At 36.3% G+C, this 57671-nt stretch carries 41 protein-coding genes and 2 pseudogenes (2 of these 43 running past the window's edge); 10 read left to right on the plus strand and 33 right to left on the minus strand.

Annotated features, from left to right (window positions below; translation table 11 throughout):
• Positions 1-304: the 3' portion of an acyl-CoA synthetase MbcS gene (gene mbcS, locus AC4BHA_RS00560; protein WP_490557955.1), read on the plus strand. The gene continues 1277 nt to the left of window position 1, outside the view; the window shows 304 of its 1581 coding nt (coding positions 1278-1581); its start codon lies beyond the left edge, outside the window; the stop codon is at positions 302-304.
• A gap of 88 nt (positions 305-392) precedes the next feature.
• Here the strand turns inward: mbcS and AC4BHA_RS00565 are convergent, their stop codons facing one another.
• From AC4BHA_RS00565 to AC4BHA_RS00635, 15 genes and pseudogenes are all read right to left on the minus strand, one after another.
• Entirely contained in the window at positions 393-845 is a 453-nt protein-coding gene (locus tag AC4BHA_RS00565; protein WP_490557956.1) for an OsmC family protein, read from the minus strand.
• Positions 846-937: 92 nt separating this feature from the next.
• Positions 938-1096, minus strand: a complete 159-nt coding sequence (locus tag AC4BHA_RS00570) for a hypothetical protein (RefSeq protein WP_490557957.1) — start codon at positions 1094-1096, stop codon at positions 938-940.
• Positions 1097-1490: 394 nt separating this feature from the next.
• Positions 1491-2158: pseudogene (locus tag AC4BHA_RS00575) on the minus strand (vWA domain-containing protein).
• A 50-nt stretch (positions 2159-2208) separates the two neighbouring features.
• Positions 2209-2832: pseudogene (locus tag AC4BHA_RS00580) on the minus strand (TerD family protein); the annotation flags it as partial.
• 202 nt (positions 2833-3034) lie between these two features.
• Complete coding sequence (locus tag AC4BHA_RS00585; RefSeq protein WP_490557958.1) at positions 3035-4117, minus strand: toxic anion resistance protein; 1083 nt, start codon at positions 4115-4117, stop codon at positions 3035-3037.
• Between the two features lie 54 nt (positions 4118-4171).
• Positions 4172-5797 (minus strand): YceG family protein, encoded by a 1626-nt coding sequence (locus tag AC4BHA_RS00590; RefSeq protein ID WP_490557959.1) that lies wholly within the window; start codon positions 5795-5797, stop codon positions 4172-4174.
• Positions 5798-6109: 312 nt separating this feature from the next.
• Positions 6110-6907, minus strand: a complete 798-nt coding sequence (locus AC4BHA_RS00595) for an HAD family hydrolase (RefSeq protein ID WP_308810536.1) — start codon at positions 6905-6907, stop codon at positions 6110-6112.
• Between the two features lie 7 nt (positions 6908-6914).
• Positions 6915-8024: a cysteine protease StiP family protein gene (locus tag AC4BHA_RS00600; protein ID WP_490557960.1), complete on the minus strand. Its 1110-nt coding sequence runs from the start codon at positions 8022-8024 to the stop codon at positions 6915-6917.
• A 112-nt stretch (positions 8025-8136) separates the two neighbouring features.
• The gene (locus AC4BHA_RS00605) at positions 8137-9525 is read right to left on the minus strand and encodes a phosphoribosyltransferase family protein (RefSeq protein WP_490557961.1); all 1389 of its coding nucleotides are present in this window, start codon (positions 9523-9525) and stop codon (positions 8137-8139) included.
• A 1-nt stretch (position 9526) separates the two neighbouring features.
• On the minus strand, positions 9527-10735 hold the full coding sequence (locus AC4BHA_RS00610; RefSeq protein WP_066103770.1) for an HpcH/HpaI aldolase/citrate lyase family protein: 1209 nt from the start codon (positions 10733-10735) through the stop codon (positions 9527-9529).
• A gap of 78 nt (positions 10736-10813) precedes the next feature.
• Positions 10814-11545 (minus strand): TerC family protein, encoded by a 732-nt coding sequence (locus tag AC4BHA_RS00615; RefSeq protein ID WP_373925477.1) that lies wholly within the window; start codon positions 11543-11545, stop codon positions 10814-10816.
• 128 nt (positions 11546-11673) lie between these two features.
• Positions 11674-12252 carry a TerD family protein gene (locus AC4BHA_RS00620; RefSeq protein ID WP_066103766.1) on the minus strand — a complete coding sequence of 193 codons (579 nt, stop codon included), beginning with the start codon at positions 12250-12252 and terminating at the stop codon, positions 11674-11676.
• A 54-nt stretch (positions 12253-12306) separates the two neighbouring features.
• Positions 12307-12888, minus strand: a complete 582-nt coding sequence (locus AC4BHA_RS00625) for a TerD family protein (RefSeq protein ID WP_066103765.1) — start codon at positions 12886-12888, stop codon at positions 12307-12309.
• Positions 12889-12921: 33 nt separating this feature from the next.
• Positions 12922-13506 (minus strand): TerD family protein, encoded by a 585-nt coding sequence (locus AC4BHA_RS00630; protein WP_066103763.1) that lies wholly within the window; start codon positions 13504-13506, stop codon positions 12922-12924.
• Between the two features lie 679 nt (positions 13507-14185).
• Positions 14186-15520 carry a hypothetical protein gene (locus tag AC4BHA_RS00635; protein WP_066103760.1) on the minus strand — a complete coding sequence of 445 codons (1335 nt, stop codon included), beginning with the start codon at positions 15518-15520 and terminating at the stop codon, positions 14186-14188.
• A 250-nt stretch (positions 15521-15770) separates the two neighbouring features.
• On the opposite strand from AC4BHA_RS00635, the gene AC4BHA_RS00640 reads away from it, so the two are divergent.
• Complete coding sequence (locus AC4BHA_RS00640) at positions 15771-16904, plus strand: DUF2515 family protein (protein ID WP_490557962.1); 1134 nt, start codon at positions 15771-15773, stop codon at positions 16902-16904.
• Between the two features lie 106 nt (positions 16905-17010).
• On the opposite strand, the gene AC4BHA_RS00645 is transcribed toward AC4BHA_RS00640, so the two are convergent.
• Positions 17011-18201 carry a mechanosensitive ion channel family protein gene (locus AC4BHA_RS00645; RefSeq protein WP_254654698.1) on the minus strand — a complete coding sequence of 397 codons (1191 nt, stop codon included), beginning with the start codon at positions 18199-18201 and terminating at the stop codon, positions 17011-17013.
• 201 nt (positions 18202-18402) lie between these two features.
• Here AC4BHA_RS00645 and ilvD point away from each other — a divergent pair, with 201 nt between their 5' ends.
• The 3 genes from ilvD (at position 18403) to AC4BHA_RS00660 (ending at position 22623) form a co-directional block, all read left to right on the plus strand.
• Positions 18403-20091 carry a dihydroxy-acid dehydratase gene (ilvD, locus tag AC4BHA_RS00650; protein WP_490558173.1) on the plus strand — a complete coding sequence of 563 codons (1689 nt, stop codon included), beginning with the start codon at positions 18403-18405 and terminating at the stop codon, positions 20089-20091.
• A 277-nt stretch (positions 20092-20368) separates the two neighbouring features.
• Positions 20369-21412, plus strand: coding sequence for an ArsR/SmtB family transcription factor (locus AC4BHA_RS00655; RefSeq protein WP_148629727.1), 1044 nt, complete (start codon positions 20369-20371; stop codon positions 21410-21412).
• Positions 21409-22623: an MFS transporter gene (locus AC4BHA_RS00660; protein WP_490557963.1), complete on the plus strand. Its 1215-nt coding sequence runs from the start codon at positions 21409-21411 to the stop codon at positions 22621-22623. The genes AC4BHA_RS00655 and AC4BHA_RS00660 overlap by 4 nt, the downstream gene beginning before the upstream one ends.
• Before the next feature lie 155 nt (positions 22624-22778).
• Here the strand turns inward: AC4BHA_RS00660 and AC4BHA_RS00665 are convergent, their stop codons facing one another.
• Both AC4BHA_RS00665 and AC4BHA_RS00670 read right to left on the minus strand, forming a co-directional pair.
• A complete protein-coding gene (locus AC4BHA_RS00665) occupies positions 22779-23573 on the minus strand; it encodes a class I SAM-dependent methyltransferase (protein WP_490557964.1) in 795 nt (264 codons plus the stop codon).
• A 193-nt stretch (positions 23574-23766) separates the two neighbouring features.
• Positions 23767-24627, minus strand: coding sequence for a glycoside hydrolase family 73 protein (locus AC4BHA_RS00670; protein WP_490557965.1), 861 nt, complete (start codon positions 24625-24627; stop codon positions 23767-23769).
• Positions 24628-25318: 691 nt separating this feature from the next.
• On the opposite strand from AC4BHA_RS00670, the gene AC4BHA_RS00675 reads away from it, so the two are divergent.
• From AC4BHA_RS00675 to AC4BHA_RS00690, 4 genes are read left to right on the plus strand one after another with little or no spacing between them, the layout of a single operon-like run.
• Positions 25319-26521 carry an iron-containing alcohol dehydrogenase gene (locus tag AC4BHA_RS00675; protein ID WP_490557966.1) on the plus strand — a complete coding sequence of 401 codons (1203 nt, stop codon included), beginning with the start codon at positions 25319-25321 and terminating at the stop codon, positions 26519-26521.
• An 11-nt stretch (positions 26522-26532) separates the two neighbouring features.
• A complete protein-coding gene (locus AC4BHA_RS00680) occupies positions 26533-28281 on the plus strand; it encodes a thiamine pyrophosphate-binding protein (protein ID WP_490557967.1) in 1749 nt (582 codons plus the stop codon).
• A 1-nt stretch (position 28282) separates the two neighbouring features.
• Positions 28283-29218: a bile acid:sodium symporter family protein gene (locus AC4BHA_RS00685; RefSeq protein ID WP_490557968.1), complete on the plus strand. Its 936-nt coding sequence runs from the start codon at positions 28283-28285 to the stop codon at positions 29216-29218.
• On the plus strand, positions 29215-30207 hold the full coding sequence (locus AC4BHA_RS00690) for an SDR family oxidoreductase (RefSeq protein WP_490557969.1): 993 nt from the start codon (positions 29215-29217) through the stop codon (positions 30205-30207). Before AC4BHA_RS00685 ends, AC4BHA_RS00690 begins: the two co-directional genes overlap by 4 nt.
• Before the next feature lie 306 nt (positions 30208-30513).
• On the opposite strand, the gene AC4BHA_RS00695 is transcribed toward AC4BHA_RS00690, so the two are convergent.
• The 3 genes from AC4BHA_RS00695 to AC4BHA_RS00705 all read right to left on the minus strand — a co-directional run bounded on the left by AC4BHA_RS00695 (position 30514) and on the right by AC4BHA_RS00705 (position 32506).
• The gene (locus AC4BHA_RS00695) at positions 30514-31341 is read right to left on the minus strand and encodes a hypothetical protein (protein ID WP_490557970.1); all 828 of its coding nucleotides are present in this window, start codon (positions 31339-31341) and stop codon (positions 30514-30516) included.
• A gap of 184 nt (positions 31342-31525) precedes the next feature.
• Positions 31526-31810 (minus strand): hypothetical protein, encoded by a 285-nt coding sequence (locus AC4BHA_RS00700; RefSeq protein ID WP_139891914.1) that lies wholly within the window; start codon positions 31808-31810, stop codon positions 31526-31528.
• A 318-nt stretch (positions 31811-32128) separates the two neighbouring features.
• Positions 32129-32506 (minus strand): PH domain-containing protein, encoded by a 378-nt coding sequence (locus AC4BHA_RS00705; protein ID WP_139891913.1) that lies wholly within the window; start codon positions 32504-32506, stop codon positions 32129-32131.
• Positions 32507-32753: 247 nt separating this feature from the next.
• Here AC4BHA_RS00705 and AC4BHA_RS00710 point away from each other — a divergent pair, with 247 nt between their 5' ends.
• Complete coding sequence (locus AC4BHA_RS00710) at positions 32754-32906, plus strand: hypothetical protein (protein WP_490557971.1); 153 nt, start codon at positions 32754-32756, stop codon at positions 32904-32906.
• 191 nt (positions 32907-33097) lie between these two features.
• Here AC4BHA_RS00710 and AC4BHA_RS00715 read toward each other — a convergent pair whose 3' ends face one another.
• The 12 genes from AC4BHA_RS00715 to AC4BHA_RS00770 form a co-directional block, all read right to left on the minus strand.
• Positions 33098-37561 (minus strand): coiled-coil domain-containing protein, encoded by a 4464-nt coding sequence (locus AC4BHA_RS00715; RefSeq protein WP_140461479.1) that lies wholly within the window; start codon positions 37559-37561, stop codon positions 33098-33100.
• A complete protein-coding gene (locus AC4BHA_RS00720; protein WP_139891910.1) occupies positions 37539-38285 on the minus strand; it encodes a DUF6063 family protein in 747 nt (248 codons plus the stop codon). The genes AC4BHA_RS00715 and AC4BHA_RS00720 overlap by 23 nt, the downstream gene beginning before the upstream one ends.
• The gene (locus AC4BHA_RS00725) at positions 38278-39798 is read right to left on the minus strand and encodes a hypothetical protein (protein ID WP_257469040.1); all 1521 of its coding nucleotides are present in this window, start codon (positions 39796-39798) and stop codon (positions 38278-38280) included. Before AC4BHA_RS00725 ends, AC4BHA_RS00720 begins: the two co-directional genes overlap by 8 nt.
• Positions 39789-40862 carry a Wadjet anti-phage system protein JetD domain-containing protein gene (locus AC4BHA_RS00730; protein ID WP_490557972.1) on the minus strand — a complete coding sequence of 358 codons (1074 nt, stop codon included), beginning with the start codon at positions 40860-40862 and terminating at the stop codon, positions 39789-39791. The genes AC4BHA_RS00725 and AC4BHA_RS00730 overlap by 10 nt, the downstream gene beginning before the upstream one ends.
• A gap of 709 nt (positions 40863-41571) precedes the next feature.
• Positions 41572-43863, minus strand: coding sequence for a glycoside hydrolase family 3 N-terminal domain-containing protein (locus AC4BHA_RS00735; protein WP_490557973.1), 2292 nt, complete (start codon positions 43861-43863; stop codon positions 41572-41574).
• Between the two features lie 94 nt (positions 43864-43957).
• Complete coding sequence (locus AC4BHA_RS00740; RefSeq protein ID WP_490557974.1) at positions 43958-47077, minus strand: alpha-mannosidase; 3120 nt, start codon at positions 47075-47077, stop codon at positions 43958-43960.
• 488 nt (positions 47078-47565) lie between these two features.
• Positions 47566-49071: a response regulator transcription factor gene (locus AC4BHA_RS00745; RefSeq protein WP_139891905.1), complete on the minus strand. Its 1506-nt coding sequence runs from the start codon at positions 49069-49071 to the stop codon at positions 47566-47568.
• Positions 49064-50854: a sensor histidine kinase gene (locus tag AC4BHA_RS00750; RefSeq protein ID WP_140461483.1), complete on the minus strand. Its 1791-nt coding sequence runs from the start codon at positions 50852-50854 to the stop codon at positions 49064-49066. The genes AC4BHA_RS00745 and AC4BHA_RS00750 overlap by 8 nt, the downstream gene beginning before the upstream one ends.
• Before the next feature lie 134 nt (positions 50855-50988).
• Entirely contained in the window at positions 50989-52440 is a 1452-nt protein-coding gene (locus AC4BHA_RS00755) for an ABC transporter substrate-binding protein (protein ID WP_066103711.1), read from the minus strand.
• Positions 52441-52460: 20 nt separating this feature from the next.
• Complete coding sequence (locus AC4BHA_RS00760; protein ID WP_066104310.1) at positions 52461-53393, minus strand: carbohydrate ABC transporter permease; 933 nt, start codon at positions 53391-53393, stop codon at positions 52461-52463.
• A gap of 96 nt (positions 53394-53489) precedes the next feature.
• Positions 53490-54419 carry an ABC transporter permease gene (locus AC4BHA_RS00765; protein ID WP_066103708.1) on the minus strand — a complete coding sequence of 310 codons (930 nt, stop codon included), beginning with the start codon at positions 54417-54419 and terminating at the stop codon, positions 53490-53492.
• A gap of 452 nt (positions 54420-54871) precedes the next feature.
• Positions 54872-57671 carry the 3' portion of an alpha-mannosidase gene (locus tag AC4BHA_RS00770; protein WP_139891902.1) on the minus strand. The gene runs 308 nt beyond the window's last position, so 2800 of the gene's 3108 nt are visible here — the last part of the coding sequence; its start codon lies off the right edge, out of view — the gene reads right to left on this strand; it ends in the stop codon at positions 54872-54874.

Consider the following 57671-nt stretch of genomic DNA (forward strand, 5'->3'; position numbering starts at 1 on the left):
TACAATCGGGCCGTTCGAGGTGGAAGATGCTTTAATTAAGCATCCTGCCGTGAAGGAATGTGCAGTCGTAGGAAGTCCTGATGCGATTAGAGGAAATATTGTTAAAGCCTTTATCGTCCTAACAGACTCTTATAAACACCATTCAGAAAAAGAACTGATTGCAGATCTTCAGAGTTTTGTAAAAACGTTAACCGCTCCATATAAATATCCGAGGAGCATTGAATTTACCGAGGCGCTACCAAAAACGACTTCAGGAAAGATTCGTCATGTACAATTAAGAGAAATGGAACTAAGTAAAGACTAAATATCAAACGACCCGACTTCTAAGTAAGTTGGGTTTTTTGTCTCTATATAAATAAAAACCGTCACTAATACCGCGACGGTGTAAAATTTTATTTTGTTTGTGTGACCTTAACGCCTTTTGATACAACTTTTGTTGGATTGATTAAGGTATCAAGTGCTGGGCAATGTGCTTCTATATAACGGATAAATTCCTCGATTTTTTCTTGAGGCGCATTAGACTCCATATGGACGAAATAACGAATTTCCTCTAAACCAACTTTTGCACCTGGTTTTCCCTTGTAACCGCCCGTATCTAAATCACCTTCAAGCTCGATCACTAAACGATCGTATTGAATTCCCGTTTTATCCGCATAACTTTGAGCCATAATGGTTTGACAAGCACCGAGTGATGAAAGAAGGAGTTCTAATGGGTTCATGCCAAGATCTGTTCCTCCTGCTCTTTCCGGTTCATCAATTGTCACCTTATGTCCCCTTGCTTCGACCTCGACCTGTACATTATTAATTAAAGTTGCTTTTGATTTCAGTGTCGTTTTTGCCATCATCAATCTCCTTTTACACGTAGTATATGAAAATGAATAGCTCTCTCAAGTTACTGATCCGTTAAAACGATATGTTTGTAGATTGTGATTTTCTTTTATTTCTTTTTGTGGTGATCCGATTCTTTTCGTATCGTCCCGATTTTCTTATTACTGCGTGTATCCCTGCCATTACGATTTCGAATGGTCCCGGGTGGGAGCTCATATTCTTTTTCAAAATTGCCTAATCTGCAATCGTCACTTGTCTGTTTTGTCAATATAGATCACCCGTATATAATTTATATTTGACTATATAGGTTAATACCACGAATTATACGATTCTATGCATTAGGAAGAGATATAATGATTCTATTTAAAATCTAACAGACTGCAAAACAAGGTTCGAACATATGTTCTGTTAATTAAAAATAGCATTTTGTAAAAAATACAGTCATAATCTCTAATTTTTCGAACTTTTATAAAGAAAATAGCCAATGTTCGTGTTTATCACTATTTTGTGAGTGTCCGCTCGGTGGAGCCACCGCACTTAGCTTCTCTAAATACGAACGGAAACACATTAAAAACTAATAACGTTTGTGTTTTTGTGGTATCAATTAAAAAGAGATTGTAGAAATTAATCCTTGTTAAAGAAATATAGAGCTTTTGAGTGAATTATCTCAAGATCCCCTTTTGCTTTGCTTCCTCTAACCATTGTGGAAATTCGTTTAATAATTGATCGAACAATTCTTCATCGGACACATCTTCCAAATTATATAGATGAAAGAAATTTGCATTATCCACAAGTCGGCCTTCCATTGTATCCAGCTTTCTTAACACATCAAAATTAGAATCACCTATACCTACAAACTGCCAGAAAATCGGCATTTTTGAAGAATTTGCAATAATCTTTTTAATACCTGATTTACATCCGCCATCATTAATAAATACTAAAAAGACTGGCTCATCTGCTGGTTCTTCTTTCATATATTTATGTATAACATCTTTCATAACTTGTGGTTCGTCATTTCTTCCAAACTTATGTATGGACTGATTATTTACTATCTTATCATTGACATAATTGACAAAATCCTTTTCTGTAACAACAGGCAGCCTGGAAAATTCATTGTCATAGACCCATACATCCAATGAACCGTTATCATTAAATTGGCTTGCTACAGCCAGGATTCTCTCTACTGTTCCTGGACAACCCCGTCACGGTATAAAGCTCGCATAGAACCTGATATGTCTAACACAACTCCTACTCTGGCTACAACGCCTTGTAATTTCTTCTTCTCTAAAACAACTTTAGCAATATTCTTTTTTAATAAGATCGGCTGCATCCGTAACTCTCCCTTGTTATTTTTTAAATTGCTATCTGTGGTACAATCTTTTATTTTGAACCACTTACCCAGTTCATACCCCAATTAAAAGCACGATCCATATCCTGATGGCCCTTAAAGTACTCTACTAGCCTTTCTACCTTGAATGTTTCGTTGTTAACGTTTTCTATCATTGCAATTGCACACATATTTTTCCCGTTTAGATGTTCATCTAGTTTTACTTCTACATCGGAGCCTCCAGGATAATTAAGAGTTACAACACCGTCTGCCTGAGACCAATTAGCTACTCCTTGGTAAATAAACGCATATACTAAAATTCGTTTAATTTCGGTGACTTTATCTCCGTTAATCCGAAGATTTTCTCCGCCTACGGCACTTCCCGTACGGTCATCAGCATCCAATTTTATAAAAGGTCTTGCGTTATAATTGCCCAAAGCATTGCCAAGAGCTTGCACGCAGCCTTTTTCTCCATTTTTCATTTCAAATAAACAACCAAGATCAAGGTCGACATTATTAGACTTACCGAATAAAGAAGACATGAATCCACCGGATTTAGGAGCACTTTTTTGATTCCAATTTAGGTTTACGAGCAGTTCTCCGAGTGATTGATTCGTACTTTTTGTTAGATTGATATTTTGTCCTTTTTTCTTTAATTCAATTTTATTTAAGTTAACCATTGTATGACACCTTCCTTATTTGTATTTTATTTACATAAATTAATTATATTTTAATTTACAAATTTTAGATAGAAAAAGAATCATATTAAGTCGATATATCAAATGAATCGATAAAAAGCTAATATTAACTCGAATTACCTGCCAATTGGTGATATAGAATAAAAAAAACCCTATCTTCACTATAGATAGGGTTAATCGGTTAGGATTGGGATAGGACACGTTTCGCATCCTCTCTAATCGTTTCCAAACGTTTTTTATTTTCAATCCGTTGCATGGACTGTTCTTCTTTAACCTTTTTATATTCATCTATTCCTTTAACAATCGTATCCCACATATTTTCAATGGTATCCATTTTAATACTAGAGCTACCGGAACGCTGAGCAATCTCAATGCTTTGATTCATAATATCGCTAGTGACATCCTTTAACATTTGATTCGTGCGATCTTCAAATGCATTCAATGAATCTGAATGTACTTTTTGACGTTTCGCACTGACCGTATTAATAATGCCCATTTTAAAAATCGGAATGGTTGTAACAAAGGCACTATTAATCTTTGCAACTAAATCATTATTACCGCGTTGCATGGTTTTAATCTGTGGAGCGGCAATAACAGCTACCATACGGGCTTTTTCTAAATCATCTATTTTTCTTTCTAATAATTCTTTGACTGTACGAAGATTTTCCAGCTCCATCCGAGCCATTTGATTGCCTGAATTTACTCGTTGTTCGCATTCAGGGATTAACGTCTGATTTACTTCCTCTAATTTCATTTCAGCAGCTACTACATATTTTTCTAATTCGAAATAATATTCAATATCTTCTTCATATAAACCTTCGAGATTTTGATTTGTCCGCTTTAATTCATCCTCAATCATCGCAAATTCTCTATGAATTTTATCAAGCTCTCCACCTAATGTTTGATATTTTTTAAAGAGAGCTTCCGTTGTCGCCTTCGCTTTTTTAAACAATTTTGCGATGAAATTAGGTTCTTTCATGATTTCATTTTTATCAAACCGTTTCATTAATTTCTCTAATTGAATTAATAATTCACCGGATTCATCAATTTTCGAAAGTGCCATCGTGTTTAATATTCTGTCTGAAAACTGAGAAAGCCGTTCTGCCGGTGCTCTCCCAAGTGATAATAATTCATTTTGATTGCGCAGGTCCATATTTTCAACAATCTGAAGGACCTGTGCTTCATTGCGCAGCTGCATTCTAACTTCATTAGCAGACTGTTCTGTCAGATCTGTATTTTGTTTTATCTGTAATTCATTTACCATTAGTAATTTCCCCAATCATTGGAATATTTGTTGATTCAGCCTTATAGATATCAGTCAAAATATTCTTTTAATAATCTTTTTAATGAATGATTTTTCTTCTTGCTGAAAGTCTGGAATTTCTTGTTCAAAAACAATATCTTCTAGCCAATGGGTATCGTAATGAGATGGGTCTACAAAATTTTCTATATCGGTTTGTCCTGCTGGATGGTATAACACAATATCTACGCCAAATTCATTTAAAAACAGCAGCAGTGCTGCATCCTCACGGGTAAATGTACTGTTAGTTCCCATATTGTATAGAACGATTCTGGGCACATCTTGAGAATAATCAAATTGTTGTAATTGTTTCAGAAAATCTTCAGGAATCAAGCTCGCTTGTTTAAATAAAAATAATTGCAAATCATATTCTGTTTCATGATTCAGCTTTAGTAATTTAGGATGTTCACAGTACTCTTTAATCGTCCAGGCGATGGCCCTTTGCAGCTCAATCGGCAAAGGTCCATATCTCCACCAATTTCCTGCGAGCATTTTTTCGGGTGACAGTGCGCCATCTTTATCTAATGAATGTTGAAAATGAAAATGATAATTGGCTTTTGTCTTTGTCGTGAAAGGAAATTCGCGAATGTTTTTCGAGAGTGAAGAATCCTTGAGACCCTTCATTTTAGACCAATAATCCGCTCGATCTCGTGAAACTCCATTGATTTTTGTGAATATGACAGGAATGATTACTCGATCCTTATCAATTTTAAATTGAGGCCTAATCATTGCTTTTTCTTTTGCATATATAAATACATCATCATAGGTCATTCTTAATGTTGTAGATGATGGCTTGAAATTTCTAAATTGCCAAGGTTTATAAATCCCAGACTCATGATCATTTAACATGATTTCAAGCTGTTTGTTGGCTCGATACGCTACAGTCGTTTGCCGCTCTCTTTCTTTCGTAGGGAATGGTTCCAGCTTCCCTTTATTCGTATACACATAGGGTAGTGAAAATTCATTTTCTCTATCAAGATCGCTAAAAAAGTCTGTGCCGGCAGGATGCAAAATTAAAACATCACAACCAAATTCCATGAGCAGTAATAAAAAATATTGCTGACTTAAGGATAGATCTCCATACCAAACGACTTTCGGAAAATCTGAACCTATTTGGAGGTCTTTAGACCATTTTTCCCAATGATTTTTAAGCCATTTGATCATATCGATGATAAATCTGCGGAATTCAGGTGAGAGCAACCCGCTCTTCTGTTTATCTTTAAAATGTTCAACCACTTTAATGATTGATATTTGTACATGCCTGTTAATGGTAGAATCCGTATGCTTAGGTATTAAGTTTTTACCATAAAAAATGGCTATCAATCGTTTAATTGATAATCCTTTATTTTCTGTACGGTGTAAAGTTAAAACATCCTGTATAGTTTGGAAGACCTGATTATCGATCGTTTTATCCAATTCTTCACTTAACACATGTATATAAGGTTTTTGGTGCATGTCGTATAAAGAGTTAAAGTATTCATCTTCGTCGAGCGGAATACCTAATACTCGGAGACTGATTCTTTGAAAACGAAAAGTTGATTCATCTAAATGATAGGATGGTCTTGTACGAATAGAAGAAAGAAATAACTCTAACCATTCTGCTGTAGATTTGTTTAATAAAGGTTCTATTTTTATGTAATTCAATATTTAAACTCCTTTCTCTAAGATGATTCGTACATTAATATTATATATCTATTTTTTTACAGTTGCGCTAAGAGATTTGGGAAATCTGCTCTTTTTTTACAAAAAATATAACTTTGGGAGAATATTATACGCCCGTAATTAGTCAGTTTTTCTATAAACTAAAAAATCTATGATATTTTCGGTCAATTACATAGATGTTTTTTAGGAATCGCTATTCAGTTAGAAATAAAATTGCTAAAACAATTGAAAGAATGAGCAGTAACCCAGTGGGATAGTACTTTATACTCTTACTCCCACCGAGTTACAGCTTTCTTACAGGCTCAGAAGATTTTTAATTAAATCCTCTGTGGAAGCTGCTCCTTTACCTTTTAACCAGTTTATTTTTGGATCGTTGGGTTTGACATCGTAAAGCTCTCCATGCTTTAGACTATATCCTTTATCAGCGATTGCAATCATATCATAGTCCATAAGTGAATCCCCGGCAGCGGTATGAATATCATAGTCCAGCCGCTTTTTTAAATGCTCTACTGCAAAAACTTTATTTAAATTACTTGGCAGTATATAGAGTTTTCTTCCGTGCAAAAATGTTCTCCATCCGATTTTGTTTAATTCATCTTCAAAGGACAGCAGTTCTTGATGTGGTAAGGTATCTTTATTTACATGGTACATATAGAACAAGGAATCGATATAAAACTCACGCTCAACCCAGGAATCATGACGGATCTTTGCGAACGTATTTAGCATGTCATGATGTGGAAGTGAAGTAACAGAGAGATGGTTTTTAATAAAATCGTCCCACTCAGAGTCAGGCTTTCCATCTACTAAAATCGTTCCGCCATTGCTCACAATCGCATATTTAGGTTTTATTTTCTGTTGAAATACTTCAATTCTCTCATATTGATATAGTGCTCTTGTCGTTACTGGTACAAATAGATGTTGTTGATTAAATTGTTGTAAAAGGTCAATAGAAGTTTGAGACATATAGGTAATAACCTGATCATCTTTAAATTCGACTGGTGTTATTTGATTATCGATGGGGTACTTGTCCATCATATTTTTTGAATAAATTAAAGTTCTGTCTAAATCGGATGTAAATAAAATAATAGTAATCCCTTCCTTATACCTCTTTTATAATTCCGCAGCATGTATAGGACATATCCCTGAATTCCTCAACCGGTACATTTCGCTCTTTAGCCAAAAACAAAATATGTGATAAATCATTTGAATGATTAGGATTGATTAGGATTTTCCAGGGTATTCTTCGCAATAAAACACGTGTTGTTTCTCCAACACCTGGTTTGATAAAATGTGTATTGCTAATATTGTAGATGTTTTGAATTCTTTCAATAGAATCCATCCCGAGCCACGTAGGTGTTTTATCTTCTTGACGTAATTGTTCCAAGGATTGTTTCACTTGCTCTTCTACTTTCCCAAAATCCTCGCTAATCGTATCCACATAAAAATTCGATAAATCTGCATCCGCTAATTCTTTATAAAACTTTGCACCATGAAAGTCATCCTTGCTCATGAATTCATAGTTTAATACAGTACGACTTACTAATCCTGATACCGTAGAGTTTAAACAAGCGGATGGGATTAAAAAGTCATCTCTTGTTCCATATATATCTACACAATGCCCTGGATCGGCTAACACGGCCAATGAAGGATCAATATAATTCGAGTGAGTTGAATTATATTTCTCGCATGCTTCAGCTAATTCAAACGTAATAGCTCCTTTTCCTGTCCAGCCGTCTATTACCTGAATGTTCGCATGAGAATGCTGCTCAAAAATATAATCAATAGCTGCCTCATCAATGCCTCTGCCGCGAATGATAGATATAGAATAGTGAGGAACATTGATTTGATATTTATAGGCGTAATAACGTTTAATCAACACTCCAATTGGTGTTCCAGCTCTTGCTAAGCTGACTAAAACTAAGTTATCCATTCCTTTACGTTCAATAATCTGTTCGGCCACTGTTCCAATAGCCACAGCTAGACGCTCTGAATATTTTTTTAATGTATCATGAAATAAATTTATATATTCTTTTGGAGGATGATATTCGACAGGGAGCATTTCCGAATAGTGTATACCGGATTGGATCAAACTTTCTCTTTCTTCCGTTTTGGTTTCAAGGACGTAATCACTAATATCTCTTAATAAAAATATGGCATCATCTTCGTTGTAGCTTCCCATTTGATCCGGTATTAGTTTTCGTTTAAGCATAAAATCCCTCCTGGTTGTATAGTGGAGCAGTATATAACTATAAAAGTATGAAACTATATATGATATCTAACAGTTCTAGCCAATTAGAAAGAAAATGGTTGATATGAATTCCTTACTGATTCATTTCCGTTAGAGTGATGACAGTAATGAAATTAATTCCGGTTTGTTTTAATGCGGATAGTATGGAATTTACTGATTCATGAGATGAGTTTCTTTCAATAAATATAAATATCTCGTCATAGCGATTGATTTCAATATTATATAAGTAATTTACGATCCCTTTATTTTCAGGACTATCAAATGTAAATTTATTATGAATTAGGTAATCACTCTTTTCTAAAGAGTATATTGGACTTCGAGTAGTAGATTGAAAGTAAACCTCACTCCCCATGGACGAAGCAATCATCATAGGTATATACATAAATTCCCCGGTACCTATAGCCAAGGTCCTCTTACCTTTGCGATGCTGTTTCAAAATACCGCCTATCTCTTCAAAAATAGGAGAAAAACTTCTTTCTTCTTCTATATCCAGACCAAATCTCCCTGTAGCCTGTGAATAAGGGGAAGCATTTAGAGACTCATCAGTATTGATAGAAGTAAATTGATTAAAGTGATGGTCTTTAAAATAATGATGGATAGGTATATATGAAACGTGTTGTTCAGAAGTTTGATTAGGAGCAGCAAGTTGATCCTCTAGCTTTAAATCAGGTTGACCATTAATCGAGATTGTTCCATCCATTAAAGACACTGGATGTATGGTAACCCCTAATTCTCTTTCTAATTGCTGATATTGTGAACGATGCTCAGCTGTGCGCCAATCCAAAATCGATATCAATGTAAATACCTTTTTTGATGGATAAACAGAATGGATTTTTCGGATAATATTGATTGCTGTTTTACCCGTTGTTATTTCATCATCCACTAATACAATTTCTTGGTCGTTATCAAAAAAAGCAGGATCGCTTGAATAGACATAATGGCTGCTGGCATGGGAATGTTCTTCTTCAAAATTAATGATTGAAGGGATTTCAGCTATTTTTTCTCTTGTTGTGTGTATGTATTTTGCATGTTTATCAAAGGAACTAAATACCGCATGGCCCAATGCTGTAGCCGTCTCAGCAAAACCAATAATGGTTAGTGGCTTTGGCAGTTTGATCGGATCTTCTTCAACTAAAAGCAAGGATTCCTCAATGTTTCCACCAGTTTTTATAGCCTCAGCGATTGCCTCTGCACGCATATCTTTCTTGCCGTAGACGACTTCTAAATATCGCAGGGATAATAAATGACCAACCAGTAGAGGTATTTTAGGATTAACAGCCAGATGTTTGCCTAAAACCGTACTTACGAATAAAAAATTACGTTTCTTATTAATGCGAGTCGCCATTTTAAATAAATGATGTGTTTCAAAATCATATGGATTATCATAGACTTCGATCCTAACTGTTAAATCATCCAGTATTTGGTGCGTTACTTCTCTTATATTCACTCTCGTTGCTGTCATTTCATTTCACCTCTAGAATTTGTTCATCATGTCCTTGATTTAAGAGTAAACTAGTAAAATCTTGATCAACATTATATACACCGAATACCTTGGCTCGGAGTAAGACTTTTTTCGCCCAATAATAATGAGGTTTCATTTCATTCATTTTATTTTCATACAAGCTTTTTAAAACCCCTGCATTCCCTTCGCGGTTCGCTATGATGCTTATAGCATCTATATATTCTTCATGTGTAATGGTGTATAAAGAATGCACTACTTTAATATGAGTAGGGTGTATAATGGTTTTTCCGTTAATTCCATTCAATTTATCCAGGAGGACTTCGTTAATTAAACCATCTAAATATTCATTGATTAATTCAGTCTGTTTTACTAGACCAGAGCTGCCATATCTTCTTTGAAAAGGACTTACACGCAGTGTTGGTTTTAAGATACGGTTATCTTTTGAGAAGAACTCCCAAACTGGCCCGGAAACTACATATTCATCACCCTGTCTGGTAAAGAGATTGATAATATCCGTGATACAATCTCTTATCACCGACACATCATAAATAGTTGTGTCAACTTTTCTTCGTATACCAAATAAACCGGAAAAATCAGTAGCTCCTATCCGGATGTTTAATATATAGCTCTTATATGAGTCCAATAATTCTTTTATTTTTAATAGAGCATCCATTCGGGTTTCTTTATAAATAATTTCAGCTGACTCCAATATAGGCATACCATATAGTAAGCTATTATTTTTATTGATTTCATCCAGGATTGCTAAAAATTCTTTCCCATTTTCATAATTGAATTTTGGAAAAACAAACCCTGTCAGTATGTACAAATAATCGTTAATGAGCTTAGTTATTCGTCTCATTTGGATTGGGTCCCTTACTCTTATAAAAATAAGCGGCAGTTCATCCATGCTTATTTTGTTTTCCTCAAGATGCTCAGATAGTATAGATAGATGTTCCAGCAATTTGTTTTCAGCATCCACAACTATACAATCAGCAACTGAGTCTTCCAAATCAATCACTAATGAAGTAAGCTCTTGATACTTTTTGTTAATGATATCCTTTGCGATATTCGCTTTTATAGCAGGCATATAAAGAGTGGCACCAAGGGCATAAGCAAGTACCTCTTTATCTGTATATTTCGTAAAAGGCTCCGGTTCCATATAAAAAATCTCTTTCATTTTTATGGATGATTCATAGCTGAAATGTTGCATTCTTATGCTCCTTTCATATAAAAATAAAGACTACTGTTTACGAACACAGTAGCCGTCTTTAATTCAAGCCAGATCTTTTTATTTATCTTTAGATGCAGCCATTTCCGTGTTTTTATCAATATTTTTACCTTTATTGATATAATGAATGATAAAAGTTGCGAGAAAAGCGACAATGATAATCGCAAAAAATACATAATGAGATACATGGAAGCCAAAAACACTTGCAAACATTTTTGCTGAGATAATCCCAATAAGTATAAATGCAGTAGTTTCGAGTTCAGGTACGCGTTCAATTAATGTTAAAAATACACCGGCAACTGTACGCATCATTAGGATTCCTAACATACCGCCAACCAAAAGTACCCATACTTGATCAGATATTGCAAATGCAGCTAATATAGAATCCACTGAGAACGCAATATCCATTAATTCTACTGAAACAACCGTGCTCCAGAATATTCCGATTGTACGTGTAAGCCATGAATTTTTATTAAATTGTTTTACGCCGTCTTCGCCATCTCCGGCTTTTGACCGAAAATGCTGGATTACGATCCATGCTAAGTACGCAGCACCTAAAACTTTAATGAACCAAAATTTAACGAGGTATACGCCTATTCCAATAAATAAGAAACGGAAGAAGTAGGCACCGAACATCCCATACATAAGTGCTCTTTTTCGTTGTTTTTCAGGAAGATGCTTTACTAAAACAGCCAGAACAAGGGCATTATCAGCGGACAATAATCCTTCTATGATTACTAAGGACCCAATTAGTCCCCATGCTACAGGATCAGTTAATACTTCCGCCCACATGTCCAAGTCAAAAAATAAAGCATACGTACTTAAGATTTGTTCTAAAATTTCCAAAGTGTTAACCCTCCGTTGTATATCTTAAAAATAATAGGGGAAAGAAATAATTCCCCCTAACTAATCATTTATGCTTAAACGCTTAAGCCATATGCTTTAACCAATGAATGTAACCCGCCTTGATAACCGGAACCAACCGCATTGAATTTCCAATCAAGGTTATGTCTATAAACCTCACAAAATACGACAGCTGTTTCAATACTGAAATCTTCTCCAAGGTCATAACGTAAAACCTCAACGCCCGTATCTTCATTTACTAGACGTACAAAAGCGTTGGTAACTTGTCCAAAATTTTGACGGCGAACTTCCGCATCATGAATCGTTACTGTAATAGCAATTTTGTTCACATCATCGGGGATTTTAGAAAGATCGATTTTGATTTGTTCATCATCCCCTTCCCCTTCTCCCGTTCTGTTATCTCCGGTATGGGTAACGGAACCATCCGTACTTTGAAGATTATTATAAAAAATGAAATCGAAATCGTTACGGCATTTTCCGTGGGCATTTAAGATGAACGCAGAGGCATCCAAGTCAAAATCTTGACCTCCATCAAAGTTTTTTACATCCCATCCTAAACCGATAACAATTTTTTGCAATGTTGGATCGTTTTTAGTCAGGTCAATACGTTGACCTTTACTGAGTTGAATAGCCATGTGCAAAATCACACCTCTCAAATTCGTATATTACTATTTAATAAACGAATAGTATTATCCTATTTGTAATCCATAGTCATTGCAAAGAGCAGCTAAACCGCCTTGGTAACCGGAACCAATCGCACTAAATTTCCATTCTCCTTGATGGCGGTATAATTCGCCTACAACAACGGCAGTTTCAATGCTAAAATCTTCTCCCAAATCATATCTGATCAGTTCTTCATTCGTTTCTTCGTTCACAATTCGAATGAAAGCGTTTGAAACCATACCAAAGTTTTGACTTCTGGAATCAGCATCATGGATGGTTACAGCAAAAGCAACTTTTTGTATACTTTGTGGAATACTTTGGATTGAGATTTTAACCTGTTCATCATCGCCGTCACCTTCTCCAGTTAAGTTATCACCAGAGTGAGTTACGGAACCAGCACCACCTGTTGTATTATTATAGAAAACAAAATCTTCTCCGCCGGATACTTTTCCGCTTTCATTTAAAAGAAATACGGATGCATCAAGGTCAAAATCATGTCCGCCATCATATTTGTTTACGTCCCATCCTAAACCTACTATTACTTTTGTTAAACCAGGATTTGTTTTTGTAAGATCTACTTTTTGTCCTTTTGATAATGAAATTGCCATTTTATTTCCCTCCAGTATTTTAATTAATATTTATTATTGGTATTTGCTGCATATCTCCGATAGACTGCTATCTTTCGTTCCATCACCAATAGCAGCAAATTTCCATTCTGAATTGTGACGATAAATTTCACCTGTAATCAATGTTGTTAAGCCAGCATAATTATCCGACAAATTAAATCGAACTAATTCTTCGCCTGTATCGTGATTCACAACACGTATATAAGCATTCTCAATCATGCCAAAGTCCTGTTTTCTTTGAACACAGTTATAAATGTTTACGACAAAAACTAATTTGTTGTATGTATTTGGAACAGATTTCAAGTTGATTTTAATGGATTCATCATCACCATCGCCATCCCCAGTTAAGTTGTCTCCTGAATGAATAACAGAACTACAAGCACTTTTTTTATTCCCAAAATAAACAAGATCTTTATTACTCTGCAATTTATCTGCAGTCAGCATAATAACTGATGCATCACAGTCTACATCTGCACTTCTGCTAAAAAAGCCGCCTTTTTTCTTTACTGGATCCCAACCTAAACCAACCATAATCGTATTTAGATTTGCATTACCTTTTGTCAGGTCAATTCGTTGTCCTTTTTGTAAGCTTATAGCCATTAACGTTCTCTCCTTCTTTCGTTTTGGATTTTCTGTATAGTAGCCATGGGTGAAATAACGAATATTTACATAATTCAATAAATTTCGTTAGTTAATATTTACTAGTTTATGAAATTACTAACTAGTAAAGCGCTATATATTTACTATAATAACTAAAAATGCCTTACATTTACAACTTTTTATATTAATTCCCACGAGATACTTTATATTTGTCGAATTTTTAGACATTTCGCATTATTGTCTCTTCCAGTTATAACCTTTTATTCTTCTTTTCCCTGGATGCTTTTCATCACTTTAGACTCTTCATTTACAGGAAATAAAGATTACTAATTTAGGAAGTACTAAATATCGTCATACCGGCAGCAATATACATTTAATAAAGGAATAAATGAATATATATAGAAAAACTAAATGATGGTGGTATATTGCCGTTATGATAGACATTAGTAGCAGGACATTGAGGGGTCTAACTAGACAGGAATTACCCATTAACTGAAAAATAGGCATTAGAGAAATTAGAACAGGAAGAAAAGTAATAAAAGTACTAATGATTTAGGGGAAATATGTATAACAGATAGGGTGGATACAAAGAATATTTACTCTCCTCACTCTTTCTCATGCTATGAGTCTTTTAGCTGCAAAAAAAAGAGATTATTCATCTGAATAACCTCCCTTTTACTTACATGGATTCCATTTGAGTAGCTTGCTTATCTATGTCCTTATTATATTTTTGCACCACCATAAAAACGAATACTAAGCCAACCAATTCCCCAAGAGAAGCAGCTATGGCACCCGCTCTTCCATTTAATGAAGGGAACAGGACAACAAATGTCACTAAAATAATTACAACCGTAATCAGATTATAAAGCTGTGGCTTTAACATCGCTCCTGTTTTCTTGTTTAGCATTAAAATGCCCCCTAAGTAATCCACCCAAGGAAAAACAAAGGTTTTTATAATAAAGAATTGCAGCACCTGCAATGTCTCTTTAGCCAATGTACCGGTTGTGCCAAAGATCGTATCCATAAACCAGAAGCCTGCAGGTGTATAGCATAATATAAGCAACAATGTTGTAGGAACTATACTAAAAATCACAATACACTGAAAGACCGCTTTTTTGTTTGTATCATAAAATTGAAGAACGACCTGATGGGTGTACATAAAAAAGCTGATGATCAAATTCGTTACACTGAAGGCAAGAGCAAAAGAAGCGATCCCGAGATTTACATTGTCAATGAAGCTTAAACAAGCATAAATGATAGGTGTTACAAGCGTTTGAAAAGATAAGTAAAAGACCAATGGCGTATAAAACTTTCCAATCTCTCTTTGGGTCAATGGCTGTTCATCATCTTCATCCAGGTTCTCTGTCTTTATTAAACGATGGCCTCTCCAGATACTGATTACACATTCGATTAACATACCGGTTAAGAAAATGATGGCTCCGGCTATACTTGACAGTAAATCCGCATAATGGATGAAATAAAATGCAATTGCAATCATACCAATCAAGCGAATAATCACACCATAGGTCACCCATTTTGTTTCAAGATGATTAATCATAATTCCCTGATATAACGTACGGATGCCTGATAGTAAAATCACAACAGCTAAAACCTTAAAGGTGTTCATTAAAGCTGACATATTCTCAGGTTCAGCATTAAATAAATAAGTGAATATCCATTCTCCAAGCGGTGAAAACGCGACTAACATACAAATAAGCATTAAAGAAACGATGATTTTTATGAAAAAAGAGCAAATAGCCTGGAAGGTCGACTTCCCTTTTGCTAAGGCTGAGCTTGTTTGTCTGAATACTAAAGCCGGTCTTTCCATAATACTAAACAGTGAAAAAGCAATTGCATAGTTGGATATAATGACCTCCGCTGCTTCAGCCCGACTAAGTGTCCCGTTAATAATAACGTGAGATACCGAAGTCAAACTAGCTGACAGAGCCAATGGGATAAAGAATAGCAATATTTTCCCTAATGTATATTCCTCTGATGTCTTTGGTTGTTTCATGTCGTAACCTCACTTCTTTTCAATCAAACATTTTTTCACAAAACTACAGACTGAAATATCTAATATGTTCACTTTCATACGGAAACTGAACAAATTATTGACAAAGTAAAAGCTATTCATGCTGCTTATTAGATTACTCCTCCCAAGCGGCAATCGTCTATCTTAACGCTTTATGCATGTGTATAAACCGAATTTTCAAAGAATAAAATAGAGCACCTTTAATTATTTTTTATTAGAAGGAGATATATTTATGTCCTTTCCCTGGTTTAAAAAGAAAAAAACAGAACTATCCGGAACATTAACTGAAATGAAAAAGATGCTTGATCAAAAAAAGAAAGTAATATACAAAATGACGCATGAAGATGAAATGATTTTAAGAATGATACGTGAAAAAACAAGCTTAGCCAATCAGAATAATATTACCAGGACTAAAGCCTATCTTTCTTTTTATCATAACCATCCAGAGATCCATTGGTCATTTCTTGCCCATATGGTTTCCAGAAATGCCGGATGGAATATGACTGACTTAAAGGGTACTTGTTTATCAAGATTGCTGGAGAAAAAGGAAGCTGAAACATTCTTTTTGTTTTTAGAACGGGGCAATTGGTTGATTTTTAATGATGCCTATCCTCAATTACTCATGTATGAAGAATCACTTAAATACGGTCGGAATCTCGCCTACTTATTGCCTCATTTATTTGTTTCAGCGTATATGCAAACTGTTTGGACTTACTTTTGGCAATATAAAGATTCAGCTCTTCTAACGGTGGCACTTATCATAAATGAACAAAACCATTTAGAAGAAACACTCATAAAAGAACCCAATATCCATAATCAGGTCCTTGTAAAACCTGAATTTTCTCTACAAGATCATTTATCAATGAATCAAATTTTATTTCCTTATTTGAAAAATAATACGAAGATCAGTTTTGCGGGTAAAACGATCCATCACTTTGAACAGCTCGATAGCCGGATTCAAATTGGAAAGGATTTGTATACGTGTTTATTTAATGATAGAAGTTTGAAGAAAATTGAACAATGGGCATTAAATACGCCGCATACAGGCTCAAGAAAGGATTATTGGCCGCATCTTTTTAATGATATAAATGAAGAATTTCCAGGAAAAAAGTATAAAGTTCGTTTAAGAGAATGCAGGCTGCTATCTGGATCTCCTCACTTTTATAGCCCTTCACTCTCATATGTATGGAAAGATGTATCGCACTCGCCACCTCAATATACAGAATGGTATAAGAATTCAACGATTGTAAAGGAAATGGTTCTGAGTATGAATCAAACTATTGAAAATGTAGAAGTTGATTATTGTAAAACACTGGAGAAATTGGAGATGGCTTGTGTGGCAAAGAATGTATTCCCTCTTTTTTAAATATGGTTAATATCTAAGGTTTTCTAGCACTGTTATAGTGAATACTCTTTATAAAAGAAATATACCACTATGAATCACTTAATTCACAGTGGTATATTAAAATGATTTAATTTGATCTTTCTTTTATTAATGAAAACTCAGGATCAACAGAAACTTTTTGCATAGGCACTGCCAAAGATATTCCCTCTTTTTCTAACAGCTGCATGATACTTAAATTGATTTGATGTTTAATTTGGACATGTTCTTCCCAGGCAGTAGTATTGGTAAAGAAATAAACTAGTATTTTTATATAATGATCTTTAAATTGATCGAAGGCTACGACAATGGTGTCCTGATGAACACCTTGATGTGAGCGCAGCAAATGTTTAATTTCCTCTATTAGATTATCAAGTTGATCTGTCTCCCTTTGGTAGGCGACGTCCAAATGAAAATCGATTTTTCGTTTTCCCATTCGACTCCAGTTCGTGATTGCATCGCTGGCCAGCGTAGCATTAGGTACAGTCACTAACGCCTGGCTGAATGTACGAACCTTTGTACTTCTAAAGTTTATATCCTCCACAGTTCCTTCAACATTAGATGTTAAAATCCAATCACCGATAGAAAAAGGTTTTTCTGTGACGATTACAATTCCGCCAATTAAATTACCAACAGCGTCTTTAGCTGCTAAGGCAAAAGCTAAACCACCCAAACCAAGACCGGCTACCAATCCATTTACGTCATAATCAAATTCTTGACCGATAATACTAATGCTGATGGCTACGATAATCACTCTCATGGCTCTGGATATAAAGGGAATGAGGATCAAATCGATTTTTTGATTCATTTTCTCATTAATATTTAATAAAATACCTTGTGAAGGTGAGGACAAATTAAATAATCCCCAGGTAATCAAAAAGATAATCATCGAACGCAATAATTTTAAGAAAAAAGGATTATGTTGATTGATGAATGGAAAGTACTTTACCCCTATGTACAGACCAATGATAATAAACAGCCAACTGATCGGTTTTTCAAAGCTTTTAAAAACTTGAATAAATAAATCATTTGGCTTATCCTCTCTCAATTTTAATATCAACTGAAAGACATACTTCGTAACTAGCTTCCTAAAAAGGATGAATAGCAAAACAATCCCTAATGCAATCCCAGTGTTAACCCATTTCTCATAGTCTCCTTCATATAAAGTAACCATTAACTTGTAATCTAACAAACGATCAAATCCTTTCTGTCTTGATTGAAGTTCTACTACCAAGTCAGAATTTTTATCCATATTATGAAACGTCATGTAAGTAATACGCATTATTTTACCCTGATTTTCAATAAAATGAAAATAATGTGTCTTCAAACGAAGAGAGTTTCAACAAGTATGAAAGTTACATCAGCAATTTACGATATTTATATAAAAAATATAATTCTTTTCCAATTATGATAGGATATTACTTCATTTAATGTTAAAATGTTGAATAATTCTAAATATACAGATAAATTTACCTAATTGGAGATGATTGTCATGACTGAAATGCGTAGTAATATGATAAAAAAAGGAATAGATCGCGCTCCACATAGAAGCTTACTGAGAGCGGCTGGTGTAAGTGAAGAGGATTTTGGAAAACCATTCATCGCGGTTTGCAATTCCTATATTGACATCGTTCCTGGTCATGTACATCTGCAGGAATTCGGAAAGATTGTAAAGGAAGCAATCCGTGAAGCGGGTGGGGTTCCGTTTGAATTCAATACTATTGGTGTCGATGATGGGATTGCTATGGGCCATATCGGCATGCGTTATTCTTTGCCGAGTCGTGAAATTATTGCGGATTCTATTGAAACAGTCGTATCAGCGCATTGGTTTGATGGAATGGTTTGTATTCCAAACTGTGACAAAATCACACCTGGTATGATGATGGCTGCTCTTCGTGTCAATATCCCAACTATTTTCGTCAGTGGCGGACCAATGAAAGCTGGTAAAGATAAAGATGGCAACTCCCTCTCCCTCACTTCCGTTTTTGAAGGTGTCGGTGCCTATCAATCCGGACAAATTGATGAAGAGCGACTGCAGGAGCTTGAACAGGTCGCCTGTCCAACATGCGGTTCATGTTCCGGAATGTTCACCGCGAACTCAATGAATTGCTTAGCGGAAGGCTTAGGTTTAGCTTTACCTGGTAACGGGACAATCCTTGCCGTTGCAGAGGAAAGAAAGGATTTTGTCAGACAATCAGCCAAACAGCTGATGCAGCTCATTAAAACAGACATTAAACCGCGTGATATCGTGACCATCGATACGATTGATAATGCATTTGCTCTTGACATGGCCATGGGTGGTTCAACGAATACAGTCCTTCATACTCTCGCATTGGCTCATGAAGCTGGATTCGAATACCCGATGGAGCGTATTAATGAGATTGCCAGCCGAGTCCCCCATTTGGCAAAAATAGCGCCGGCATCTGATTATCATATTGAGGATGTACATAATGCCGGTGGTGTCAGTGCTATTATTAATGAATTGCTGAAAAAGCCGGGTGCTTTAAACGGAGAATGTATAACTGTCTCTGGCCAAACATTGAGAGAAAACGTGCTGGGCTGTGAGATTTTAGATTATGATGTAATTCGTCCTTTAAGCAATCCACATTCTGAACGTGGCGGCTTGGCTGTACTGTTTGGCAATCTTGCACCAAATGGTTCAATTATTAAAGTTGGAGCGGTCGATCCCGAAGTTGGCGGCTATCACAGAGGCCCTGCTATTTGTTTCGATTCTCAGGAGGATGCTTTATCAGGTATTATTACCGGCAAAGTAAAAGAAGGAGATGTAGTCGTCATTCGTTATGAAGGCCCAAAAGGCGGTCCTGGTATGCCGGAAATGCTCGCTCCTACCTCGCAAATTGTCGGAAGAGGATTGGGCGCAAAAGTAGGCTTAATTACAGACGGACGTTTTTCTGGTGCCTCAAGAGGAATCAGCATTGGCCACATATCACCTGAAGCTGCTGAAGGCGGCCCTATTGCCTTTGTTGAAAATGGCGATATCATTGAACTCGATATGAATAAACGTACCATTCAACTGGAAATCTCAGACGAGGAATTTGAACTCCGCAGAGCGAATTGGAAAGGTTTTGAGCCAAAGGTCAAGACCGGCTATCTGGCACGCTATTCGAAACTCGTCACTTCCGCCAGTACAGGTGGAGTTATGAAAATCTAATGACTAAGGGATGTAAACAACTGTTTACATCCCTTTTTACATGTTGTTTATTCCGGTGAATGCTGAAACTGTATTGGTTCATGCAAGTTCACCAGTGGTAATCATATAACCGAATTGGTCATCAAGGAAGTCTATTTTCCTACTAGCGGCAACTCGAAATAACACATATTTAAATCGATTAATTAAGAGGAAAATAGTTTTATTTTTCCAAATATATTGAATATATGATTCAACTAATTTAGAATCTGAATATAATCCAAAAAATGGAGGGGATTAAATGCAGGATCTTTATTCGTTTGAATCGATAGAATCGCTATCTATGCAAGTAGAATCTTCACCAGTTTGGGAAGTTATCCTTGGTATTGCTGGCTATACTCATGAAAAGATGCGGCATACTTTTGAGCAGGAAGCAATATGGTCCTCTTGGGAAAACAAGTTGCCAATATCTCTTTCTAAGGATTTAAAAGAAATCGAAGATACAAACCTTTGGTATGGACTGATAATGCTGCAAGCAAAATTTTCTTCATCTTCTATTCAGGAGTTTCTTGATGCTTTGGCTGATATTTCGCCAAATACTTTTTACGAAACCGTTCTTCCATATAAAAATCGAGTCTGTGAAGAAGCACGTAAAAATACAGCGATTAATTATAAGGAAAAGCATTTGTTTACTGAGTATAGTAAACATTTTTCAGAGCATGATTATTTGGGAGACTACGTTCTTAATCTTGGTAAATATCAATTCAAAGAAATATGTGTCCTCTATCAAACCATTATAGATGGATGGTATCAATGGGTAAGAAGCTTCGAGGAATGGAATAAATGGTTAAAAGCACTGGAATTTGAAGAAAAACAGCATCAATCATTGGAAGAAAAGAATCCCACCGAGATCATTGAGCAAATAAGCGGCCGAGCGAATTATATACCGGAACCTTCCGTATGGTCTGTAAAGATGGTCCCTCATGTTTCTTATCGGCCATGGATACTGGAAATTCGAACAGTAGATACCAAACTGATCTTCTATCCAGTTAAAGAAGACTATTTTAGGCAATCAGATGTACCTTCACAGGAATTAATTGCTGGCCATAAAGCGCTTGGGGATGAGCTCCGCTTAAAGCTGCTTCATCAATTGATTAAAGGTCCAAGGTCCCTGCAGGAATTAAGCGTCCAATTTTTAATTTCAAAGACAACTCTGCATCATCAGCTTTCCATTTTAAAATCGGCCAAATTTATTCGTGCGGATAAAGGAATCTATTCAATCAATGCCGCTCAGCTTAAAGATTTTTCAACTAAGCTATTTCATTATTTGGGTAATCCTTTATGAAAAATTATTCAAAATCGTTTAAAGCTCTTTGGATTGGAGAAATTGTTTCTGAATTAGGCGGAGCAGCTGGTGGAATTGTAAATGGATTACTACTGTATGAATTGACTGGTTCGAAAGAATGGATGGGTATACTTTGGCTGATTTATTTTATCCCTTCGTTAATTTTACAATGTATTAGCTCTCCATTTTTAAATTACATGGTTAAAGAAAGACTTTTGCGTAATATACAACTGATTCGCTCATTCGCTTATTTACTTCCTTTATTGGGTTTTATTCTGGTCTCAGAGAATGGCGCTATTATTGGTTTATTCATATTGCAATGCTTACTGGGTTTAATGCAGCCTATTTACGCAAGTCTCTCTTTCTCCCTTCTGCCGGAGCTTTGTGAAGAAAAGGAACTGGTAAATGCCAATGCATTATTGGACGGCACACTTCGTCTTATGAGCTTTCTCGCACCGGGAGCTGCCTCCTTATTTTTATTATTCATCCCCATTCACTTCATCTATGTCTTTTCTGCAATCATGTTCTTAATAAGCTTTCTATCTCTTAAACGGCTGCCAGAGAATCCCAAACAGGCCGTATCTCCATGGACAAAGCAATTTTGGTGGAAAGAGATGAAGGAAGGATACAAAATATTTTTTCAATATCCAGGTCTTTTCCGATTGACCCTCCTCTCTTCTACCGTTCAATTTGCCGTGGGAGCCACAATGGTTATAAGTGTGCCTTTTATTAGAGGAAGTTTGGACGGAGAATATTGGGAGTATGCGATCTTTTCTGCAGCCTTTCCTGTTGGTTATGTTATTGGCACATGGATATTAACGAGTCTTCCTAAGTCACCATTGTTTATGTACATCGGTTTAATGGGGGGAGGCTTATCTTTCATATTATTATTTTTCACACATTCTATTCCTTATGCATGGCTGTGTGAATTAAGTGGAGGTATATTATTCCCTCTGTTTAATGCACAAAGTGCCGCCATGTTCCAAAAAGGTGTAGCAAAAGAACGTTTAGCACAATTGAGCTCCGTTCGATTATTTTTCCTACGGCTCACTATGCCATTAGGAATTCTGTTTGCCTCCTCTCCATTTTGGGATTTAGGGGTAAGGCCGGTATTTCTAATAATCGGAACGATCATTTTGGTTCCCGGTTTATTTTACTTTTTAATAACGCTCAAGAACGCACGAAGCACATCCTTTATACAAGTAAAGTAAAGGATTTAATGATAAATAAACCGAGGATTTTAGATTTAATTCTCGGTTTATTCATTGAATGATTGAGACATAAAACCATAAACACCAACCCTTTTTATGAACTCTATTACCTCCTCCTTTATGGCTGGACATCAAAGAAATAACTTCCTTATTTATCAATTCTTTAAGCCTAACTTTACAGACAATGATACTGTTTCTTTATATTCTCCGGACTGACAAACATCTAGCAAGGCTTCTCTAAGCTCCTGTTCAAATTTTTCTACATTATTTTCAAGAAATTGTTTTGAACCGAAAGAAGTGGAATATAGGTTTCCGAGGATTGATTCAATGTTCCAAATGATTTCGTATGTAGGTAATTGGTGAATCTCTAAATGGAATTTTGAGTTAGTTAGTACTTCCTCATGACTTATAATCGGATGGGTATAGGTAGTCTTTCCAGCTTTTCGATCAGTTCCATACCATTTCTCTATCATTTCATTCAATCTTACCTGCCATGTTGTAAGTGGTTGATTTGGATTATAGTTGTCTATAATAGCTACTCCTCCACCATCCGTAATGATTGGGAAAAGTTCCTCTAAAGTCGTTGGTCTGTCCATCCAATGAAAGGCTTTAGCGATAGTCACGAGGCTATATTGTTCATTATGTACATCCTTATATTGATTTAGGGTTCCATTAAACCATTGAATTTGCCCCATTCTTATCTCTTGATGAAGACGTTTCGCTTCTTCAATCATTTCTGGTTCAGTATCAATCCCCACGATTTTTTTGCACCAATCAGAAAATCTGATTGTAAGGTGGCCAGTTCCACATCCTAGATCCAGGAGGTTCTGTTCTCCATTTAAAGAGAATTTCTCTACTAGAAATCGAATTAGTGCAGAAGGATAATTAGGTCTGTATTTTGAATAATAAATAGCAGATCCCTTAAACAATTCGTCTCCATACGTATTCAAATGATCACCCACCAATCTTTACATTAAATAATTTACTAAAGTCCCTTTTTCAGTTACCATTTATTTTAGCAAATCTCATTTGCAAAAGGTGGAAATTTAATTCTATTCAGTTAATCCAAAAAATCACCTATTAAGAATAAAAAACAAGCGTATGTGCAATAGTAGACACATACGCTTGTTTTTATAATTTATCTCAAGTGACATTGATATCAATTAACTGTAATTGATATTGCTGAATAATATCGGTTAACATTTTACTGTATATTTTTTCGCCTTTTTCATTCTCAGCCGTACTGTAGCCGGCATCTTCCAATGCTTGAGCCTGTTCCATATAGGTGTTAGCCTCAAAAAGGCCATGCTTTTCATAACGTTGATTTTCTTTAAGGAATGCACCATGATCATCGATTGACTCATCAATCGAATTATAGGCTCTGAAATCACTTTTAGTTTTTTGATTATAAAATTCCGTTGTGTCCATGCTTGCAACAGCCCCATCCCAGTTATGGCCTTTAATGCCAAATAGGTTATTATACTTCTGAGATAGTCCTGATTTCCCCCATTCAGATTCCAGGATAGCCTGCGCAATTGTGATGGAAGGCAATATACCATATTCCTTATAATTATCTACAGCGGCACTTTCAATTTCAGCAATAAATTCATATTGATTGCTTTTATTACCTTTTTTAAATGAATCCAAGTAGGTTATATAGGATTTCACCTGAGATTTCTGTTCATCTGTATAATTTAAAGTATCCATTACTTCTTCAATATTTTTAAGCTTATATTCGTTTCCTTCTTTTTCGATAAACAGATTAGTTGTTTGTTCGATATTATAAGGTTCCACAGTGTCTATATTATATTCAATAGCTGCAATAGCTGCAACGTTTTGCCAGTTGGCCTGGACTTTTCCTTTACTTGCATCATCCACTATTGACTGGATTTCCTTCATTCGATCATTCGTAATAAAAGTCTTTTGCTCATTCGGAAACATTTTCCAAAGAACAAATATCATAATCGCAATCATTGCGAAGAATACTAACTTTAAAGGTTTCATTTGATTTTCTCCTTTTGACCATTCGACATTTAACCGGAAGAAAGTCAGGATTAGCAATAGATTACTACTATAAACGTTATCTAGTACGTTATCAAATTATATTGTATCAAATTGAGGAAAACTTTAAATGAAAGTTTCTTCATTATTATGTAATGGTTGGTAATCTATTGGGATAAACTGATAGTTTAGTACCCTCATCTCATCTTTATCTAAATAAAGAAAAACAGTTTGGATGGTAAGCAGATTCAAATAAACATATCGAATAATGCCCTAGCGTAAACGACTGCTGAAAGAACAAAAGTGATTGGTAAAATAGGAAAAGAACCTAAGAAGGATTCATTATTCCACCAAGGAAAATTTAAACAAAGCTATTGTTAGTGAAATGCTAATGATATAACTTACTCCTTCGATTATGATATGAAGCAAGTTTTCTGTTTTAAACTTACTGCAGTAATTGTCCCAGTAACAATTAACAATTTTTTTCTCTATTGAATTAAAGGAATATCAATGATATTTACTATGACATAGTTTATTTCATCCTAAAATATTATCTTGTTATCAAAATCAAATAATTTAAATTTTCTGAATTAATATTGCTTTTGAACTTTCAAGTCTTTATAATCTTCCTTAGATATAATAATAGAAACCTATCTTAATGCATTAATGTAAGCGTATACATCAAGCTAAAGGAGTGATCTTTATCGAATCTATTTTAAGACCTGCCATAATCTTGACAGGCGGGTTTAGTGGAATACAGCTTATGGAGACAATTCGAAAGCTGCAAATCAAGAAAGCTTTTATCATGATTTCAGTAAAGCTTTACAAAGATGCGAAAACATATCTCTTCTCAATGCTTGAAAAAGAAGAGATATCGTTTCAGCTCTATATTTGCGACAAAGGTGAACCAACCTTCAGTCAGGTGAGAAAAACCACCCATACAGCTCTCACAGAAAGCTGTGATGGTGTTGTGGCAATCGGTGGTGGCAGTGTGATTGATCTCGCTAAGGCCGTTTCCGTCTTTGCCATTAATTTAGAGCATACTTTACTTACCATCCAGCAAGAATCCAAAATTAATCGTCTTCCCTTGATTGTCATACCAACCACAGCTGGTTCAGGATCAGAAGCAACAAAAGTTATGGTCATTACTGACGATGAAACTAGCATTAAACGTAATCCCTCTCATCCAAGTTTTGTACCGGATGCGGCCATATTAGATTCCTATTGGACCAAGAAATTACCTCCGGCCATCTCCGCATATACAGGCTTAGACGCACTTACCCATGCAATGGAAGCTTATGTTTCAACAAAAGCAACCGAATTAACAGACTTCTATGCTCTTCAAGCCTTCAAGAAAATCACCAACGCCCTTCCAAACGTTTACATAAAAACTAATAACCAACAAGCCTATGATGATATACTTATCGGCAGTTTATATGCTGGAATAGCATTCTCTAATTCATCAACTAATTTAGCACACGCCACAGGCAGAGCCTTAGGGATAAAATATAAAATCCCCCATGGTTTAAGTGTTGCACTCCTGCATCCATTTGTAATTGACTTCGGAATTGAAGATGCAGAAGACCGTTATGCAGAACTGGCCGTTGCTATTGGACACAACCCCAATGAAAGCAAATCCGCCCTGGCAAGAAAAATACTTAAACTGATCTATCAATATAACGACCAGTTTCAAATTTGGGAGACAGGCAGACCATACATCCCAATGGATCAAATGTGTTCCTCACAGATAAAGGAATTAACGGCGCTCACTCTTTGCGGCAATGGTATTGACACAAACCGCAGGATTCCAACTCAAGAGGATATTGAAAAGATTTTCCATCAATTATTTCAAGTATTGAACCCTGATTTGATTCATCAATATAATCGTAATGATTAAGGAGGAATATTATGGCTGAAATGAGTGGCGGCGAAGTCATTGCAAAAATGTTAAGCCTTGAGAATGTTGAAAAATTATTTGGTATTATAGATGGAACTTATTTTGGATTTTATTCAAACTTACAGAACCATGGTATTGAATTGATTTCTCCACGCCATGAGACAAGCGCAGCCCACATGGCTGGAGCCTATGCCAGATTGACTGGTAAGCTTGGAGTTTGCATGGCCAGCAATGGGCCGGGAGTAGCCAATATCCTCCCTGGATTGGTTGTCGAACAGGCAGAAGGTAACCGGGTACTTGTCATTACCAGTGCCAGGCGGACCGGCATCATGTACCCAGACCGTGGAGGTACCTATCAATGCTTTGATCAGACAGCCGTGATTGGCCAGATTGCGAAATGGAGCGAAGCAGTTCCTTCATTCGATAGGATTCCAGAAATGCTCCGCACCGCCTTAAGAAAATGTTTCGAAGGACGCCCAGGAGTCGTTCATCTTGATATACCGGAAAATATTCTCAATACGAAAGTGAAATGTGACCTTTCATTTTGGAGGGCTAGCCAATATCGTGTAACCCAGCCACCTGAACCAAATAAACAACAATTAGATGAAACGGTTGAACTGCTTATATCAGCTAAATTTCCTGTTATTCATGCTGGCAGCGGAGTCATTCATGCACGCGCCTTCAATGAGCTTGAGAAGGTTGCGGAATTATTACAGTCGATGATTACAACAAGTTGGGCCGGACGAGGCGCTATTTCAGAGAATAACCGCCTTATGCTACCAATGGTTCATATTGAGGCTAATAACAAGGTTCGCAATGAAGCAGATGTGCTTTTAGTGCTAGGCTCAAGGATAGGAGAAACAGATTGGTGGGGAAAAGCACCTTACTGGAACAATAACCAAAAGGTAATTCAAGTCGATTTAGATCCTTCTATTCTCGGTGCAAATAAGCCAACTGAGGTCAGCATTCTCTCAGATGTAAAAATCTTTTTAGAAAAATTATATCAACGACTTCTTCCCTTTAAGGATAAATTGAACTACCTCCAGCGCGAAGCATTGCTATCCAAATACCTTGAAGATAAGCAAAAGCACAGGGATAAGCTTAACGAACATCTAAATGATCATGCCACTCCGATGAACTCAGCTCATATTCCTGCTATATGCAGTGAGGTATTTCCAAAAGAATCACCACTTGTTATTGATGGCGGCAATACAGCCATTTGGACAAATTTCTATTATAAGGTTACAGAACCTGGAACAGTCATTTCGACATTTAAATTCGGGATGCTCGGGGCAGGTGTCGGTCAGGCGCTCGGCGCAGCTGCTGCTAAGCCAGATGTACCTGTATGTTGCATCATTGGTGATGGAGCAATGGGCTTTCATCCACAAGAGATTGAAACAGCAGTGCGGAATGGCTTGCATATTATATATATCGTTCTTTGCGACCGTCAATGGGGAATGGTAAAAATTAATCAGCATATAGCCATGAAGCCAATTAAGACCTTAATCAAGAAAACCCTCAGCCCTGAAGAAAGCATTAATACAGACCTGGGCAATATCAATTTTCAACAGTTAGCTGAAAGCATGGGTGCACATGGGGAATATGCAAATAATCCAAATGAATTCCGCGAGGCCCTTGAGCGTTCAATCCGAAGTGGGATTTGTTCGGTTATTCATGCTGATGTAGATCCAGTCAAGCATATGTGGGCACCAGGCTTAAAATATTTTAAAGAAATGCATGCTGAACCAAGGGGTAAATAGCATGAATATCGATGATATCCAATTAAATTTCAACGCAACTTCACTGACAATTATGAATATCTTAATCGGGTTTATCATGTTTGGGGTCGCTTTGGACTTAAAATTAGCAGATTTTAAAGAAAGTATTAAAAAGCCAAAACCCACACTCATTGGACTGTCTTGTCAATTTATCCTGCTTCCGGCCTTTACATATATACTCGTTCTTATCATAGAGCCAAGGCCTAGTATCGCTCTTGGGTTGTTTCTAGTTGCAGCTTGTCCGGGAGGCAATTTATCTAACTTCTTGACCTACTTAGCTAAAGGTAATACCCCATTATCCATCAGCATGTCGGCTATTTCAACCGTGCTAGCTATTTTTATGACTCCCTTTAACACCTTGCTTTGGGGATCTCTTTACGAACCGACAAATAGCCTGCTCAAGTCTTTTACCATCAACCCGCAAGACTTGTTGATTTCGATCTTTTTAATGCTTGGGTTACCGCTCGCCATCGGTATGTATGTGAACCATAAATATCCAGAAAAAGCGCAACTGATCAACAAATGGGCTAAAAATGCATCTATAGTCTTCTTCTTAGGATTTGTCATCGTTTCCCTGGCAGCAAACTTTACTTATTTTATTGAATTTATTGGAATGGTTGCTCTCATTGTATTTATCCATAATCTACTTGCCATTACGATTGGCTACACCACCTCCTCACTGTTAAAACTCCCTATCGCCGATCGTCGAGCGATTTCTATCGAGGTAGGTATTCAAAACTCTGGTCTGGGTCTAGTTTTGATATTCAATTTCTTTGACGGATTAGGTGGTATGGCCATTGTAGCTGCCTGGTGGGCAATCTGGCATATTGTTTCTGGACTTACCCTTTCCATTTATTGGTCAAAGCGGCCACTTCATAAGGAAACTACCAAAGACACAGCCAGGAGCGTGAAAGTATGAATGTACTCATAACAGGCGCGGCAGGTTATTTAGGAAGCCTTCTTGTCCAACGACTATCTGTGGCAGAAAATATTCACATTATCGCTACTGATATTCAAGAAAAGCCTATATTTTATTCCGACACTACCATACATTATGTACAGCTCGATATCCGCTCAGAGGACTTTCATAAAGTGATGGCCACATATCGTATCGATACAGTCGTCCATCTAGCCTCGATCGTCACACCCGGCAAAAAGAGTAACCGTGAACTGGAGCATTCTGTCGATGTACTTGGTACAGAAAATATCCTAAAGGCTTGCGTTAAAAATGGTGTAAAACGCCTCATCGTCTCATCAAGTGGAGCAGCTTATGGCTATCATCCAGATAACCCAGCATGGATTACAGAGGATGTACCGATTCGAGGAAATAAGGAATTTGCTTATTCTTATCACAAAAGATTGGTTGAACAGCTTTTAGCAGACTATCGTCAAACTCACCCAGAACTAGAACAGATCATCTTCCGAATAGGTACCATCCTTGGCGAGACAGTGAACAATCAGATTACCGCTCTGTTTGAAAAGAAAGCCTTAATTGGCATCTCTCGATCTGATAGCCCATTCGTCTTTATTTGGGATCATGATGTCGCTTGCTGTCTCGAACGGGCCGTTACAGGTGATGTGACAGGAATCTTTAATGTTGCTGGTGATGGTAAGCTAACAATCGATGAACTTGCCTATATATTATACAAGCCAGTCATACGGATCCCTGCATTAGTCGTAAAATGGGCTCTTTATATCTTAAAACGATTATCCCTAACTCAATATGGAGAGGAACAGGTTAACTTCCTTCGCTATCGACCTGTTCTTGATAACACTAAACTGAAAAACATTTTTGGATATACTCCAACTTATACAACAAGAGAAGTATTTGAATACTACCTGAAGCACAATGCTAAAATGAAAAGTCAAAGTCATCAGTACCGAATTGATGAAAAATCCTTCAATTAACGTATTTATTTCATTATAATATAGTAACCTTAATTGATAATTTACAAATAGGAGCAGATGCTAAAAGTTCCAAGATAAGTCAAGATGATTACATCTTAGTGCTAAGTACTAAACTTAAAGCCAGGTTCGCCAATTGAAATTACTTGTAATTATCTCGACTAAAATGAATATAGGGAACAAGACGTGTATCAGTTCTTAAATAAGGGTGGCCATACGTTTGTTACAAGCCTTTTGGGTTCTATAACTAAAAGGCGTTTTTTTATTTAATAACAGTTTTCCTAAAAAAAATTTCTCTTCGTGTCCTACTTAAGTTTCAAACAAAGTCCCATTTAACGCTTGTATATATCGCTCAGCAGATTTTTGAACGGCTTGTTTGGCATCCTTCTGAATGATACGATGAAAAGCGTTGTAAATTCGGTCAAAGTTCATTTTGGCTACTTTATCGGCTATGTCCATTACTTTTTTAGCAGGCAAGGGAATCAGATTGGGATAACTATACATAAAACTAACCCATTTACGATCAGCCACCACCTGAATAATATCTCCTGTCAACAAAATTCCTTTATGATGATTTCCTTTATTCCATTCAAGGACAGCGCCACCTTTAAAATGGCCACCTAATCTGTGAAGGATTAATCCTTCAGACAACTTTAAAGATTCTCCTGACCAAAATACAATTTTTTCACTTTTTCTTAATACCCACTCCTGGTCGTCTTCGTGTATATAGATTGGGATATCAAAGGCTTCAGCCCATTCTATCTGACTGGAATAGTAATGAGGATGTGACAATGCAATTGCATGTAAGCCACCCATTTTTTTAATTTTATCGACGGTTAATTGGTCAATATAAGTAATACAGTCCCATAACAATGTAAAATTATCGCTTTGAACGATGTATGCTGTCTGACCGATACCAACATCTGGTTCTGTTTTCATACTGTACAAATCTTTTTCTTCATACTTTATTTCATTTTTAAATTGTTTTGAAGATACCATCTCTTCCATTGTTGTCCACTGCTGCCCATTACGATTAATATACTGTCTTTCCTCACTGCAAATTAAACATTTCACCGGTGGGTCATTTAAGCAGTCCGTTTGTGTCCCGCAAGTTGTACAAATGTAAAGTGTACTCATTTTTATATCACCATCCCTTTAAATTGGTTCAGTTGTTTATGTGTTAAGTATATTAATTACCAAGAATTTTTACGTCCTGACAAAGGATGATATGATCTACAACTTAAGTCGCAAGTACTCCTGTATTTGTTAGATAAATAAAAGAGACCAGTTTCTATTTAACTGGTCCCCGTTCATTTGTTTCTTATTTAATTAGTGTCTTCTGAGCCCTAAAAAACTCAGTAAATGCAGCATTGATTTCCTTCGTTACTCTGAACTTAGATTTGCATCCAGTACAGCTATAACGGAAACCGCCTTTTTTAACATCCAAAAAGCCTATGAACATAAATATCGGGATTAAATACCAACCGGGCATTGGAATGCAGCACGCAATTAAAATAGCCAAAAACATCATATCTGAGACTGTAATTAGTTTTTTCACTTGATTTCCTTGGCATTTTCCGCATTTTACAATTTGTTGATCATTCATTATAATTCCTCCCTTTCATAATAATGAAAGCGCTTTAATAATTAGAATTAGGCAAAAATATTTAGTTCAGTTTGGTAAAACGTATTCATATCGTTCACAATTTAGACACATATTATAATATTCGTCACAAATTTATAATGTCCTTCATTATTTACAATTTATACAAAAAAAGATTATTTATTAGTATGGTTTTTTATGATTATATGAAGCAAAAAGACTACGGATTGTATTTGTTATGATGGGATTAGGTAAGAGGAACAATAAAAAAGGGAGAGCGTTTTAAAACGCCCTCCCATTATTAATTGATTATTTTTTTATTTATCCACAAACATAATACGCAAGCAATTTTTGAACATCTTCAATACTATTGCCTTTTTTGAATGTCTTAGTTATCGGCATGTCTGCTCCAGATAACCAAATTTTAAGCTCAGCATCCAAATCAAATGTTCCCGCTGTTTCTGTACTGAAATGAGTGATACTTTTGTAAGGAATGGAATGATACTCGATTTTTTTTCCCGTCATTCCTTGTATGTCTACAAGAATAAGTCTGTTGCCCGTAAAAACAATCATATCCCTGATTAACTTGTAAGCTTGTTGAACTTCTTCACCTGGAAACAATACTTCTTTTAAAGATTTGGATACTTCATCCTTACTTACTGTTGAAGAATTACCCATTAACCCATCCAAAATTCCCATCTATGTATCCTCCTTTATATTTCTGAATACTTAAATTATACCTTACAAATGATTTTATATAAAATGGAATTAAATACTATAATATATTTGTACAAGTGTTCGACAAAAAAGATACAGGTTCTGTATTTAATGAAAGATATGAATTTACAAATAGGATGCTTGGTGGATGTAGTTCCATCTTTATTTCCATACCCCACTCCATTTTTTTATTAGAGATTTAAGGATATTCATTAAAGGAGGAATTACAGTGCCAACTTGTCAAAACTGCGGCAGCAAATGGTCATGGAATGATTCATTTAAAAAATTAGCATCATTCCGCAAAAATATGAAATGTAATGATTGTGGAGCTAATCAATACCAAAGCATGTATTCAAGAAAAATCACATCTATTGTAGTATAATTTCCGCTGATAACAATTCGTATTACGGTACTGTTTAATTTATCTTTAACTTTTGTCATAATCATCGAATTAGTGTTGATGCTTGTTGTTTTATTATCAATGCCTCTTTTTTTACAATTGACTGATAAAGAAGAGCCGTTATGGTAAAAAAGGAGACTGCTTAGAATTTCAGCAGTCTCCTTGTCTTCTATTTAACTTTCTAAAACTTCCTCTTCCTGATAAATTCGATAGGCAGGTACCACTGTATCTGTCACAATCTCTTTACCATTTTCACGGACAAAATCAAGTTTATAATAAGAGTCAAAGCGCTGGCTGATCTCTGTTTTCACCAATTCAGGCGGTGTAACAACGATTAATTGGAATTTCAGTTTTTCTGCCACCGCAAAAATTGGATCAAGGACGTGCGCTGATGCCGCCTGACCAAATGGATTATCACATACTAATGATACCCAGCTGTTATCTGCTTCACTCTTAACCGATAGGAGCATCATCATCATGACCATCCGCGCAGATAATTTTTGGCCGCCGCTTCCGTCTGACTTCGTCTTAGAACCTTGGTTAATGGTTTTCCAGGTTGAGTAATGTTCCTTCTGAGGTCGTCCATACATGAACGCGTTATCTGTACGCATATTATAAACAAGCAGCTCAGGGAAACGATTGCGAAGAGAAACAAATAGTATTTGTTCATCACTGATTAATTGTTTGATTTCAACCTCTAGCGCTTTATTATGGTCATCAATTGTCTCGAATTGCTTCGTGATTTTATCAATTGCCATAACGAAATGCTGCTTTAAAAGTGGCTCCACCTCTTCCGCATTTTTAGGCAATAGATCTTCCTTCAATTGGACCAGTGGGAATGTCCCACGCTCATTTTTGATTTTCATTTTCGCAATCATGGAACGTATAGCATCGGACATACTCATAACCTTCATACTCGCTCGACTTGCCCAGAAATCCTGCGCCTTTTCAGCTCGTTCTTTATCACGGTCCAATTGCTCCAAACCGCTTCTTGAAAATCGTTTCATATTCGAAATAATGGTTTCAATATGAGCGTAATGGCGCGTATCCATGTGATCTAATGAGGTCAAAACTTCATTTTTAAAACGAATCTCCCAATCTTTATCCTCAATCGTCAGCTTTAGCTTACGAAGCGATTGTTCAAGCTTGGCATGTTTAACCTGTTTTTCTTCAAGGAAGTTTTGGTGAGCTTCACACCAGGCTAATATACACGATTTTCCTTGATTTTTGATTCTCTCCACGACCTCATCTGTATAAGGTACTGGATTTTCCTTGAGGATTACGGATAATGTTAATTGGTCTCCCTCATATCCATTAATACGTTCGTTTGTCTCTTTCAACTTCTTCTCAGTCTGATCCAATTGTTTTTTGGTTAATTTAGTTCGGTCTTTAATTTCTACCTCTTTAACATCCAGATCCTGATCTTCCCATTTTTCCGGCTCTTGTTCATGCTTGCTTAGCTTTTTCTGTGCTTTTTTCGCTTGTTCATTTGCCAGATTAAGAGAGGTTTCCGCAACGGTTACTTCCTTATCCTGCTTACGCTCCTCTTTATCTGCTTCTTTCGCTTCTTTTTGAGCAGTTTGCTGCAAACCCTCTAATATACTGATAGGTTCATCAGGTACAGGTCTTTCTCTCCAATCTTCATGTTGCTTTGCTAGCTTCTTCTCCAATTTAGACTTCTGAGACATTTCGGCTTCTTTCTGAGCTTTTAATGTAAGTAATTCCTGTGCCTGTTCTTCCTTGGAGCGCTGCAAGAGTTTTAATTCATTCAATTGCCCCATGATCTTATCTAATATATGCAGGGATAAGCTTGGTACTTCATCGTTACCCTCCATTTTTTCCGCAGGTGGAAATGAAGCGGAATGAACAAATTGCACGATTTCCTTAATACTCTGGTCGATTGCCAATTTCCATTCCAAATAGGTTTGATTCCATTGAGCACTTCTATCGTTCAGCTCATCTAAATCCTTGGCAATCTCAGCCTGTTGTGCAATAAGAGTAGCTTTATGCACTTCTTTAGCTTCAAGTAATTGTTTATGTTCTTCATATTTTTCTTTTTCCAGAATAAATGCTTCCAATGCATCTACATGTTTTCCACATTCCTCGATTCTCACTACCTTTTGATTGAGTTGTTCACGTAATTGAGCATGTAATTCTTTTTCTTTATCGAGGATTTGAACAGTTCGTTTTAATTCCGTATCAGCCTTGGATATTTCCTTTTCTTCCTGTTCAATGAATTTGGCAATATCTACACATAGATCTGTATCCGTCATTCTGTTTAATTCGTTATATAAACGGCGAAGAGATCGCTCTGATTTTCCAAGCTCGTCTAAAACATCTTTTTTCTCTTCGATTTTCTTGGAAATTGCTATCTTCCATTTCATAAATTCATTACGGTTTGTGATTAGTTCATGTTCCTCACCGTGCAAAACAACAAAAGAAGATACCGGAGTACCATTCATCTCTTCTCTCAAATATACAGGTACCGGGCTTTTAAATAGCCTTCCCTGTAAAAGATGATGATTGATCTTTTCCCATTGATTCCGGCTTACGACTAACCCAAACGGTAAAAGAGGATAGGACTCCAGATGATGAAGACGTTCATCTTCATCCAATGATTGCAGGTACTGTGTCCCATAGAATACATCTATTCCTGTTTTTTCATCAATCCACTCTTTAAACTCTTTTAGATCCTGATTAGCAATCCAAAAATTCTCATCGTTTAAATAATGGTCTAGCTGACTCTCCCACAGTTCTTTTTTAACCTGTTCACTCTCTTCCTGATTCTGCGTTAATTGACCTTCAATTCCGGCAGCGTATTTGGATAATAGAGCATGGGTCAAGGATGGTGAGACATCATCCAAAACTAATTTCATCCGTTCTAAAATAGAGGATTCTTTTAAATCCTGCTTTTGGTATGCCTCTTTCCAATTATCTCGTTTGGAGTTCAGATGTTTCAGTGACTCACGTAATGTTCCTAAGGAACCAGACAGTTCATTTTGAAACTCCTGTGTTTGTTGATCCTTATCCTGCAGTTGTTTTAACTCTTCCTGAAGCTGAATTAGATTTTGTTTAAAATGACTGATTAATCCAGATAAATCATATGTGATGCGGTCACCAAATTGGGTGGACATATCCTTTGATTTCACTTCAAAAGATTGAAGCTCATCCTGAATGGAAAGAATTTCCGCACTTAATTTAGCAATTTCAATCGTCTTTTGTTTATCATGACTACTTGATTCTTTAATCCGTTTAGTCAGATACTTTTTATAAGCATGGTACTGGTTATTGGATTGGGCAATATCTAGATTGGCCTTTTCCCATTCCGCTGTAACCTCGGCTTTAATTTCTTCCATTCGTTGATTCACTTGTTCTAATCCACTGTTTTGTTCAAGTTTACTCATTTGGTCAGTCAGATTAAGAATCGTATTTTCAAATTCACTCCATTCCTTTAATAACAAGGAGAAAGTGAATTCGTCCCTTATTGCTTGTTTTTCAGCGACAACTTCCTTCAACTGTTCGTGTTTCTCTTTGTTTTTCTGAAGCTGCTCTTCCCATTTACGTACATCCTGATGGGCCTTGGCATACTCCAAATTATCTTTTTCAAAGCGTAGGACAGACAGTTGCTTTGTTAATTGTTCAATCTCTGTTTCTAGTGAGATCAATTCTTCTTTTTCTTGTTTAATGACATGCTCCAAAGCACCGAGGAGCTGCTGGCCTTCCTTCGTACTTGCTTGTACAATTTCTTCATGCTCTACACCAATTCTGACATGATCTTCAAAAGGAACTATATCCTCTAAAAATTCCTTGTGGGCTTGTTCTCTTTTAAGTAAAACCGGCAAATCCTTTGCGATACTGGCCTGGCTTTTAAAGATTTCGATTAGGTCATTCTTTTGAGCTTCAGCTTTATTTAATACCTGGCTGACCGTCGGGATAATTCTCTTTTGAAAAAGGGAATGATCATCCTCCGCCCCTTCGAAATATTTACCAACTCCGCCTTCATCCCTATTAATCTCTTTCATAATGTCCCAATCTTTTCGATTAATGCCATATGTATCAAGAATGCGGTAATGTTTTTTTATGTCTCGATAAACATCGAATCCATTCCATTTAAAATAATCCTTCAGTTCTTCCGGATCAGCAACTTGCCCATTCTCGTATAGAGGAATATGCTCTAATGCTACATCCTCTTTACGATCAAATTCTCTGGCATAAAAAGTGATATTAGGAACAATCTTGGCTTCTCGCTCATCTGAACCCGTTTCCTCATTGAGATCCTCATCCAGCAGTTTCTTTTGCTCAGCAGAGAACATACCACCAGTCACTAAATGGCGCCCGTCAGAACCATCCAGTTCCCATTCGATTAATATGTGGAAAGTATACGGTGCAAATTGTTCCTTTTTATTAAAGAAAAATTGTTGGTAAAAACGATTATTTTGTTTGCCCCATGCTGTACCCGGTTTGAGTACCTGAAAGATGGATTGCAGGAAAACCCCTTTTCCACCACCATTCATCATCGCGATTAATCCGTTTGTTGATGTTTGTTCATTGTGAAAATCAAAGGTTGTGTCCTTATATTGCTTTTGCATCCCGTCATATTTCAGTCCGACGATTCTAATGCGATGGATTTTCGGCATGCTCCTGTTCCTCCGTTCTCATAAGTTCCTTCATTTGTTCATAACGGTCATAATCATGGTAAAGGAATTCAATCCGTTCAAATAACTCCATTTTAGGAACAGCTTTTGGTATATCATCTTTGTCCAAAATCACAATCAGCCCTTCAGTTTCGAGCAGTCTCATAGCGCTCGTAATCAGTCCGATACGCGTGCGCCTGTTCCCTTTCTTTGTACCGAAATCATCCGTTTCTATGACCATATGGACCCATGTAGTCACGATATCCGGCATATCAATGGCTTGTTCCTCGCCAAAGGATGGGTCCTCCTTTAACATTCGATTCCAGTTTGTAATCAGTTCATTAACCTGGCGTTCCAATGCATAATAGGTTATCCCTTCACGCTTTGTCCGAATTCTGGCTGCCTGATTCTTATCCACCATAGCCAAAAAAGCCATTAGGATGACACTCATTAAATTAAAATACTTCTTATTTTCTATTTGTTTATGCTTATCCTTCATATGGGTAAAATTAGTCGCAAAGACTGACCCTGCCGGCTGTACAACTAAATGGATACGTTTAGGCGATTCTATAATATAGGTTCCGGATTCATCTGCTAGTAATAGGACAGTTTGTCTGACTTCCGGCTCATAGTAGGTTTGAAAATGCTCGCTCGTTTCATCAATTACTTTTTCTTTTAATAAAGTAAAGTACACATGCGAAGCTTTTTTTATAATCTCATTATTCATTTATTCTTAGTTCCTCCCGGACACAAATTTTAAATGGTGTCATTTTGGTCCCATACCAATAGATTGGATCTGATCGATGATCAAACTCCGTATAAATATGACGGCCTTCCAATGATAAAAATTGTGGATATTCATTCATTAATCGATGAAGGAGGATTTCACGTTCATCCGTCAATGTTTCCAATTTCCTTGTCGGAGACATGATTTTGAGAGGTTTTTTATCAAACAACATCCATAAATCAATCGTTTCACTTTCTTCAAACCATTGATCCTGTACTTCCATAGGCATATCTGCTAAATCCGCTAATGAAAATTCTCCATATTGCTGTAAATACTCAAATACATATTTCCATGCTTTAATAACAGAGGACCAATCTGTTACTCGCTTGATTAATTCTTCTTCTTCATCCTCATCTTGATTCGTATCTTCTATTTGGAGAGTATGCGCCGATTCCTGTTCCATCCAAATCCAGTCCAATGGGAGAATAAATTCATTTTTGGGTGAAAACAACGGTCCAATAATTTGATCAATCAAATCGAAATCCTTAATTCCCTCTTTCATTAACCAGTTTTCATAAATATGCTCCCGGAATGAAACAAGGCTGTTTTCCCAAAATAGAGAAGGATTTTCTGCTTTTAATTTCATCTCATATGAAATATTTTGAATAACCAGCTTTGCAAACCGGTCATGAAGCTGTCTGGTATGTTCAATTTTTTCATGGAGAAGAATTAATTCTTTTTGAACCAATCCATTTTCTTCCGTACGTTTCGCTTTTTCAATCATAGACGAGATGGTACGGAAATGATTTTTCTCCTCCTCAAATTGTTCTTCAATCTCCCACCTGTTTTCCTCTCTCTGGTGTTCTTGCTCCAGGAGAAGAATTTTCGGGTTGTTCATCATCTCTTTCTGAAAGGAATATTCCTTTGTCATTAAACGATTCACTCTCGAAATGAGGTGATCTAAATTCCGTGTCGCTTTTTTGAAGTTACCATTTTTAATCAGCTGCATACTGTATAGCTGTTCAATCGTAATGGAGAACTCTTCCGCCATTTCCCGACTCATAAAAATCATTTCTTGTGCAACATCAGTTAATTTATAAACGATGGATCCACCCATCTCCAGGTTTGTATACAGTTCATCCATCATCACATAACGAAAGGTTTGAGTATCCCATACCTGTCTCGTTTCATCAAAATATAAGGATTCAAATGGCTTGCTGTATTCTTCCTTCCCCTGAAATAAGAGACCATTCGTAATTCTTTCTATTTGCTTTTCATCAGCCGTCAGCTTCATTTGTTTAATGCTGTCCTCAACCATATGTAAAATGTCGGTTTTTCTACGGCCATCATCATCATTTAATTCACGATAGAACATGGTCAGTAGAACTTGCATTAATATAGTCTGTATATAGGGCTTGAGTTCACCGATTTCCATTCCTTTTCCCAATTCGAACAAAGGATTCAATCGTTTCATCCTTTGAGAAAAGCCTTCCCACGATTCGTTCACATCCATCTCCTCCACGTTTCAATCGTTAAAACCTCTTGCGGAATTCGGTTTTTGGCAGCCCATAATTCATTTAAGCTGTTTTGCTCCTCTTCCGTGAACCAGGAAAAGAATCGTTCCCTGTGTATTTCATTACGTACCTGTCCTGTCTCCGAATTTGCCTGATCCATGCAGTCAAGCATTTTGCGGTAGATTTTTAAAGCAGGCTGAATGGTGCATTCTTGATATTTATCTATCAATCTCATACAAATGCTGTAGCCCTCTGCATCTAAGTCACCTACATAATAAAATAAATAGGAGGAATTCTTCGGGAAAAGTTTAAAGAAGAAGGAGAAGCTCCTTTCTATCTTTTTACCTTCACCATAAATAATCAGTTCCGGTTCGTAATCTAATATTTCTTCTTCCAGCAATTGAACGCAAGTATGGAAGAATGATAGATTTTCTACTATTAATACTCGTTTAATATCCGCTATCTGAACACCCGGCTTTAACCAAAATACAAACGGTTCTCCAAACTTCATACTTTTTAATTCTTCCATCGAAACGCCAATTCTTTGTAGAAATCCCTTTCCCTCAGGGAATAGATCAGAGTCAGTCAGAAATTTTTCATGCCCGAAAAGCTCAAGGCTCCGCTCTTCCAGCGAAACAATTTGTCTATCCTGACTTGATTTTAGAAACGAATAAAGATTTTTCACCCTGAACCATTCATCTTCCGTTTGCCATTCCGGATGGTTTTCATAATAAGAAAAATCAAATCGATCATTCAGCTTAAGCATCTCAAGACGATCCCATTTAGTGATTTCTTTTTTGATATTAACCCAATAAAATAATGGCAAGGCTGGATGCCGGCCATTTGTTTGTTTATTTAGTATCGGTATAAGAATATTTTCTTCAACGAGTCTTTCGATAACATCGTGAAACAATGTATACCCATCCATATCAAAATAGTCTTCTATATGTATTCTTAATTGGCTTTCCAAGACATTTACATTTAATTTTTTCTTTTGCTGAGGATGCTGTATATCCTCTATAAATTGTCTAACTCTAACTTCAACCTTATTAATAACTGCCACCTTCTTCTTGCTTCAACTTACTTATAGGATTATATCAAAAAATAACCTATTTTCTCTTGGAGAATTTTGTCGATACGTATTATTATACACAAGATTTTCTGCTTTTCGGCTTATAAATAGGAAAAAAGATGGCTAACATGATAGTAATAAAGTATTTTTAGTCATTGCTGTTACATTTCAAAAAACAAAGAGGATGAGACATAACTTATAAACGATCCTGAAAAGACGAACGAAATCTAATTTATCGACTTTGTTACTTATTAAAGAGTTAAGTTGGAAGAAAAATTCGTTCCATTGCGCGCTTACTCCACTCGCTTTCCGCGGGGAGGAAGCTGAGCCTGCGGGGTCTCAGCCTTTCCTCTACTTCCCGCAGGAGTCGGTGGCTTCCGCTCCATTCCACTAAGTTTAATAATGATATACAGAAGTAACCAATCTATTGAAAAAAAATAAAAATCCAAACTATTAGGCGAAATATCTATTAAAATATCACCTAATAGTTCGGATTTATCATTGACTGAAATACTTATGTCCCAGCCTCTTTGTTTACGATCATTTCTATCTACTTGTAATAAAAATAGGTATTTTTTTATTCAAAAAGAAGAACTAATAAACACATTACCAAAATAGGTGCTAACCTCTTTAAAATCGTTTTAATAGAAAAGGCTTCCTCTTAATCTCTAAATAAACTGCCCAAAAAATTTAAAAATCATCAGCCGATTTTAAGTGATACTTTTAGGGATTCAACAGGATTGCCAACTTCTAAATCAAAATTTCCCGGCTCTATGGTATACTGCCTTTGATTTCCGTAAATTTGCAATTCTTCTTTTCCAATATCAAAATTTACTTCTTTTGTTTCCCCAGCTTTTATCCAAACCTTTTTAAATCCTTTTAATTCCCGTACTCTTCTTGTAATGCTGGATTCTTTTCCCTTTAAATATAACTGAATAACATCATATCCATCACTGCCACCACTATTGGTAACATCTACTGAAAGATTAAATATTTGTCCAGCTGAAAGTTTATCTACTGAAATAGCCTGTTCCGAGCATTGTAGATTTTCATAAGTAAAGGTCGTATAGGATAGCCCAAATCCAAATGGGAAGAGACTGCTGCCTATCATATCAAAATAATCTTTTTTGTAATTCCCATCCTTGTGATTATAAAATACAGGAATCTGCATAGAAGACCTCGGGATGGAAACAGGCAATCTACCGCTTGGATTGACGTGTCCAAACAATATTTCTGCAATTGCCTGTCCACCCATTTGCCCTGGGTACCATGCGCTTAAAATCGCTGGGGCGTTTGCAGCAATCCAAGGGATCGCATGTGGGCGGCCCTGTATCAAAATCGTAATGGTTGGCGTACCTGTCTTCATGATTCGCTGCAATAATTGCAATTGATGACCCCCTAACTCTAAACTAGCTACGTCTACATTTTCGCCGCAATCCATTTCCTCTTCTCCTGTTATATTAACGACTGCGCCATTTAAATCGAACTGTGCCTTAAAATCCCTTGCGCTCGACCCACCTAGTACCACAATAGCTACATCCGAGCTTTCAGCAAGACTGACGGCTTTCTCGATTCCTTCCGTAGACCGTGAGCGAATGCCACATCCTTTTTCATATACAACTTCTGTCCCCCCTGCAAGCTTTTCGATTCCCTTAAGAACCGTAATAACATGATCTTCTTGTTGGAACGGCGTGTAATCACCCAATTGATTGTAGATTGAATTGGCATTGGGCCCAATTACCGCTATTTTTTTTAAATTATTCTTTAGCGGGAGAATTCCCTCATTTTTTAATAAAACAATCGACTGCCTTGCTGATTCTAAATTAATTTCCTCTTTTTGTGCAGTAATTCCAGCCCACTTGGTTACAACATAAGGATCTTCGAATAATCCCATTTTAAATTTCAATGTAAGAACTCTTCTAACGGCTTTATTAAGTTGTTCTTCACTAACAAGACCATCTTCAATAACCTTTTCTAAGGTGGTATATACATTATCCCAAAGGCTTATATCTATTCCGCTTTCAAGAGCCAGCGCAGCCGCCTTTTCTCTGCTTTGGGTCAAGTTGACCAAATTGTCTAGAGCGCAGCCATCTGCCATAACAGCACCGTTAAAGCCAAATTCCTCTCGTAAGATTTCATTGAGTAGATAGCCATTTGCATGGCATGGAATCCCATCGATTTCATTATATGCGGCCATACAAGCAAGTGCCCCGGAGTGTATAGCCGCAATCATTGGAGGCAGATGGATCTCCCTTAATTCTCGTTCACCTATAGATGCAGGTGCAGCATTATGGCCACCTGTTCCATTGCCCTGAGCTGCAAAGTGTTTTAATACCGCCACAAGTTTTCCAGCTTGAATAGTTTCACCATTATCTCCCTGCATTCCTTTTACCACTGCTTCTGTTAACCTTGAAGCTAAGTACGGATCTTCACTGAAGCATTCTTCTGAACGTCCCCATCTGGGATCCCGCAAAATATCGAGTGTTGATACAAGCGCCATATGAGCCCCTTTTGCCCGAACTTCCTCTGCTACAGCCGCCATCAAATCTTCGTGTAGATCCGGATTCCATGTCGCTCCTACACCTAAATTAACAGGAGTAATCATACTGTCGAGCCCTTGATGACCATGTGAGCACTCCTCTGATAGCAGAACTGGAATACCTAGCCGTGTGTTTTCTTTAATATATTGCTGTATCATATTCGCAACTTCAGCACTTTCACTTTTGGGAATTCCATTTTCATAATGAATGCCTGACCATGGATCGGATCGAAACAAACCGTAAATAACTCCGATTCCATCCCCAAATCGCACGTGGTTTATAAACTTTTCTGTTAATTCGTACCCTGATTCTGTTTTTCGGTAGGCTTCCCAACCATACATCTTTTGGTTTACCTGACCTACCTTTTCCTTTAGTGTCATTTTTGAAAGTAATGATTCTACCCATATTGATATCATTTCTGTTTCGTTTACTGAATCCATCGCATTATCCATCTTTCACCACCTCCTCTACCCTCATTGCTTGGATTTATATATGCTATACTGCTTAAGATATTTTGCAGGCGATACAAGATGAAAATCTAAGTGATTAGAATGTGACTAAAATCGTTTTTACTTCAAACGGCTTAAGATAGGAGGATAATTTATTTTTTTGAAATTGAACAGCGTCTTGTTTTTCCTCCAATAGGTTCGTTTCATCAGCAGAAAAAACCGACTTTCCAAATGTTACTTGTACTTCTTCCCTGCCGCCGCTTGATTCGTACATTCTTAAAATGATCCCCTTACCATCTTCAGAGGGTTTCAATGTATCGAGAACAGCATGTTTGCTCTTCATATCGATAAAAGAATGTGAGTTTGGAAGATTCCCACTATGAGAGGAGGCGTTTACACAAACGATAGGGTGATTCAATTCATAACCTCTCTTAACTACTTCCGCTTCTCTCCAATCCCCTTCATGCGGAAGCAGCGAGTAGATAAATTCGTGACTACCTAAGTCAGCTGTTGGATCTGGCCATTTAGAAGCTCGAAGTAAAGATAGACGAAGGGTATTATGTTTTACGTCATATCCATACTTGCAGTCATTGAGCAGGCTGACACCATAACCCGCTTCAGAAAGATCCGCAAAACGATGACCGCACACTTCAAATTGTGCCCTCTCCCAACTTGTATTCGTATGATTTGCTCTCTCCACTGATCCAAATGGAATTTCAAATGTGGCTTTCTGACAAAGGATATCAACAGGAAAGGCTACTTTTAATAATTTGTGATGCTCCTGCCAGTTCACTTTTGTATGAAAATCAATTCGACTACTATGATGGTAAAGAATCATCTCTTGTTCAATAATGGAATTTGACAACTGCCATTTAAAACGAATGGAATCCTGTGTCTCGCCTTTTTGAATATCTTTATCTAGCAAAACTATTGAATCAGCAGGCTGGTCATTAAATTTTGGGTCAATATCCCAGGCATCCCACACGATTGGCCGGTCATGAAACAACTGAAATTGATTGGCTAGTGCATCAGGTGCTAAAACCTCACGCTGTGCCTTTTTGTCATACAAGCGGAGCATTTCCCCTTTTTCATTCCATTCCACTACATAATATTCAGTTTCCCATCGGCTACCTACTTCCTCATTATCTTTTATACTAGGATTATCATAATCCATTAACCAGATAGTCTTGTAGCCAAGTTGAGGAATGTCAGATACATAAATAGATAATTCCAGTTGGCCATTTTTCAGTTGGCGGATGTCTGACGGCAAAACGTCACCATCATTATTAAGCGCTTTCTTACCTGCCAGTTCAGATCCCCCGATAATTCTTACCGTTTCTGACCTCGCCCATGACAAACTGTTAAATAGAAGGAATGGGGTTCCTTCACCCAGCGTATTTATTTGCTTTTCTAATACTACAAGAGCATTATTTTTAACATGCTCACCGGCAGTAAAAATTTCCTTGTAATCAGCTTCTGACTTTTCATACACCTCAGGAATTGATGAACCCGGAATAATATCGTGAAATTGGTTAAGAAGAAGTGATTTCCACCCTTTTTCCAATGACGGAGCAGTACCAACGTTTGCAAAGTAAGCTGCCATAGTACTCCAAAATTCTGCTTCTCGAAAAAGAACCTCAGCCTTACGATTCCATTTCTTATTCCGGGCATGTGTTGTGTATGTCCCTCGGTGAAGCTCTAAATACATATCTCCAACCCATGTCGGCAAATTGGGATCTTCTTGTTGAATACCATCAAAGAATTCGTGTGCTGTACTATTCACCACTGCTGGAAGTCCGGGAAGGGAGGTAGAGCGGTTTATATAATCAATCATTTCTTGTGTAACACCTCCACCTCCATCCCCGTGACCATAGAGAAGCATTTGTTTTGGATATAGTTGCTTTTGTTTATAGCTCCTCCAGTGATTATCAATTTCTTTTGGATGGGTATATTCATTCAAACCATGATTTAAATAGGAAAGAATTCTTGTTCCATCAATTCCCTCCCAACGAAATAAATCATATGGGAATGGATTAGTATCATTCCAGTTCATTTTGGTTGTCATAAAGTACTCTAATCCTGCTTTCTTTAACAATTGAGGTAGAGAGGCGCAATATCCAAATGTATCTGGAAGCCACTCAATTCTTGGCTGTTGACCGAATTCATCTTTATAGAACTTCATTCCATATAAGAGTTGACGCACCAATGATTCGCCAGAAGGTATATTTAAATCAGGCTCTACCCACATACCACCGACAATTTCCCAGCGGCCATCGGAGATATGCTTTTTAACCCTCTGATAGATGTCAGGATAATATTCTTTTACAAATGCGTATGCTTGAGGTTGACTTTGAGCATAGGTAAAGTTCGGATTCTCATCTAGTAAAGTACTCATCGTCGAAAAAGTACGACTGCACTTTCGGACAGCCTCCTTCATCGGCCATAACCAAGCTAAATCAATATGGGATTGACCGACCATTAACATCTGTCCCGGTATGCTACCAGGTAAATGTGCCAGATGTTTAATTAGCTTTTCTTCTATTTCTTTTATCCGTAAACTTTCACGTAAAGATTCAGGTTTTTCAAAAAGAACTTGATACTGAACTTCATTTAGAGCTTCGAAGATTTTTCCTCTTATTAAATCATCTTCAGGGAGCAATTTTGCAGTCTCAAAGTAACATGTAACAGTTGTTAAAAGACTTTTTATTGCTGGATTCGGCAATTCCAAGCACCCATTTATCAGATAAAGAGAAGGCGGGTCATATTCCGCAGGTTCATTTTGATGATTTAATTCATCTACTGCCTGAGGAACAGGATTAAATAATTCTATTTTGATATTAATTTTTTCTTTTCCCCTTGCTTTATCATTAAATGGCACATAATTTCTGTTTCGATCAATCCCTTGATAGGGCAAGCCATCGATCGAAACCAAACCCTCATGATGAGTTGGTCGTCCCTTTGCCCCAACTAGAAAATTTAATCCAAATTGTTGCTTTCTCCATTTTTCTGGTATGTATACATCTTTTTCAAGAAACATAGTTGTACCTGAATTGATTAACCAATCACCATTATTAACTAAAGGAGAACTTTCAGATTCTAATACATACTTAATAGGTTCCTCATATATCGCACGTTTCGTACGCCAATCGGAAATGGGTATAGCTTCTAGAAGTTGGTGATCTGCTAGATAACGAATGAATCGTTCTATTCTTTCCATTACATATCCCTCCAGGTACCTATTGAACAAATTAATAGACAAATTGTATGGCAGATGATAGGTCAGTATCATACTTTTCCATCAGGCACCAACAACTCAAATTACAAAAATCAGGCATTCTAAAAAACCTAGTGCTTTATCTTTTATCAGAAACTCTTCTAAATAAATTCTCCTTACCGTGTATCCAGATTTATCCTGTCGATGAATCAGGCTATGAGAGTTCATGGACATTTATTCAAACAATTATCTTAATCTTCATCTTTCTAAATAGGATGTACTGGTATAAATATGTAATCATTTTCATAATTTTAGCAATAATAAATGCCCCTTCCTATTGGGGAAAATATAGATTCATTGGATAAAATAAAGAATACTCAAATAGAAGATGCAATAAAAAAACGTATCAATTTGATACGTTTTTACTGGTAAATTCATGTGATATGAAAGTGGCCTAGCGATTTATCTTCAATTCCCTTCCACCAGATTATTCAAATCTTTCTCCATTCACTAGGTGTTGTCCCTATATTTTTCTTAAATTGTTTATAAAAGTAGGTTGTATCAGAATATCCTACTTTTTTGCCGATTTCCCCAGCGCGATAATGAGTTGTTTTTAATAATTCCTTAGCTTTTTCTAATCGATATCGATTCAGGTATTCAGAAAACACCAAGCCAACTTCTTTTTGGAATAATTGGCCTAAATAAATGGCGTTTATATGAAACTGCTGTCCAAGTGTTTTTAATGACAGACCTTCATGATAATGTGAATGAATATACTGAAGCACATTTTGCACAATCGGACTTCGACTATGAGTATGTTGATGAATGGCTTGGAGTAAATCATGACAGTACTCTTTTAGGATGGTTGTCATATGACTGATTTCAGTACTATAGACAATCCTTTCAACAGCTGCAGTATATTGAGAAAAATCATCGTGCTGTATGGAATAGTGGATATAGCAGATTAAATCAAATGTATATTTTTTCACTACTTGAGGAGAGATTAAATTTGACTGCTGTGTCAAATTTTCAAAGAAATGATCAATCTCCAATAAGAATACGTCTTCCCCATTCATTAGTTTTTTCACGATATTTTCTTTAATTTCTTTTTGTCTCTTTATTTCTTCCTGCCGATCCATTGCATTTTTATTGGAAATAAGAACATTGGGTTCGAAATTTAACTGCAGCAAACTATTTTCCCTTGCATTCGCAAAACTGTCCTCAAATCCATCAAGCGTATTGACTACCTTTCCCATAGATAAATAAAATAGTCCGGTCCCTAACTGTTCTTTATGTAAATGTTCGACTAGATTTTGATTTTGTCTCAATATATCCTCTTCATCATAACCTCCATAGATGATTACGATTTCCTGGAAAGGGCTAAAGAGACAAAGTGCTGAATAATTTTCCTCAATAAAGCTACGAACTTTGTTTAGTATCTCTCCATCTTGGTAATTCTCAATATTTAATATAGAAACATTATAAAGCTTTTCATTAAACTCAATACTGTATAATAACAACCTTTCATGAAAATCGTGCTGATCTATTTCACCAGTTAAATAGTTCCATAACGTATTATCCAACAGAGTTGTCTCATCATGCTGCTGCCTGGTGTTTACGATCGAATTTAACTTTCGGCCTGTATTTTGGATAGTTGTTAATAATTCTTCTTCATCTACTGGTTTTAGCAAATAATTCTCAATGCCTAACAATAATCCTTGTTTTATATACTCAAACTCTTGATAACCTGTTAAAACAATACTCTTAATCTCAGGCTTTATTTTATTCACTTCCTCAACTAAATCCAAGCCAGACATTTCGCCCATTAAAATGTCCGTGATAAGAATGTCAATTGGATGATTAATTAAATAAGCAAGAGCATCCTCCCCGCTTTCGGCAGTATAGGCAATTTCAAATCCATAATCCTCCCAATCTATTATGGCCTTTAGTCCTTTTGTGATAATCGGTTCATCATCTGCTAATAGTATCTTATACATGTTTGATCTCCTGCACAGGAATAGACAACTTAACCGTTGTACCTTGATCTTTGATGCTGGTCAAGGAAATTCCAAACTGGTCCCCATATTTAAGCTTTAGACGTTGATGAATATTTCTTAATCCGATTGATTTCACACCATCACCTTCTTCATGATTAATATGTTGAACAATGATGTCTAGTTTATCTTCAGACATTCCTTTGCCATTATCTTTCACGATGATATCTATTTTTTCACCTACTTGGTGGGCAAGGATTAATAATTCATTATTAAATTGATTTTTTTTGAAACCATGAGCAAAATAATTTTCAATTATTGGCTGTAATATTAATTTTTGTACCATTGTTTGTTCCACTTCATTTGGAATGTTGATATCCACACTTAATTTATCTGGATATTTAAATTGCATCAATTTCAAGTATTGATTAACATATCTGATTTCAGTGTAAAGCGGTACGGTATCTTTAGATTCCAAAGTATAACGAAAAAGCTTAGATAAATGAAAAATCATTTTACTGGATGTTTTAGAACCCTCTACAACTGCAACCATTCGGATGGCCTCAAGTGTGTTAAATAGAAAATGCGGATCTATTTGTGCCTGAAGGGCTTTTAATTCGGCTTGCTGCTGCTTCATATTCAACAGGTAGGATTGTTCAATATACTTATTTAGCTCTGTTAACATCGAATTGATATTGATAGATATCTTCGATAATTCATCTTCTTGCTTTGATATCGGAATTCGTGCATTCAAATCACCATTTTCTACCTTACGAACTATCTTTACGATGTTTTGAATTCGACGGGAATAATTCCTGGTAAAAGAAAAAGTTATTAAAATAGCAGCTAAAATAAGAAAGCAAATAACAACCCACATAGTCCCTCTAATGATCGTCAGCTTTTGCCATCCTTTATCGGGAATAACACTTATGTAAGTAAATTCCCCCATATTAGCAATCGTGTTTATGTGATAGTTTTCTTGCTTCCACTCTATTTTCGTCTCATTTGTTTCTCGTTTCACTTCCCTAATCATATCAATCGGGATACCTTTATTAACCGAATAAGCAATTTCTCCATTTCTATCAATAAGAAAGAAAGATACTGGTGCTCCTTCTTGCTTTCTTAACATTTTGTCTAACCATTCTGTTGAGTAGTAAAATGATATTTCACCAATTTTTTTCAGTGTTACTGGGTTATTCAGTATGATTCTTTTTGTTATTGTGTTTCTTAACTTTCGTTCTTTTAGCAAACCATCCCTGTTTAAGTTAGGTATTCCCTGAGAAAGAGAAGGATCTGCATTTGTACCAAGGTCAATTACGCTTTTATTCCAGCGGACATTATTATTGATTAATAAATATTCAATAGATTGATTCTCATATGAACGTAAACTAATGGCATTTAAATCACTATCCTGACTAAAATAACCATTAAAATAGATATCAATATTATTAGGAGTAAAAGATTTACTTTTCGAAAATCTATCTAAATGGTACTCCAAGTATTTTCCATAACCATTGTTGAGAGCGAAAGTTATATCATTGATCATTTCTCCATTTATATAAAGATCTCTTATAGCTCTATTAATATCTGCATCCTTGGATGAAAAATAATCTTCTACTCTTTCTAATGTCCGTGTATTAATATTAACTTCCTTTTGAATAATAATATCGGAATAATAATTTGAAACCGTAACAAATAAAATGATAACGGTTACAACAATAGTGATAGAGGATATCAAAAACAGTCTATTAAATACATTTTGCGTAAAGCGTTCTTTAAATTTCATATTAGAATCCTTTAGTATACAAATTGTATATATGTTAATTATAACATCGAATAGCAATATTTAGGTTATTAGGTTAAAAAGGAGTATGGTAAATAAAATCAAGCTGGAATGCACCAGCTTGATTTTTATGTTTATTATTGTTTGCTTTTCCATTCATCATATTGCTTTTGAATTTCTTTTAATACTTTATCGATTCCAGCCTCTTTCAATTTTTTATTGAATTTAGGCAGATATTCTTCCGGATCCACTGAACCTGTTCCAAGCGCCGGATAAAACTCCTTCGAAATATTCGTTATCGAAGCAAGCTCTGAGCGAACTGGATCACTATTAAAATTGAAACCAAGGGTTGGTGATTTAACGGCAGAAGCATTAAATTCTTCGAATTTCTCCCATTTATCCTTAGGATCTTCTTTGTATAGGTCTAGGATGAAATGGTTTCCTAAAGAATAGGATGGCATATTATAGCTGTCGATACGTGCAGGAAGATCTTCTATTGTTCCATCTTCGTTTTTCTTATAGTGGGTGCCCTCAATTCCTTTATCTACGAGGTTACGAAGATAGGAATCTGTATTAAGCAAATTTAGGAATTCCATTGCTTTTTTAGGATTTTTAGATGTAGCCGAAATGGCCTGAATTGAACCAGAAACAGAGTCATTTACAATGGTTGGCGGTTCAGCAGGTGCAGACACAACCTCGTATTTAGCTGAACGGGACCAAAGTAAATCAGCATATGGCTGTGATCCACCCATACGTACAAACCAATTTTCCACATCCATTGGCCATGTGTCTTTACTTGTAGCAGCATCTTCTTTTAGATAGCCAGCTTTATAATATTTATGCATCGTTTTAAACATATTCATAGCTTCATCTGTATCAAATGGATTAATCACTTGATCTGTTTCCCCTTCAAATGGGAATGCAAAGGGCATTTCACCATTAAAGACATAGTCATAGCGTAAAAATGCTTTAAATGTAGCCATTGGTGTAACACCAGATTCTTTTTCCTTAATAGTTTTCAGCATTGGCTCTAAATCTTCTAAAGAACCCACTTTAGAAATATCGAAGTTGTATTGGTCTACAAGTCGTTTATTAAACGTATAAACCGTTTGTCTTGCTACCTCTTTATTAGCAGGAATACCGTAAATTTTACCATCAATCTTGATACCTTCTAAAAACTGAGGATCAATAACCTCTTTCATCTCTTTTCCTTCATTATTCAACATATCATCAAGAGCCATAAATGCACCCTTTTGGGAATTTTGAACATAATCGGTTCCGTTTGTAAAAATGATGTCAAATTGTTCACCTGAATTGATCATAACTTGCGATTTTTGAGCCCAATCACCCCAATCAATTTGAGTCATTTTCACAGTGGCATTTATTTTCTCCTTTAGGTACTTATTTACCTCATCGAATACTTTATCCGTATCCTTTTGAGGTGTTCCGATGGTGTACCATTTAATTTCGTATGGGTCTCCATCTTTTCCGCCGTTTTCCTCATTTGAGCTTTCTTTGCTGGTGCATGCAGATAGGATTGTTCCAATCGATAGAACTAGTGCTAATAGAATCACAAATTTTTTCTTCATACCTCTCTCCTCTTTCTATATTATTCTTTAACGCCGCCAATAGTTAGTCCGCTGATGAAGTACTTTTGGAAGAACGGGTATGAAACTGCTATTGGTAACGTGGCGATAACAACCATTGCCATTTTAGCTGACTCTTGTGGAATCGTATCAAATAAACTTTGTTGTATTGAGCCAACATCTAAATTTTGCCTCATAAATTCAAGGTTTGCTTCTATTTTCATTAGTAATGCTTGTAACGGCACTAAATTCGGATTATCTATATACAACAAAGCCGTAAACCAGTCATTCCAATAACCTAATGTGCTAAACAATGCAATTGTGGCAATACCCGGTAATGACAGTGGAAAGATGATTTGGAAAAAAATCCTCCATTCACTAGCTCCATCAATTCGCGCTGATTCTAATATTGATTCGGAAACTGATTTCAGGAAAAATGTCCTCATTATGATGATATAGAAAGCATTCAATGCAAGCGGTAAAATTAATGCCCAAATTGTATTTTTCAATCCTAAAAATTGAGTAACAATTATATAAGTCGGTACTAGACCGCCGCTGAAAAGCATTGTGAAAAAGGCTAGGAAAGTAAAGAATTTCCGATATTTAAATTGCGGTCTTGAAATAGCGTAAGCATAAAAGGTAATCATTAACACACTTATAATGGTCCCGAGGATAGTAACAAGAATGGTAACGCCATAAGAACGGAATAATCGTTCCTTCATACTCCATAAATAAAGATATGCATCAGTACTCCACTCTTTTGGAAATAGCTGAAATCCATTTCTTACAATACTTTCTTCGCTTGTAAAAGAAATTATGATGACATAGATAAATGGAAATACACACATGAATGCTAATATTGCCAGAAACACACTGATAATTATGTTTACGACAGGGGAGATTTGCTGGGGGTCTCGATACTTTTTCCTTTTCTTATCCCCTCTTAGCTCTCCCATCGATTGTGAAACGACAACCGGTGCTGGATCTTGCTCTAGTTTAGCCATAAAGTTAGCCGCTTGAGCGACTCTCCCTCCTTTCCGAAGAAAAAAACTTTAAAACAATGCACTTTCCTCATCAATTTTTCTGACTATGTAATTCGTAATCATGACAAGGGTAAAACCTACAACGGACTGATAAAGACCGGCTGCTGTACTCATACCGATATCCCCAAGATTCATAAGACCTCGGTATACGAATGTATCAATAACATTTGTAACCGAATACAATGCTCCGGAATCTCTTGGTACCTGATAGAACAATCCGAAGTCCGAGTTAAAGATCTTTCCGATATTCATAATGGTTAAAATAATCATTAATGGCTTAAGCATTGGTAAAGTAACATGTTTTATTTGCTTCCATTTTGAAGCACCATCAATCATTGCTGCCTCGTAATATGTTCGGTCAATTCCAACTATAGATGCTAAATATACGATACTGCCGTAACCTATACCTTTCCACAAGCTCATAAATACTAGAATAAATGGCCAATATTTTGACTCGCTATACCATGAAATGGGATCAATATTGAACCAACTGAGTACATGATTCATTAGGCCATGATCAGTACTTAAGAAAGTAAAAACAAAATAGCTGCCAATAACCCAGGAAATAAAATGTGGGAAAAGGATAGAAGTTTGATAAATTTTTGATTGCTTTTTATTCACTAGCTCATTAAGCAAAATGGCTATTCCCACAGCAGCAATAAGCCCAACAACAATAAAGATAATATTATATAAGAGAGTATTTCTTGTTATAATCCATGCATCATTTGTACTGAACAAATATTTAAAGTTATCCCAACCTACCCATTCACTATTGATAACGCTTGCAAAAAAACCGTCTGGATGGATTCGAAATTTCTTAAAAGCTAATACTTGTCCAAACATAGGTAAATAGGAGAATACCAATAACCAAATGGTTCCAGGCAGGACCATTAGAAGCCAGACTCGATTTTTATATAGATCACGTGCAAATCTTTTCAAGTGTTTTTACCTCCCTTCAAACTATGTAAGCACTTTCATAACTATATTTTATAGGGAATAGAGCTTAATTTATAGTTGACTAATTTAGGATTAACTGGAAAAAACTTAGAAACAAAATATTTTTAGTACTTTTTATATAACCACAAAGAATAACAAAATCGATTAAAAGATAAATCACTAAAAGACATAAAACAATATCTTCCAGTAATTTTTAAGGCTTAACCTACAACTAGGTTAACGAGGCATAATTTTAAGATAGTAATTTTCATGCTATTTTACTTTTTTTTATTTACTAAACAACTTTTACGTAATTTAATAAATTTTTAAACAATGTAAGTTTACCTAAAACTTGAAGTTATTGATGTAGTTGCTTAAGCCAAATAGTAAATGCGAATTGGCTTTATAAATACAAAAATGAACGGAAAGAATGATCAAACCGTTCATTTTTCTGATTATGTTATTCTGATTGTTTTTATTTCATAAGGCCAAATTTCCATCTTAATCGGTGCAGATGATTCTGTACCGATAGGTTCTTCCATTAAATTCGTCTCAATCCATGATGAGTTATCTGTGTGGAAATTCAATGATACCGTACCCCTGCGCCCCTCATATTCATGAATCCGAACGATAATCCCTTTTCCATCGTGAGCAGGCTTAATAGCATCTATCCAAATATGGTCCGAATCAGTTTCTAAGAAAGATTCCTCTCTCGTCCATTTTCCTTCTGTAGATAAAACCGGTGCATTTAAATCCCAAGCTTTTTCCACTGTTTTCGCTATTCTCCAATCTCCTATATGCGGATAAAGAGAATAAGTAAAGGAATGTTGCCCCTGATCAGCTTGAGGATCTGGATGAATTGCCGATTTTAATAAAGTTAAACGCATCACGTTCTCCTTGATGTCATACCCGTATTTTGAATCATTTAGCAAACTGACTCCAAAATCTGGTTCTGATAGGTCGGCCCACTGATGACCGACAGTTTCAAACCTTGCCATATCCCAACTGGTATTCCAATGCGTAGGACGCTTTACATTACCATATTGAATATCATAAGTAGCTTCTGTAGACCGAATATCAACAGAGAACGATGCTTTGAGCAACTTCCTTTTTTCATGCCAATCAACATCAGTTATAAAATCAATCCGTCGATCATTATGATAAAATCTGATTCGTTGAGTAATGGACGAATGATGATACTTCCAAGTAACAAGAAGGCTAAAGAAAAGCTCACCATTTTCCTCCACTTTAAATGTACTAATATCACGAATTTCTTCCATTTTTTCTTGATAGAATAGATCAATATCCCAAGCATCGTGTGCAAGAGGCTTATCTTCAAAGATTTGCAACACATTTCCATTTTGACCATCTGCTAAAATATTACGATTTGTTTCTTTATCGTAAATTTTGATCATCTGACCATACTCATTCCATTCAACTTGGTAGAATGCCGTTTCTAATTTTCTATTATGATAAATAAAATTAGAAGCTGCTGGAATTATTTCATCCGGCTCAAAATTTAAGACAGCTACACCAAAAGAAGGTAGGTTTTTCACTTCAATTAACCACCCATTCTCACTCTTTTGATGGTTTAACTCATGTCCTTCTCTATCTGTCCAAACCCCAGCGTTAAATTGTGCGAATTGAGACACGAATACATTCCTTTTATCCTTACAATGAGTAGCATTAAATAAAATCGCAGACTGTCCCTTCTCTTCAACGTTCTTACTAATAATGTTTGCTTCCACTTGTTGAACAATCTGTAGTGCTTCAGCGTATTCTTCCATCGCATCTTCATATACTTCATGTATCGAGGAACCAGGGATGATATCATGAAATTGATTTCTTAATATAATCTTCCAACCATCCTTAAGTCGGTCAAATCCTAGCCATTCTCCCTTGTCAGATAACCAAGAGGATAGGAATTCTGCCCTTCGGTATAAGAGCTCCAGTTGACGATTCATCTTTTTCATAAATGCTTGGCTAGTATAGGTTCCACGGTGATATTCAAGATATAGTTCGCCGTCCCATTTATGAATATAACCATCGGACTTTTCTACATTTTCGTGCAGTTTTCTAAAAAATTCTCCTGCCCCGGATGTTTTCACATTCGGCATTCCCGGCAGCTGATCGAATCTGCGGCGCATTTCAAGCATATGGCGATTAACGCCACCCCCACCGTCACCGTACCCGTATGATAGTAGAAGATCCTTGGATAAATCCTTATCGCGATAAGCTTCCCAAATCCCTTTTACTGTTTTCGCTGTAATGTAGCCGTTATATGTATAGAACCACGAGTCCGGCTCGTTCCAAGGTTCAGGTGTAGTGATAAAATGAGTTAATATCTCTGACCCATCAATCCCCTTCCAAAAAAATGTATCATGCGGCATACGGTTATACTGATTCCAACTAATCTTAGTGGTCATCATCGTTTTGATCCCAGATTTTTTTAATATCTGCGGCAACGCCCAGCTATAGCCAAACACATCCGGTAACCAGAGATAGTCACAATCGATGCCGAACTCTTCCTTAAAAAAATTCTTCCCATAAAGAATTTGACGGACAAGCGACTCACCACTAGGGATATTACAGTCGGCTTCCAGCCACATCGCTCCTCCTGCTTCCCAATGACCTTCTGCAATTCTCTCTTTTATTTGCTCGTATATTTCAGGATAGTCAGCTTTAATATAATCATAGAGCTGCGGTTGTGTTTGCAAGAAGTGATATTCTGGAAACCGATTCATTAGATTTAGTACCGTTGAAAAGGATCGGGCTGCTTTCTCCCTCGTATTTCTTAACCGCCAAAGCCAGGCAACGTCGATATGTGTATGGCCGACTGCATGTATCGTAATATCTGAATTTTTATCAACTGATCTAAGCGTTTCTTTTATATCGGTCTCCGCTTCATAACATGATTCATAGAATTCAATGCTTCCTGGATCAGTCCAATTAATTCGGAATAAAGCGTCCTGAATCATTTTCTTTAAAAACGAATAATGAGAATCTGCTTCCATGCTTTCTTTTAATACCTCATAAGAAGCTAAAAGGGTATAGTATAAATCATCAATACGAGTATCCAGCCAGCCAATCTTCGCGGTTTGGAGTTTAAATTCATTTTCAACAGGAGGGCCTCCGCCTTCAAAGCCGGACCATAATCGAAAATCTAATCGTATGGATCCTTGCGACGTCTCTTGGTCGAAAAGAACTTCTTCATGATTGGAATCTACTCCTTGTACGGGCTTTCCATTAATAAAT

The organism is Pradoshia sp. Z3_51, assembly GCF_058215915.1.

Coding starts and splice junctions, on each gene's coding strand:
- AC4BHA_RS00625 (WP_066103765.1), bottom strand. CDS start 12,888: ATGGCAATTTCATTATCAAAAGGACAAAAAGTAGATCTTACAAAAACA.
- AC4BHA_RS00670 (WP_490557965.1), bottom strand. CDS start 24,627: ATGAAACCTTTAAAGTTAGTATTCTTCGCAATGATTGCGATTATGATA.
- AC4BHA_RS00695 (WP_490557970.1), bottom strand. CDS start 31,341: ATGAGTACACTTTACATTTGTACAACTTGCGGGACACAAACGGACTGC.
- AC4BHA_RS00760 (WP_066104310.1), bottom strand. CDS start 53,393: ATGGGAGAGCTAAGAGGGGATAAGAAAAGGAAAAAGTATCGAGACCCC.
- AC4BHA_RS00585 (WP_490557958.1), bottom strand. CDS start 4,117: ATGGTAAATGAATTACAGATAAAACAAAATACAGATCTGACAGAACAG.
- AC4BHA_RS00755 (WP_066103711.1), bottom strand. CDS start 52,440: ATGAAGAAAAAATTTGTGATTCTATTAGCACTAGTTCTATCGATTGGA.
- AC4BHA_RS00620 (WP_066103766.1), bottom strand. CDS start 12,252: ATGGCTATTCAACTCAGTAAAGGTCAACGTATTGACCTGACTAAAAAC.
- ilvD (WP_490558173.1), top strand. CDS start 18,403: ATGATTGTCATGACTGAAATGCGTAGTAATATGATAAAAAAAGGAATA.
- AC4BHA_RS00685 (WP_490557968.1), top strand. CDS start 28,283: ATGAATATCGATGATATCCAATTAAATTTCAACGCAACTTCACTGACA.
- AC4BHA_RS00690 (WP_490557969.1), top strand. CDS start 29,215: ATGAATGTACTCATAACAGGCGCGGCAGGTTATTTAGGAAGCCTTCTT.
- AC4BHA_RS00635 (WP_066103760.1), bottom strand. CDS start 15,520: ATGAAACAACCAAAGACATCAGAGGAATATACATTAGGGAAAATATTG.
- AC4BHA_RS00565 (WP_490557956.1), bottom strand. CDS start 845: ATGATGGCAAAAACGACACTGAAATCAAAAGCAACTTTAATTAATAAT.
- AC4BHA_RS00720 (WP_139891910.1), bottom strand. CDS start 38,285: ATGAATAATGAGATTATAAAAAAAGCTTCGCATGTGTACTTTACTTTA.
- AC4BHA_RS00740 (WP_490557974.1), bottom strand. CDS start 47,077: ATGGAAAGAATAGAACGATTCATTCGTTATCTAGCAGATCACCAACTT.
- AC4BHA_RS00640 (WP_490557962.1), top strand. CDS start 15,771: ATGTCCTTTCCCTGGTTTAAAAAGAAAAAAACAGAACTATCCGGAACA.
- AC4BHA_RS00725 (WP_257469040.1), bottom strand. CDS start 39,798: ATGGATGTGAACGAATCGTGGGAAGGCTTTTCTCAAAGGATGAAACGA.
- AC4BHA_RS00645 (WP_254654698.1), bottom strand. CDS start 18,201: ATGCGTATTACTTACATGACGTTTCATAATATGGATAAAAATTCTGAC.
- AC4BHA_RS00700 (WP_139891914.1), bottom strand. CDS start 31,810: ATGAATGATCAACAAATTGTAAAATGCGGAAAATGCCAAGGAAATCAA.
- AC4BHA_RS00750 (WP_140461483.1), bottom strand. CDS start 50,854: ATGAAATTTAAAGAACGCTTTACGCAAAATGTATTTAATAGACTGTTT.
- AC4BHA_RS00735 (WP_490557973.1), bottom strand. CDS start 43,863: ATGGATAATGCGATGGATTCAGTAAACGAAACAGAAATGATATCAATA.
- AC4BHA_RS00610 (WP_066103770.1), bottom strand. CDS start 10,735: ATGCAACATTTCAGCTATGAATCATCCATAAAAATGAAAGAGATTTTT.
- AC4BHA_RS00615 (WP_373925477.1), bottom strand. CDS start 11,545: ATGTGGGCGGAAGTATTAACTGATCCTGTAGCATGGGGACTAATTGGG.
- AC4BHA_RS00600 (WP_490557960.1), bottom strand. CDS start 8,024: ATGCTTAAACGAAAACTAATACCGGATCAAATGGGAAGCTACAACGAA.
- AC4BHA_RS00630 (WP_066103763.1), bottom strand. CDS start 13,506: ATGGCTATAAGCTTACAAAAAGGACAACGAATTGACCTGACAAAAGGT.
- AC4BHA_RS00655 (WP_148629727.1), top strand. CDS start 20,369: ATGCAGGATCTTTATTCGTTTGAATCGATAGAATCGCTATCTATGCAA.
- AC4BHA_RS00715 (WP_140461479.1), bottom strand. CDS start 37,561: ATGCCGAAAATCCATCGCATTAGAATCGTCGGACTGAAATATGACGGG.
- AC4BHA_RS00705 (WP_139891913.1), bottom strand. CDS start 32,506: ATGGGAATTTTGGATGGGTTAATGGGTAATTCTTCAACAGTAAGTAAG.
- AC4BHA_RS00745 (WP_139891905.1), bottom strand. CDS start 49,071: ATGTATAAGATACTATTAGCAGATGATGAACCGATTATCACAAAAGGA.
- AC4BHA_RS00605 (WP_490557961.1), bottom strand. CDS start 9,525: ATGACAGCAACGAGAGTGAATATAAGAGAAGTAACGCACCAAATACTG.
- AC4BHA_RS00680 (WP_490557967.1), top strand. CDS start 26,533: ATGGCTGAAATGAGTGGCGGCGAAGTCATTGCAAAAATGTTAAGCCTT.
- AC4BHA_RS00660 (WP_490557963.1), top strand. CDS start 21,409: ATGAAAAATTATTCAAAATCGTTTAAAGCTCTTTGGATTGGAGAAATT.